The sequence below is a fragment of the Mycobacterium sp. ST-F2 genome (assembly GCF_001905655.1).
In the GTDB taxonomy this organism is placed as follows: Bacteria; Actinomycetota; Actinomycetes; order Mycobacteriales; family Mycobacteriaceae; genus Mycobacterium.
In genome coordinates, this window is the sequence record NZ_JMHT01000043.1 from 1 (window position 1) to 57,671 (window position 57,671).

Sequence of the window (57,671 nt, forward strand, 5' to 3'; positions counted from 1 at the left end):
GATCAGACCTTCGACATTCAGATCATCCTCGGGAAGGTGCGCCCTTTCCTACGCCGCCTCGCCGAGGCTCATCCACAGGTTCTGATCATTGCTCCTGGAGAGCCCTCCGGGCTCGGCATGTTCCTCTACTTCGTGCTGTTCGAGGTGTTGGCCGGTGCGACGCCCGGCAAGATGCTGCTGGGCCTCAGCGTGCGTGGCCCGCACGGCATGCCGAAGCCCGATTTCAAGCAGTCGGCCATCCGGAACTCGTTCACCCTGCTGACCATCATCCCGTGGGTCGGCGGGCTACTCGCGGTCATCGCGTACATCTTCATCGCCGTCACCATCAGCTCCAGCCCGTGCAAGCAGGGCCGGCACGACGAACTCGCCGGCGGCACTCAGGTGGTCAAGAAGTAGCCCCTCAGCCGTGAACCAGTGAAAAGCCTTCCCAGGCCTGACGCTGCGCGGAGCGGGGATCATGTTCGACCCGCGTCTTGCGGTCGAACACCAGCACGGCGCGGTCGTCGGCGTCGTACTGTGGCCACCCCTCGCCGGGGACACCGGTCCGGGCGAAGGCCCGCCACCGGTTCTGGACGTCGTTGCTGATCCGCAGCGCCGACTTGCGGTCCATAGCGGCCGTGAGCAAGGAGCCCAACGGCGTCCGGTACACGTCGAAGACCGCGAGCAGTTCGGTCGCGTGCGTGGCGCCCAGGCCCGTCCAGTGCAGCGCCGGCGGATCTCTAGCCGGTTCACCGCTGTTGTACCTACTCGTTTCCGATGTCTCGCTGTAGACATTCGAGAGTGATCAGATCCACTCTCGATCAGGCGTGATCGGTGCTGCGAATAGTTCACCGATGGGCGCGGTCACGGCGTTCGTGCTGGGTTCCACCCATACCGCCTGACCGTCGATGATGCGTGGAGCCAGGACGTGTTGACCGGCGATGGGCCATTGCACGAACTCTTGACCGTTCAACTGTTCCTGCACGTCGTCGGCCAGCCACACCAGCGCCTGCGCCGCGGAAGTCTCCAGTCGATAGCTCTGACAGCGCTGATAGCCGCCAACGTCGGCGTCATCATTCGCCTCGAACCCCACGGCTATCCATTCACCATCAGAGACCAGAAAGCACCATCCCACCTTGGTGGAGCTGACGAGCCGGCCGTGCTGACGGCAATCGAGGTCGTGCGTCACTGCGCGAGCAGCGGTGGCCCACGCGGCAGGAAGATCAGCGGGTGGGTCCTCGCCGACGGCGAAGCGCCAACACCGATCCGGAGCATCCCACGGCATGTCTCCACAGTCGCATGCCCTAGCTGTCGACGTCGACCGCTCTGATCAGCTCCTGGCCTTATCGCGCACTAGTCTCGTCTCCAGCGATTCGAGGTCGATCAGTTCCCGTCTCAGATCTTCAACCAATCTCGATGAGATCGACGGGGTTGGCGTCCTCTCGCGGAATGCGGCCGAGTACCGGCTGCAGGTGGGGATCGGTAACGTGTCCATCGATGTACACATGGCCGCCGCCGCGCCGAGCGAGCGTCTCGAACAGGGATGCAAGGGCGCAGGCGACGAGTTCTTCCCCTCGAGATGGCCTGCAACGTCGTCAACGCCAAACACGCCGCGCCAGATGCGGTTTCATGGCCCGCGATGTGCACCAAAATCGGGTTGGCGACCAGTTCGTCGTCGGTGAACACCTCGCTCTCGTCGACGGCAGTCACCATCTGGGTCAGCAGATCCTCCGACGGATGCCCGCCGCTTGACGCCGCCGCCGCCGTCCAAAGGATTGTTCGATTGGCGCGCTCGGCAAGATGGTGCGGTCGGTATGAATGCGACCGTTACCGGAGACGGAGAGGTTGATGACCGTTCAGACGAGTTCGGGGTCGCAGTGCAGGTGTAGCAGTGCGGGGCCGTCGGATGCGAACAGTTCGCGCATGCCGCGGTCGACGTCTGCTGGGTTGCGCGCCGTGATGCCGGTCGCGCCGCAGCTGCGTGCGTAGTCGGCGAAGTCCGGGTTGACAAGGGAGGTCTGCCACACCGGAAGTTGTCCTGCGAGTTGTTCTTTGGTGATCTTGCCGAGTGAGGCATTGTCGAGCAGGACGTGTTTGATGGGGATGTTGTACTTGACCGCGGTGGTCAACTCCGCGAGGTACTGTCCGAAGCCGCCGTCGCCGGTGACCGCGACGATCGGGCGGCTGGGGTCGGCGGCCCAGGCGCCCATCGCGGCGGGATATCCGAAGCCGATCGACCCGAGGTATCCACTCATCAGCACCGGCTGACCGGCGCTTTCGAAGTAACGGCCGAACGAGTAGGCGTGGTTGCCCACGTCGACACTGATGACCGCGTCGTCGGGACAGTGTTCGGCCAGCGCGGCGAACACCTTGGCCGAGCCGATGCCCCGCCCGTGATCATCGCTGAGGCGTCGTTGCTTCTCGGCCCGCCAGATCGCCCAGCGGGCCGCGACGTCGCCGCGCTGATCGTGGGCTGCGACGTCGGTGAGCAGCGGGGTCAGAGCGCGGATCGATGACGCGGCGTCGCCGAGCAGTCCGACCCGGATCGCGTCGAATCGGCCGATCGAGGTGGCGGTGTCATCGATTTGGACGATCGGCTTGTAGGCAGCGATACCGGTGTGGTTGGAGAAGGACGCTCCGATGACGATCAGCAAGTCTGATTCGTTCATCAGCCAGGACGCGACCGGGGTTCCCGACCGCCCGAGCACCCCGGCGCCCAGCGGATGGGAGTCGGGCACCAGGCCTTTGGCTCGAAAGGTGGTCAGCACGGGCGCACCGAGTCGTTCGGCGAGATCGATGACGGCCGATTGGGCGTGGCGGGCACCTTGGCCGACGATGAGCACGGGGCGGCTCGCGGCACCGACGAGGTCGGCCCCGGCGCGGACCGCGTCCGGGTCGGGGGCGCCGCGCACCCGGCTGGTCCGCCCGACAGGCAGGACCGGTGCCACGGACGACGGCTGGTCCTGCACTTCATCGGGCAGGATCAGGTGCGCCACGCCGCGTCGGTCGAGTGCGTGTTTGACTGCTTCGGCGGCCAACTCCGCATGATCGGATCCTGATTCGATGGTGACGCTGGAGATCGCGACGTCACCGAACACGGTGGCGAGGTCGAGGTCTTGGAAGGCGCCCTTGCCGCGGACGTCGGAGGGCACCTGCCCGGAGATCGCGACGACTGGGGCGCTGTCGAGTCGAGCGTCGTAGAGGCCGGTGAGCATGTTCGTCGAGCCGGGACCGGCGATGGCGAAGCACACTGCGGGACGCCCGGTCAGCTTCCCGTAGGCGCTGGCAGCGAAGGAGGCGGCGCCTTCGTGCCGGATGCCGATGTAGCGCAGTTGCCCGCGGGCCTCGGCACGCCGGATTGCTTCAGCGAAGCCGAGATTGGAGTGTCCCACCATCCCGAACACTGTGTCGATGCCCCAGGCGAGGAGGGTCTCGACCATCGCATCCGATACCGAACGGGCCCGTTCGACCAGGTCGGGAAGCGCTACCCAACTCTGCCCGTCATCCTCTACGACGGTGAACGATTGGGGTGCGTCGCTGAAGTGGCCCGGTGGCGTGCCGGTGATCGGGTCGTAGTCGTAGCCGTGCCAGGGACAGCGCAACAGGCCGTTCTCGATGGAACCTTCGCCCAGCGGGCCACCCTGATGCGGACAGTGATTGGCCAGGGCGCCGAGCTTTCCGCCGCAGCGGGTCACGGCGATGCTGCGTCCGTCGACGATCGCGGTGAGCACACGGCCGTCGTCTGGCAGGTCGGTCACCGGATGCCACCGGGTTCCCGGTGGTGCAGGTGGGATGCTCACACCGTCACCGGGGTAGTGAAGTACGGGAACTCCGGGCGGATCTTCTCCGGGTCGGGGGCGATCCCGGTGCCCAGTGGGGAGTTGGTCAGCACGGACAGCACGTTGTCCATGACGTTGTCGGCCAGCGCGCGTCCGTTGACTCCGGTGTAGTCGAACGAGGCGGGCGTTCCGATCGTGTAGGGCAAGGTCATCGGCCCGAGCAGGTCGGCGACGCGCCGGGCGTAGGCGGCCGGGTCGGGTGCCGTGCCGGCGAGGGTGACGTATCGGGTGACGGTGTCGATGGTGGCTGCGACGAACGGCGCGTTGTCGCCCGATGGCGCTGTGCGATTGAACGATTCGCGTAAGTCGTCGTCGTTGAGATATAGGTGGGTGAATAGCGGGAGGCCCCAGCGCGCCACCTGTTGCTCGGGGGCGTGACCGTGCAGGGACACCGTGGCCCAGGCCTGGACCATGGCGTCGGCGCCGATCAGGGCGTTGGGCACTTCGACGACGATGGCCGCCACGGTGCGACCGGCGAAGAAGTTGACGTGGTTGTCGAAGGCCTCGGGGTTGTAGGTGCCGGCCAGGTAGGCGTCCTTGAATGCGGTGACGGCGGCGGCGTCGCCGCCGAACGCATCGTTGACGACCCCGGCGAATATGCGTACACCGTTCTCTCCGTGCACAGTTGCGCCCGTCGTCCCCGACACGACTACCCGGCCGCCGTCACCAGTGGCGGCGTCGGCACCGTCGGCCAGGCGCAGTTCGAAGGTCTGCGCGTGCCCGTCGGCGGTGTGGCCGACGTCCCCGAACCGGACCTTGAAGGAAACGTCCTCATGGGTGTCGCCATCGGTGTCGAAGCGAAACACGTACAGGGCCTCGTCGCGGAACGGTGCGGCGGTGTCGATCGCGGCGGTCGGGTTGACGGTCATCGCCATCACGGTGGTGCCGGGGGCGCCGTCGAACAGGTAGAAGTCACAGATGTTCAGGCGGGGGTCTTCTCGTGCCGTCGGGGTGTCGAAGTGGTGGGACATGTCGCAACCTCCTTGGGGTGCCGGACGCCGGTATCGCCATTAAGGGAAGCGGGGGTGATGCACCGAGGTGAACCGGCGTGGTGGCGGTCAGTCTGGCCGCCCTTAAACTGGTCTGTCAAGACCAGTTCTGCGATTATCGCCCGATACCGCCACGAAGGATTCGTCGAGCGCTGCTCAGCGGGGTTGCTGATAGGACCGGACGTGGCCGATTGCCATGTCGAGGGCCATCTTCATCGGCGTCGAGTCGTGCGCGGTCTGGGCCAGCAGGTAGCCGCCCTGGACGGCGGCCATCACCGACGTGGCCATCGTGGGTGCGTCGATGTCGTCGCATAGTTCACCGTTGTCGCGCATGCGTTCGAAGGCATCGGCTAGGAGCCGCTCCCAGTCACGGAAGTGTTCGGCCAGCGCGACGCGCGCGTTTTCGTCGGTGTCGGAGAGCTCGGCAGCCAGTGAGCCCAGTTCGCAGCCCCAGGAACCGCGCCGTAACGAGTTGCGTTGCAGGAGCGCATCGCGCCACAGTTCCAGACCGCGGAACGAGTCGAGGTTTTCCAGCCGTGAGCGCTGCTTGGCCAGGATTTCCCGGGCGCGAAATTCGATCACGCTACGGACCAGATCACCCTTGTCGGCGAAGTGTGCTCGGAACTGGGACTTGCTGGTGCCGCTCGCGATGAGGATCTCGTCCAGCGTGGTGGCGGTGACGCCCTTGAGGTACATCAGTTCGGCGGCGGCGCTGACGATCCTGGCCCGGGTTGCGGCGCCTCGCGCGGTCAATCGGCGGCCGGGCCGGGGAGGAGTCTTCGACCACCACATGTCGACCCTACGTCACCTGCGTGTTTGGTAGATACCTGGTCCTTGAAGACCGGTTGCGGCGACGTAGGGCGATCGTTTCGAGGGTCACATCGCGGGTGCCCGTTCGCATCCCACCGCTTCGTTCAAGCTCCTGGCGCTGCATTACGCGCCAGCTGCGCCGAGACCCGCCGATTTGCAGCGGATGCACAGGAAATAAATGGTCCATAGCGACCAGTTTCTGTCAGAATGGGCGCGCCGGTGAGCCGCATGCCCGCTGGTCGACAACGAAGGAGAACTGCGTGACCCAGCCACTCGACGACTTCACCGATCTGAAGGCACTGTTCATCAATTGCACGTTGAAGCGGTCCCCCGAGGTCAGCAACACCCAGGCACTCGTCGACGTCAGTGCAGCGATCATGGAAAAGCACGGCGTCGCCGTCGAGGTGGTGCGCGCCATCGACCACGACATCGCCACCGGGGTGTGGCCGGACATGCGCGAGCACGGCGCGGCGAGCGACGACTGGCCGGCGATCTTCGAGAAGGTGCTGGCCGCCGACATCCTGGTCTTGGCCGGCCCGATCTGGCTGGGCGACAACAGTTCAGTGATGAAGCGGGTGCACGAACGCCTCTACGGAGGGTCGCATCTGCTCAACGAGGCAGGACAGTACCTCTATTACGGGCGGGTCGGAGGATGCTTAATCACCGGCAACGAGGACGGCATCAAACATTGTGCGCAAAACGTGCTCTACACCTTGCAGCACATCGGGTACACGATCTCCCCGCAGGCCGACGCCGGCTGGATCGGCGAGGCCGGGCCCGGACCGTCCTATCTGGACCCTGGCTCCGGTGGTCCGCAGAACGACTTCACCAACCGCAACACCACCTTCATGACCTGGAACCTGATGCACCTGGCCCGCATGCTGCACGCCGCTGGCGGCATCCCGGCCTACGGCAACATCCGGTCCGGATGGGACGCGGGCTGCCGCTACGATTTCGAAAACCCCGAATACCGCTGAGCCCGGGCCATCTCATCGCCGTGCCGGTACCTGAAGACGAAGCCCAGCGGGTGGCGTCACTTCGCGCGGGGGACCAGATGGCGTCGAGCATCTGGTGAACCAACACACCCCCGTGATGCTGCGAGTGGCGCGTCAATACGTGGCAAGCCACGAGATCGCCGAGGACGTCGTCCAGGAAACGTGGCTAGCGGTATACCGGGGTACGAGCGGGTTCGAAGGCCGATCCTCGCTGCGGACCTTGGATTTTCGCCATCATGGTCACCATCGCGAAGACCCGTGGAGTCCGGGAACGCCGCGATCGCGACAGGACGATCGCGGCGTACCGCGGTGGCATGGGGTGGGTACGTATGGCCGACGACGAATGGCCGACCCGCAGCGGGGCCGTGACCCCCTGCCCGCAGACCCCCGAAGGGGCGACCTTGGCCGGCGAACTCTTGGCGGTCATCCGCTGCGAGATTGTTGCGCTACTCGACCTTCAGCGCGCCGTGATCACGTTGCGCGCGGTGCTCGACGTCGGCTACCGCGACGTGTGCGACCGTTTGGGACTGAGCACGGTCTTACCAACGGGTATTGCTTCACCACGGCCGCAGGGGAGTGCGCCGAGAGCTCCGCGGCTATGCGACGGGCGACCGGTGAGAGTCGGTTCCTCGGCGTCGGGGTGTGGGACTGACATGACGAAGGACCTGGTGATCGTGCTCGCGGTTGCCGCGGTGATCCCGTTGCTGCTGGGGCTGATGCCCCGGATTGCGATACCCGGTGCATTCGTGGAGATCATCGCCGGTGTCGTCATCGGGCCCACGGTCCTGGGCTGGGTGCACCCCGATGACGTGATCCGCGCGCTGTCGGTGCTCGGGTTGTCGTTCCTGCTTTTCCTGGGGGGTTTCGAGGTCGACGTGCGGTGCTTTCGCGGGCGCACCGGTCACCACGTGCTGCTCACACTCGCCGGGTCCCTCGTGTTGGCAGCCGGTGTCGGCGCCACGTTGGCTGTGGCCGGTGTGCGGGGCGGATTGTTGGTGGCGATCTCCCTGCTCGCGACATGGTCGGGCCCAGTCGTGGCGACGCTCACCCGCGCGGGCCTGCGGGAACGGCGGGTCGGCGAGTTGACCGTGGCGTGCGCCTCGGGCGGCGCAATGGCGGCGGTGGTGACGCTGTCGGTTGGCGTGGCCGGTGCGCACACTCCGTTGGCGGGCCGGTTGCTGCCGCTGGGTCTGCTGCTGGTGCTGCTGGGGGTCATCGGTGGAGTCGTCTGGGGCGCGGAACACGTTGGCAGGGTCGAGGCCCTCGTCGACCAATTGTCCGACACCAGCGCGCAGATCCGGATCCGGTTGACGGTACTGCTGGTCGCCGGTGTAGCTCTCGCAGCGTTCGGGCTGGGCTTCGAAGCCGTCCTGGGGGCGTTTCTGGCCGGCGTCCTCGTACGCACCCTGGACCCCGAACCCGAGGTGTCTCACCCGCACTACCCGATCAAGTTGGAAGCCGTCGGCTTCGGCTTGCTCATTCCGGTGTTCTTCATCAACAGCGGCGTCACCGTCGACGTCAAAGGTCTGCTCGAGGACCCGCGGGCGCTCGTCGGCGTGCCCCTTCTGATCATCGCGTTGCTCGTCGTGCGAGGCCTGCCGATCGTGTCGCTGCGACGCGACCTGCCGGGACGGAACCTGCCTGCGGTCGCTCTCCTGCAGGCAACGTCACTGCCGTTCCTCCTGACCGTCGCGCAGGTCGGAATACGCATGGGGTTGATCGACCGCACCACGGCCGCGGCGCTGATCGCCGCCGGAATCGTCTCCGTTCTCCTCTTCCCGCCACTTGCGCTGCAGCTGCTCAAGCCGGTAGGGGATCCGCCTGACGGGGGATCCGCCGCGGCGATCGACGAATAGCCGTCGCGGCAGCTACTAGCGGTGTCACGGCGGAAGGACGCTAAACACGTCACCGGCTCGGCCATATCTCCGCGAGTGAGGACTACACGCGAAGTCTGTCTAGTCAACATGGTGGCGAGTGACATTGTCGCTAAAAGGGGTCCGGCTTCAAAGTTGTTGAGTGCGACAAAACGGGCTCGGACGTCGTGCGTGCTCGCTCGGATCACTCAGGGTGGTGAGGCCGCCGCCATTTTGGTGCGGATTCTGCAAACCCGCAGCTAGGGGCATCGGCTCAAGCAATTCATCGAGATCGAGGGGGCAATAGTGGCGTTCGCGGCCTTGCTCGGTCACGATTCGCTACGCGGCTCTGAAATCACCTGGGGACAGGGAAATTTGTCCCTATTGGATATAGGTGAGATCGAGATCTGTCGAATTATCGTTGCGCGCAGTGAAATTGGCGAGGACTCCGTCGCTGTCGATACACCCGAGGGGCGGTCGGCATGACGACAGGGGAGCGTCTGCGGCCCAGATCAGGCATGAGTCGAATCCGACTCAATGAGTGATCTCTGGTGGGCGCCGATGCCGCGGGACAAGCCATGACGTCATACCGGCGGGCGGCACGACAGCGGGGGCACTCATTGACGCCGGGATCGTCTCGGTCCTGCTGCCCCCTTCGCGCAACGGTTTCACGCGCGATCACCCAGCACGGGCCACTCAAAACGCCGACACTGCAAAAGAATCCGGGCGATTGGTGAGCATGCATTCATCTCAGTAGTCAGATCACTCGAAGGGGCAGCCCGGGTTGGGTGCGCTGTCAGTGGTCGGTGCTCCTGCGGAGTCGACGTAGGTGATGTCTAGTACCGCCGGCACGTTGCCAAGATTGCGAACGGTGTGGACGTGGTCGGGGCCCGCCGGGTCAGTGATGGGATCTCCCGCCGAGTGCACGCCATCCTGCGTGCAGTCGACGATGAAGTGGTTTACCGTGCCAGCTTTGACGACTCCGTAGAGTTCGCCTTCGTTGGTGTGCCAGCCAGTGCTCCCGCCGGGTGCAATGGTTAGTTCGCTAACGATGTAGTCCATGCCGTCGATGGTCTGCTTCGCCAGTGTGACGGCACTCGCGCCGACGGGCGGAGTGGCGAGCGCCGTTGCAGGCGAGAGCAAAGTAGCGAATGGCGAAGCGACGATCATGGCGGCAAGCCCCCCGTACATCAATCGTCTCACGGCTGTCATCTTGAAAGTGCGCACCGAATTAAGCGGTCTTGATGGGTGGTACACGCATACTCCGTTCGACGTGACGATGGATGATCTCATCTGTCAGATCAGGTCCGGTCGCAGTGCTTGGTGCCGTCGTGTAAGTGCCGGGCCTGCGAATCGGTACCCATGGCGACGGCGAGGTCGGCCCGATTGCGACCAGTGATTGATTTGCGCCGCATCCGCGCGTAGTAGGGGTTGACCAAAGACCGCTGCCAGACCCGGGAGTTGTTCCTGGCCATCTTCGTTCTCGACCTCAGGGGTCGGGACGTCAATCAAATGGCGGATGCGGAACTTCGAGGGCATACCGTCTGGGCGGTCCGCGCCAGTGCTGAAGCGGAACACTGGGAAGGCTTTGTCGGGGAACGGCGGCGCAGTGTCAAGAGTGGCGGCGGCGTTGACGGTTATCGTCATCGCCGCCGTCTGGCGCCAAAGAACTAGAAGTTGCAGCGCTTCAGCCCCGATCTTCACCCGCGGTCGTGCTATCGAAGTGGTCGGCCACACCGAGCAACCCCCTTGCACCGTCGAGCGGTAATCCGGTCGGATCGGAAAATTAGTGTGTCTCCGCCCAACTGGTCTGTCAAGACCAGATTGAGGCAGGGTGACGGGACCATGAGCAGCGGTCCCCCGGGTGGCGGGCGCGACGCCCGAACCAACGTAAACGCCCGTCGTCGGCGGCCTCGAACAAGCTCCTCGCCGCCTGCATGTTTATGCGGCGACCGAAGCGATTTATATCCGGGGTTCAGCAGGGAGCGCTGGATCATGGACAATGGCCACAATTCATCAGATGGCGTGAAATCGATTGCGGCCAAGTCGATTAGACCGCCAAGGCGGAGGTCTGATACCTCACGTCGCGGCGCGACACAGGGTCGTCGCGGCCAGGTCGAAGCAGCATCTAGCGACGGACTTTGGGTGTACATCACTGATGCTGTAAAACCTACTTTGACAAGCTTCCGCGACACGCCGAGGTGTTATCAAAGCAGCCCGGCGTTTCTTGTCAATCTTCGCTGCATCTCGAACCTAGGGCAGACCCTTGGTGCGGCGCCTCGCATCGCTCTAGCATCCGCTCTCCTCCGCAATACTCCGCAGACGATGAGGGTCACTCCGGTGCGTCTCGTTCTTGAACGGCTGCCAACCGCGGCGGCGCAGTCCCGTTCGAAAGAGCGGTGTGCAGCTCATGGATGATTCGGGCGTAGGCGGTGACCTGAGCGCGAAGTTGCGTGTTCTGCGCTCTGAGTTCCTGGTTGTCCTCTTGCGCTTCTCGGGCTTGCTGTTCGAGATTGGAGTACGCCGCTGGGATCGGACCGGAAGCTTCTACGCAACTTCGGAATTCGTCGGCGAGGTCGGTGTGTTTGTGGGTCAGCACCCAGCGTTTGACGTCGGCTTCGACGGCCAGCTGCACAACGGAGAGGGCCCCGGTGGAGCGCTTCGGGGTGCCATCGAGCAGACGTTGCATGGCCGCGGTAATCGCGGCCCGCTCGGCATCAGCGTCAGTCATCCGAATTGGGCTCCCCGTCGTCGTGCCTGTCGATGAGAGCGCGGAGCCGTTCCAGTTCGTGTCGGTACCGGATGATGCGCGGTTCGGGCGCCATGGGGTCATCGGCGATCTCGGCGAGCTGCTTGGCTTGCTCACGTAGGACTTCTACGTCGCGGTCAGTGCGGGCGATGTTGGGGCAGTGGGCGCGGCAGTCCGACAGGTCGGGGGTGCGGCGGGCGTCGGTGTCGTCGCGACTGACCCGACAGGCCGCCCGGTTCCGGTCGAACACGCAGGTCATTCCTGCGCCGGGATAGATCTGCAGATCCGGGTTGGAGAACAGGGCCCGCGCTTCGCGTCGCGTGGTGAGAACGTGGCCCGCGAATCGCTGAGCGTCTTCGACCCGATAGCGGTACTGGTCCGCTGCTGGTCCGGATACGTGTTCTCCGGCGGTGAGGTGTTCGTGGGAGTCGGCGAGCATGTCCAGTCGTGCGAGGAGTTCCTCGAAGGCGAGGTCGTCGGGAAACCCGGACGCGTAGGTACCGGCGTATCCGACCGTCATCTGGACTTTGACGTGGCCGTACTGGATCGCTGCGGCGATGATGCCGCGGGGTTTGCGCGCGATGAACCACGCCAGAGTGCGTCGGAATTGTCTCGGTTGAATCGACGGGTGCTGGGCGTCGACGGGGATGGTATCGGCGCGCCCGGTTCGGGCGCAGTAGTCGTTGACCCAGTCGCGGAACGCGTTCAGGTCGTTGGACATTTTCTGCGTGCCACGTGCTCGGCCGTCGCGGAAGCGTGCGCCGGTCTCGGTGCGGGCGCCGAGCCGATTGGGGAACAGTAGCTGCTCGTCGTGCAGGTTCTCCAGAGCTGTGACCGCGGCCGCGACGGGCTCAGCGACTACCCACGGGTCGCGACGGATTTCGCCCTCCGGCAGCAGTTCGCCGGCATCGTCGCGGACGCCCTTCCAGTGTCTGCCCGTCATCAGCAGTAGGCCGCTGTCGGGATCGCGGTGCAGGCAACCGCGTTCCAGTGAGAGCACCTCGCCGGGGCGCATCCCGGAAAGGTAGGCGATCACGATGAAACACGCCGCCATCAGATGGCGCGCTAGTGGACGTGTTTCGCTCTCATCGATCGGGTCATCGCGCCAGCGTTGGCCGTCGATGAGTCCGCTGGGAACGAGCAGCAGAGGGGCCCCTTCCCGGATGGGAAGCCCACAGCCACGCAGAACCGCCTGGCTTGCCGGCGTCTGGAGGCTTCTGACGTCCGCGTCCATAAGGCGTGCGAGAAAGCCGTAGTGGTAGTCCATTTCGCCAGTCGTGGCTGACCGCCTGCCGGGAAGCGGAATGTTCAAACGACTGAATGCGCGAATGAGTCCGTGCAGATCGTTGGCGGCGTCGCCGATTTCGCGACGATAGCGTCCTGCGCGCCCCTGTCCTGGCCGTGTGCGGTCGGCGAGTCGTTGGTCTTCGCGTATTGCGGCAGTGATGTCGGCCGCTAGGTCTTCGATGAAACGCAACGCCCAACCCAACAAAGCGTTCATGACAGGCGGTGAGATTCTCGGGGTGGTGAGTTCCGCAGACCGGCGGCCTTCCAAGAGGTGGTGGAGGCGGTCACCGTGCCACGGCGGTGCTTCGGGCAGCCGGTCGTCCGTGTCGAGCAACGACCGGTAGGCCCAGAGTTTGATGACCGCTGTTAGCCTGTCCTGCTGCAGGTCTCGGGTTAGACCGCTGTCCTTCACCGTTGCCAAATACTCATCGAGGTCGTCCAGCGACACCTCGGCGAAGCGGACGATTCCTCTGGCGGTCAGCCACTCGGCAAAGGCCTTCATCTGGCGGAACTCGGTGACGATGCTGAGGATGGCTGGGCGCGGAGGAGACACGCGCGTTACCGTGACCTCGGGTCCGTCGTAGTTGATCATCAGCCAGCACACGTGCTTGAGCACGCCACGGAACGCGGCAGGCGCCTTTACGAAGGGGATGCCGCAGGCTCCGAGCTGCGGAGCGAACATTGCCGCCCCTAGCTCCCAGCGGTCGTCGCGAAAACGTGACACCGCGGCGGCGTTTGGGCGCAGTGGCCGATTGCTCAGCACGACGGAGTCGGACGAGGGAATCCATTGCTGCCCCTCGCTACTGACTGCTGCGGTCGTCATTGAACCTCCGATGTCTTCATTGCACGTCCAGCGACCGGCTGAGGAACCGCTCGACGAGGTCTTGCTGTTCCGGGCCGATGTGCGCTCTGGCGTCGTCGACGGCGATGGTGGGATACCGGTGCATGATGTCTGTCAGCTGCGCGACGGGACCTGCGAATCGCTGTGCCCACTGCAGCGGCGTCATCTCGTTGGCCTTGTCGTGCAGGCGGTCGTGCACCGCGACGATGACCGGTAGGTGTGCCGGGGTGGCTCGCGCGCATGGGCAGGACAGGCACATCAGAAACGACGCGGCACATGGCTGACCGGGCGCGGCGTGGGGTCCGCCACGGAAGTCGGTGCAGCCACCCAAGACGGTGTCCAGACTGCCGGCAATCAGGTCGGTCAGAACCGTTGGCGCCAAGTCGACCTCGGCGGCGACCACCTCGGATTCCCTCGCGGCGCGATCGGCCTGCTCGATGGTGATGGTCCTCATGTGCACCTGCTCGCGGGCCGTGGTGACCTGTTCCTCCAAGGTGTCCGCGACCACTTTCTGATACTCGGCAAGGTTGCCGCGGTTACGGGCGAGATAGTCGTTGGCGAGAGTCTGCTCGGTGTGTGCGACCGGTCGTTCATGCACCTGCAGCCACGTCATCCGCAACCTGCGAGTATCGATCGACAACACGCCGGCCTCGCCATCGCTAGTGCTGGGTGCATCGGCAACTACTTGTTGGGATCGTGCCCACCTGCTCACCGCTGTTTCGCGCAACTCCGGCCGAAATGCCAGTCCCTGCTTGATGCCCAAGTATCCGAACAGCAGCTCGCTTCCCGAGCGCGCTCTCACGGGTGCCGTAAGTTCGCGCACAAGTTCATATACGCCGAACGCGGAGGACACGTCGGTGCGGCCGTCCGCCTGACCGCCGACGTCGGTAAGCGCGACATTCATGTGTGCCCGGTTTCGGCCGCGGCGTGGCTTGAGCATGTCCACCAGGGCGGTCTTCGTGCCACCGCTATCGCCGTCTGGTCGGTGCGCCTCGGCGGGCAGACTGAGCACCGGCGACAGATTGTGGCCCGTCAGGCATACCAGCAGCACCGCAGCCGCCGACACGTCCCACACCGTCGGGTAGAGCTGCCCAAAGAGGACGGCGCTTCCGCCGTGCTGCGCTACTCGTTTGACATTTCTCCCGCTCGGATACCGCGGTATCTGATCGTGCCGATCGATGTGATCCAGGAGGGCGCCGTGCTCCCATCGGTGGGGATCGTCGGTGCGGTCGACGTCCCCGGCGCGCCACTCGACCAGTAGCGCACGGCCTCGACGGACACGCTGAACTGCCTCTCGCACGTCCGATTTCGCCACCGCGGTGATGCGCTTGAACTCGTCCGGTGTGTAGCTCGGGAGCTTTACGGATCGCTCTGGAGCCCGTGTGCGTGCGGCCCGCGCGAAGAACTCTCCGGGAATGTCCTCGCATCCTCGCGAGAGTGTCCGCATCGCCCCGTAGAACGACTTTCGTGTTCCCGGCGATAAGGTGAGCACCCATCCGTCCCAATGCGCGCCGCGCAGTCCGTTCGGGGCGTCCGGCGGGTGATCCAACGACCCAAGGTAGGCGGCGAATGACCGCACAGCGCTCATCAGCGACCGCGCCGAGCGTTCCGTCCGGTAGGAACCACTGGGACCGGTCGCCAACGCAAATCGTTCCAGGAACCAACGCCGCATCACATCCGAGACCGGTAGCGCCGCGAAATCGAATTCGACCGCAGACCTGCCGTGCTCGGGGAACACGGTGAGCCGCAACGGATGGTCGCCGCGGTCATCGAAGCGCGCCGGTAATCGATACGCCATCGGGGGCAATGCGGCGCGACGTCCACTGCTCACGATTGCGACCCGGACGCCAGTGGGTCCGTGGTTACCAGGGGGTGCGTGGCGAACATCTCCGCCAACAGGCCCTGCATCGCCGCGCCGTGCGCATGCTCGATCAGCAATTCGACGTCGAGATCCCGGAACGGTTCCAGATAGACGTTCATGGTGGTCGCCACACTCCGGTGTCCCAACAGGGTCATAACGAAGTACCAGGTGTCGCCGAACTGTGCGCGAAAATCGCGCATCTCCTCTGCGTTGAGGTGTGCGAAGCGCTTCTCGTACAACAGGCGGCCCACCGAAAACCACCGCAACGCAAAGGAATGCCGCAGCATGTGCGCGGTAGCTGCCAATCCGATCAGACTCGCACGGGTCACGCGCTTGTTCGCCGCGACGAACGTGTGCTGCCAGCCATGCGGCGCTCGCGGCATGCCGTCCTCGTTGAGCCATAATGCTACCGGTTCGAGTCCTGACTTGGACTCTCGGAAGATGCGGAGCCTCGCTCGCGGATCGAGGACGTCTAGGGAGACCGATGACAGTTGGCCCTGCATATCGCGCAGCTGGACCCGCCGACCACCAAGTTGTCGCTGCAGAATCTTTCTGTCGGCTACCCGTTCGTACCGCCCGGCGGCTTGCGCCCTGCGGACCGCTGCGGCACGCTCACCCTCGCCGTAGGCCAGCGCGGCGCTCAACACCGGCCGCGGCATCCAGTACTTGCGGCGCACACCGCCTTTCGCGCACGCGGCTGCCAACTGTGCGGTCATGAACCCGCGGCTGGGATCGTCGTACGGCAACTCGATCTGCAACAGGCTGGCCCATTCGGTCAACCGCAGACCCGTTCCGTAAAGGCCGTCGACAAAGCTGCAGTCACGTTGCGGGCAATGGCCTCGCCACGATCGGGCTTCCCGCCCGGACAGATCCAGTCCTCGTAAACCGACGTCCCGCCATCGGGCGTACCCGCCAGGATCGAGCCACTTCACGTCGCGGTCGCGTCCCGTCCGAGGCGCGGCGCGATACGCATCGACCGGTGGCTGGTCCGGACCGACGCGAACCGAGATCCGCTCCACCGGATTCTCGACGTGGTAACGGCTCTCGGCCCATTCATAGAATGCGCTGATCGCCACCAATCCAGACCGGACCGTGCCGCCGGCAACCCTGCGGGGATTCTTCTCATCGCTCATCCGCCAGAACTTGAACGTGTCGACGTGGTCAGCAGTCGCATCCGCCCAGCAACAGCTCACCAAATCCAGAAACCCGAGCCAAGTCGCCAATCCGAGCGCGTACTTGCGGCGGGTTCCTTCGGTGACACCGCGCATTCGAACCGACGCGAAGAACGCATTGACCTCCGTTGCGTACGCCCCGTCCGAACGCAACAGGAACGGCTGACCAGCGCGATTGCCGTTACGATGTGCGACTTCGGCTATCGACGGCAACCCGGCCAGGAGCGGATCGAACTGGAGGCCGTCCCACTCCGCCTTGGGATCACACCAAAAGACCTGCCACCGCGTCTCTGCCGCCACGGCCGCACCATATGCCCGCGGTAAGACAGCCGCCGAGGTAACTCGCGGATCGAATGCAACAACAACAGTCAAATGGCTAGAGACCGAAGGCGCGTAGTCGTACCGGTAGGCGTAGGTGGGCGCGTGCCGCATGTGCGCGCTCGCGATCTCCCATGAAGCCGTGCCGAAGGCGAAGTCACCGCCGAGCTTGATACAGGCGTCGGCCGACTGCGGATAACCCGGATAGGCCGCGGTGATCCGGGCCCGCTGCTCGGCGGGGACGTGCGCCAGGATGCGTTCGATCATGGCTTCGTTGGTGGGCAGCAGCTGCATGAACTTGGTGAACAACCGTCCCTCGTCGGCATTGCTGCCCACGATCAACGGCACCTGATGCGCGCGTCCCTCGCGCATCGCGACGACGGGGTCCTCCGGCAGGAATTCGGTACCCGCCGCCGGGCCTGCCGGGAAAGCTCCCGGCATGTCGACGACGGCGCCGTGGATCACCCGGTCCAGTGCGGCCATCAGCTCGGCCGGCCTGGCCGTCATCAGTGCGGCGGCACCATCGCCCCGGCCGGCGCCCAATTCTTCGGCGAACTGCTTGGCGAAGCGTGCGGCAGCGTCGGGTGAACGCACCATGCCGCTGGCCGGGCTTTCCGCAATCGCCTGGTGGAAAAGGCCTTTCGCCTGCGGTACCGCCAGTAGGGTGGCCACGGCATGCGCCCCGGCGCTCTCCCCGAAGATGGTCACGCTGCCCGGATCGCCGCCGAACACCGCGATGTTGGTCCGCACCCACTTCAGCGCAGCCACCAGGTCACGCAGGAACAGGTTGTCGTCGAGGGGGTGTTCGGCGGTCGCCAGGGTGGACACGTCGAAACAGCCCAACGCGCCGAGCCGGTAGTTCGCGGAGACGAAGATGCAGCCGCGGCGGGCCAGCGCGGCCCCGTCGTAGATCGGGGTGGCCGAACTGCCCAGGATGCAACCGCCACCGTGGATGAAGAACATCACCGGCAGCGGCTCGCCGGTGTAATGCTCGGGAGTCACCACATTGAGGGTCAGACAGTCTTCACCCGTCGGCTGGTACTTGCCGACGCTCAGCATCGTGAACTTGCGCTCCTGCGGCGCGCAGTACGTGAATCCATGGCAGTACCGCACGCCCCGCCAGGGCTGCACCGGCTGCGGTGCCCGGTAGCGCCACTGCCCCATCGGCGGACGGGCGTAGGGCACAGAACGCCAGCGGTGCACGCCGTCGCGGGTGAAGCCCTCGATGGTGCCGCTGTCGATCGTCACGCGGACGGTACGTTCGTGCATGAATGGACAGTATCGAAAATCTGTAATCCACGGGGTGCCTGGACCGCGTGTTGCGGCACTGCCGGTTACCCTGGCGGGCATGCGACTTCCGGTGATCATCGCGGCATGTGCCCTGGTTGCGGGTTGTTCCGCCACGTCAGACCAGCACGGGCGTCCCGGTGTGGCGATCTCCGAGCCGTCCCTGTCGGCCGCGGCCCCGTCGAGCCGGCCGCCGGTTTCGACACCGAAAGCCGCCCCCACCACGGCACCACCGGCAGGTGCGCCCGTCGCGGACGTCATCGCCTGGGTGGAGTCCGGTACCCCGGCCGACCCGGCCGGGTTCCATTCGGCAACCCGCGAGGGCACTGCCACCGATCTCGGCGGGGACATCGCCTTCACGACGTCCGCGGGCACGAACTGCATGACCGACAAGGCCTCAGGCGGCGCGCTGGCGTGCCTGACGCACCCGACCTCTCCGCTGCCCCAACCCGCGGACACCTACGGCCACTGGGTCGCCGGCTGGGTCGATTTCGAGGGGCCCACCGCGGAAGTCGGTTCCGTACACGGAGATCCGGGACGATTCACCAAGGGCAGCGGCCCCAAGCTCAAAGACGGGCAGAGCCTGCGGTTCGGCGACTACCACTGCCGGGCCGACGCCACCGGGCCCGTGTGCGTGAACTACGCACGCCGCAGCGCGGTCCGATTCAGCGACGCCGGAATCCAGACCTTCGGTTGCCTGACACCCGTGACCCCGGCGCCCGAGGGCTACGGCTTGAAGTTCGCCTGCACCACTGCCTGACCGGGTTCCGGCGCGTAGAGGGCGTCGATCTGCGCCGCGTATTTCTCGGCTATCGGGCGCCGTTTGAGCTTCATGGTCAACGTGATCTCGTCTCCCCCGGGCTCCCAGAACGTCGGTAGCACCGAAAACCGTTTTATCTGCTCGACGCGCGACAACTCCGTATTGCCCTGTGCCACACCGGCGGCGATCTGCGCGAGCAGTTCGGGATCCGAGGCCAGCGCCTCAGGTGACGCGTCGGCCAGCCCGCGCTGCGCGGCATACGGGCCCGCGGACTCGGCGTCGAGGACTATCAGCGCCGTGTTGTACGGCCGAGCATCGCCGATGGCCATGACCACGCCGATCAGTGGGCAGGCGGCCTTGATGGATTTCTCGATGTTGGCCGGTGACATGTTCTTTCCGGCCGCGTTGATGATCAGTTCCTTCTTGCGGTCGACGATGGTCAGGTAGCCCTCGTCGTCCAGGCTGCCGACATCACCGGTGTGCAACCACCCGTCGGCGTCGATGGTCTCGGCGGTCTTGGCCGGTTCCTTGCGGTAACCCTTCATGACGAGCGGCCCGCGCACCAGGATTTCACCGTCGTCGGCGATCTTGCATTCCAGACCGGACAGGAACGTGCCGACGGTACCCAGTTTCGCGTCGCGCGGATGACTCACCGTCGCAACGCAACTCAGCTCCGACATGCCCCACAGCTCGGTCATCGGGATCCCCAGCCCGACGAAGAATCCGAGGGTCTGCGTCGGGATGGGCGCCGCACCCGACACCGCCCACCGCACCTGGTCCAGGCCCAGCCGTTCGCGCAGTTTGGACAGCACCAGTTCGTCGGCTCGGGCCCATTCGGCGGCCACGTCGGCGGGCACCGGTTGGTGGGCCAGCAGGGCGGCGGCCTTCTTGGCGCCGACCGACAGCGCCCACTGCAGCGCCGCCCGCTTCATCTCATCCGGTTCGTTCGCGACCGCGAATTCGACTGCGGCCTTGAGCTTTTCCCATACCCGCGGCACCCCGCCCCAGACTGTCGGCCGCACCTCGGGCAGCGCGGCGGCGACCGCGCGGACGTCGGCGACCGCGGTGAGTTGGGTGCCGAACACCTCCTGGAAGTACAGCCCGGTCAGGCGATCCGCGATGTGCGCCGTCGGGAGATAGGACGTGCCGCGGTCACCGAACCGGATGCCCAGGACGTCGTCGACCGCAGACGACTCGAACAGGATGTTGGCGTGCGTCATCTCCACGCCCTTCGGCTTGCCGGTTGTGCCCGAGGTGTAGATGAGCGTGACGACGTCGCCGGGCTGCACCGCACGCCAGGTTGACTCGAAGTCGAAGTCCGCGGGCGCGGCGGCCAGCAGTTCGTCGACGCTGATGGCCCCCTCGGCGGCACCGTCGATGGCGACGATGTGGTCGATAGCCGCACCACTGGCCCGGATGCGTTGGACGTATTGCGCCTCGCACATCACGACTTTGGTGCCGGCATTGCCGAAGACATGCGCCAGATCCGCCGCCGGCAGCGTGTTGTACACCGAGAACGAGGTGGCGCCGACGTGCTGCGCGCCGACCTCCAGCGGATAGAACTCCACCCGGTTGCTCATCATCAGCGACACGGTGTCGCCGCGGGTCACCCCGAGTCCACTCAACCCCGCGGCGACTGCACGCACCTGAGCCGCGTACTGGGCCCACGTCAGGCTCCGGCCGCCGCCGGCGGTGCGCAACGCGACGGCATCCGGATCGCGCGTCGCGGTCCGTTGGAAGGCTTCACACAGAGTGGTCGGACGCTGCGCTGCGGACATGGGAGCCTCCTCGTTCGGCCCCACGATCGAAGCACAGCCGAGCGCACCTCGCGATGGTTCCAGCTAACCGCCGAGGCAGCCCGGACCCAGCAGTGCCTTCAGGTCACCCATCAACGCCGACGACGGTGTCACGCGCAGCGTCTGGTCCAGTTCCAGGGTCGTGATGCGGTCCCCGCTGATCAGCCGCAGATGCACCTGCGAGGTCCCCGGATGGTGCGCCAGCACCTGCTTGAGCGCGCTGACCTTCTCCGGGGTGCACTGCCGGGTCGGCAGACTCACCGCGAGCGGACGGTCCGCCTGCGCATTCGAAAAGTCCGGCACCACAAGGTCACTGGCGAAGATGGACACGCGCTCGTCCTCGACCCGGGCCTTGCCGCTCACCAGCACGATGGCGTCGTCCATGATGTCGGCACCGAACACGGCGTAGGTCTTCGGGAAGAAGTTCACCGTCACCGAACCGTTGAGGTCTTCCAATTGTGCTGAGGCCCAGGGCAATCCCTGCTTGTTGACCCGCCGTACCACGCCCGCCAGAATGCCGCCGATCCGGACCTGGGAGTCATTGGCGACAGCGCCCTCGAGGATGGCCGGAATCTGGGTGTCCACCTGCGCGGTCAGCAGGTGCGCGACACCGTTGAGCGGATGGCCGGAAACGTACAGGCCCAGCATCTCGCGCTCCAGGGCGAGCTTGTGCTTGTCGTCCCACTCGTCCTCGGGGACCTTGATGGTGAAGGCCACATCCCCGGCGTCCCCGGCGTCACCACCGCCGAACAGGTCGAACTGGCCCATGGCCTCGGCCTTCTTGGTGCCGAGCACCGAGTCGACCGCATCGGCGTGCACCAGGAACAGGCCCTTGCGGGCGTGGCCCAGCGAGTCGAAAGCGCCTGCCTTCACCAGAGATTCGGTGACCCGCTTGTTGCAGGCCGTGATGTCGATCTTGCTGAGGTAGTCGGAGAAGTCGGTGTACTTCCCCTTGTCGGTGCGGGCCGCGATGATGGACTGCACCACGTTGGCGCCGACGTTGCGCACACCGCCCAGCCCGTAGCGGATGTCCTTGCCCACCGAGGCGAAGTTGTGCACCGACTCGTTGACATCCGGCGGCAGCACGGTGATACCCAGGCGGCGGCAATCCGCCAGGTATATCGCGGCCTTGTCCTTGTCGTCACCGACCGAGGTCAGCAGACCCGCCATGTACTCGGCCGGATAGTTGGCCTTGAGATAGGCGGTCCAGAACGACACCAGGCCGTACCCGGCGGCATGCGACTTGTTGAACGCGTAGCCGGCGAACGGCAGCACCGTGTCCCACAGTGCGGTGATGGCCGCCTGCGAGAAGCCGTTGGTCTTCATGCCCTCGGCGAATCCGCCGTAGGCCTCGTCGAGGATTTCCTTCTTCTTCTTACCCATCGCGCGACGCAGCAGGTCTGCTTGGCCGAGCGAGTAGCCCGCCACCTTCTGCGCGATGTGCATGATCTGCTCTTGGTAGACGATCAAACCGTAAGTCTCGGAAAGGATGTCGCGCAGCGGCTCTTCGAGCTCGGGGTGGATGGGCTTGATCTCCTGCAGCCCGTTCTTACGCTTGGCGTAGTCAGTGTGCGCATCCACACCCATCGGACCCGGCCGGTACAGCGCCAGGACGGCCACGATGTCCTCGAAGCCCGTCGGCCGCATCAGTTTCAGCAGATCGCGCATCGCGGAACCGTCGAGCTGGAACACCCCGAGCGTGTCGCCACGAGCCAGCAGCTCGTAGGTTTTCGGGTCGTCCAGACTCAGGTGGTCGAGGTCCAGATCGATGCCACGGTTGGCCTTGATGTTCTCCAGCGCGTCACCGATGACGGTGAGGTTGCGCAGGCCCAGGAAGTCCATCTTCAACAGGCCGATGGCCTCGCACGACGGGTAGTCCCAGCCGGTGATGATGGCGCCGTCCTGGGCGCGCTTCCACATCGGGATGGCGTCGATGAGCGGCTCGGAGCTCATGATCACCGCACAGGCGTGCACGCCTGCGTTACGGACCAGGCCCTCCAGGCCGCGGGCGGTCTCGTAGATGGTGCGGACGTCCGGGTCGGTGTCGATCAGCGCGCGGACCTCGGCGGCTTCCTTGTACCGCTCGTGGTTCGGGTCGGTGATGCCCGCCACCGAGATGTCCTTGGCCATGATCGGCGGCGGCAGGGCCTTGGTGATCCGGTCGGCGATGGCGAAGCCCGGCTGCCCGTAGTGGACGCGGGCCGAATCCTTCAGTGCCGCTTTGGTTTTGATGGTACCGAAGGTGATGACCTGGGCGACCCGGTCACTGCCCCACTTCTCGCTGGCGTAGCGCACCATCTCACCGCGGCGGCGGTCGTCGAAGTCGATGTCGATATCGGGCATCGACACGCGCTCGGGATTGAGGAACCGCTCGAACAGCAGACCGTGCGGGATGGGGTCGATGTTGGTGATGCCCATGGCCCAGGCGACCAGCGAACCCGCCGCCGAACCACGGCCCGGGCCGACCCAGATGCCGACCTCGCGCGCGTGGCTGATCAGGTCACCGACGACGAGGAAGTACGCCGGGAAGCCCATCTGCACGATGACGCTGATCTCGTACTCGGCACGGTCGAGGTACTCCTGCGGCGGGCCGGCCGGGAAGCGCCGGTCCAGCCCACGCAGCACCTCTTTACGCAGCCACGTGGCCTGCGTCTCGCCCTCGGGCACCGGGAAGATCGGCATCCGGTCGTGGAACTTCCAGACGTCGGCGTAGGACTCGACGCGCTCGGCGATCAGCAACGTCGAATCGCAGGCGCCAGGCACCTGGTGATCCCACATGGCCCGCATGTCGGCAGCCGACTTCAGGTAGTAACCGTCACCGTCGAACTTGAAGCGCGTGGGGTCCGACAGCGTCTTGCCGGTCTGGATACACAGCAGCGCCTCGTGGTTGTGCGACGCCTCGCGGGTGACGTAGTGGCAGTCATTGGTGGCCAGCGGCGGGATGCCCAGCTTCTTGCCGATGTCCAGCAGGCCCTCGCGAACCCGGCGCTCGATCTCGATGCCGTGGTCCATCAACTCGAGGAAGAAGTTCTCCTTGCCGAAGATCTCCTGCCACTTGGCGGCGGCTTCGATGGCTTCCTGCTCGTGCCCCAGCCGCAGCCGGGTCTGCACCTCGCCCGACGGGCAGCCGGTGGTGGCGATGATGCCGGCGGAATGCTCGGCGATGATCTCCGCGTCCATGCGGGACCACTTGCCGAGCTGCCCTTCGAACGACGCGAGCGACGACAGCTTGAAGAGGTTGCGCAGGCCGGTCGCGTTCTCCGCGACCATCGTCATGTGGGTGTACGAACCGCTACCCGAGACGTCGTCACCCTTCTGGCTGGGATCACCCCAGGTGATGCGCTTGGTGTTGAAGCGGGACGCGGGCGCGATGTAGGCCTCGATGCCGATGATCGGCTTGATGCCCTCTTTTGTGGCGGTGTTGTAGAACTCGCTGGCGCCGAACATGTTTCCGTGGTCGGTCATGCCGATGGCGGGCATACCCAACCGGATGGCTTCCTGCACCATCGGCTTGACCTTCGCGGCACCGTCCAGCATCGAGTACTCGGTGTGATTGTGGAGGTGCACGAACTGGCTCATAGGGCTGCCAGTCTAAAACGGGCCACCGACACGTCTCGGCGTGTCGGGTGCTGTGTCGTCGGGAGGACTACGACGAAGCCGTGGCGCCCGCGGGGACCCGGTCGAGGGATTCACCCGTTTCCGTTGCCACAGGACCCACCAGCAACCCCTCGTGCAACACACGTTGCAGTTGCTTAGTTACCGCTTCGACGCGGTCCCGGTCGGCCACGAGTCCGGCGTAGAACCCCAACCCCCACACCATGCTGTACAGCAGATCGGCGACCGCGGGCACAACCGTGCCCGCGGGCAACTCGCCACGTGCCACGGCGTCGCGTACGGCATGGTCCAGGAATTTGCGGACGGCCGCCTTGGCGTCCCGCCGCGGCGCCGGAAGGCGGTCGGCCTCGAGGTACGAGCTGACCAGCAGCGCCACGCTCTCCGGTTCATGGATTCCGGTATTGCGGAACTCGGTGATCAACACCGAAACCTGCGCCGGAAGAGTCGATTCCGCGCCCGCACGGGCGATGCAGAGGTCGATGGTCGTGGCGATCTCATTGAGCAGGCAGTGGTAGATGTCCTCGCGCGTCTGGAAGTGGTAATGCAGCGTAGGACGGCTCAACTCGGCGATCTCGGCGATTGCCTGGATGGTGGTGGCGTGGTAGCCGCGGACCGCGATCACTTCGCGCGCGGCGCCCAGGATCCGAGCCCGCGTCTGAGCTGAATCAGTGCCTGCCGGGCGACCCCTCCGGCGCGTCGCCTTCACTGGGAGAACATCGAGTTGCACCATGCCACGTCCTCGCACAGGGAAGGGATATTTACGATTCAGCAAACTCTAAGACATAGCTGATAACCGGTCAACCGCAACTCAGCCAACGCCGACTTCGCTTGCCCCGCCCGCGTGTCCGGATCCTCTGATTCCATCCGATGACCGGCATAGACGCCGCCACGCTCGCCACTCGCCCGGAGCCGGATCCCACCGCGGTCGCGAGTACCGCTATTTATTTGCCCGAAAATTTGTCGCCGACGAAGAGTTACGGCAACTGATCGTCGTCTTCCACTGCCATACATACGGTCACCGCAAAGTGATGATGTCCACATCACAGGCCGTGCTGCGCGAATTGAATGCGCTCTGGCTCTCTGTATCGTATGAGTCCGTGATCGAGCTCAACAACGTCGCCAAGACCTTCGGCGGGTCCGTTCCCGCGCTCCGCGACGTGAGCTTTTCCGTCCCCACCGGATCTGTGTGTGCGTTGCTGGGACACAACGGCGCCGGCAAGACGACGACGGTCAAGATCCTGTCGACCTTGCTCAAACCGAGCTCGGGCCAGGCAATCGTCGCGGGCTACGACGTCGCCCGCGAACCGGCAAAAGTGCGTCAGAGCATCGGCGTCACGGGCCAGGACGCGGCGCTGGATCTGCGCCTGACCGGACGGGAGAACCTCGTGCTGTTCGGCCGCCTGCGCGGGCTACGGCGCGGCGAGGCCCGCAACCGGGCCGACGAGTTGGTCGACCAGTTCGACATGGGGCACGCGGCCGACCGTCAGGTCAGCGGCTATTCCGGCGGCATGCGCCGGCGTATCGACATCGCGGTGTCCCTCGTCGTCCCGCCGAAGGTGCTCTTCCTCGACGAGCCCACCACCGGGCTCGATCCGCGGAGCCGGCGCGACGTCTGGAATCTGGTGTCCTCCATGAAGTCGGAGGGCATCACCGTGCTGCTGACGACGCAGTACCTGGAGGAGGCCGACATCCTCAGCGACTCCATCGTGATTCTCAACGCCGGGCAGGTCGTCGCCAGTGGCACCGCCGACGAGCTCAAGCGCCAGACCGGTTCCAGCTACTGCGAGATGACACCGGTCAATGTGGACGATCTGCCCCGCATCGCCACCGCGCTCGCGGATTTCGAGTCGGTCGAGGTCGACACCGATGCGTCGTCGGTCGCCGTGCCGGCGCCGGGCGGTGTGGCGACCCTGACCGAGGTGTTCCGCCGGATGGACGAGATCGGCGTCGAACTCCTCGACATCTCGCTGCGCAGACCGTCGCTCGACGAGGTGTTCCTGCACCTCACAACCCCCGTCAACTCGAAGTGACCGCGTTCGCCCTCCTGACCGCCCGCACGCTGCGCCGCGGCTGGCTGGACCTCGTCTTCGCGGTGCTGGTGCCGCTCAGCGGCATGATCGGCCTGACCGTCCTCCTGCGGGACGTCATCGTCACCGGCCAGATGAGCTACGCCCAGTACGTCCTGCCCGCGATGGTCGTCCAGGCGATGTTGTTCGGCGCCCTCACCACCACCGACCGGGCGGCATCGGAGAAGGCCAGCGGCCTCAGCGCCCGCATGCGTACGCTGCCGATCTCGCCCTACGCCCCACTGATGGCCCGGATGGCCTACAGCCTGGTTCGCGGAGTGCTGGCGCTCCTGGCATCGATCCTCGGCGCATATCTCTTCGGGTTTCGCCTGACCACCGGATTCGGTTACACCGCAGCGTTTGTCGTGCTCGCCCTGACGCTGACGCTGGCGGTGTCCTTCGGTGCCGACGCAACCGGCACCAAGTCCGAACGGACCGAGGTCGCCAGCCAGCTACTGATGATCCCGCAGCTGGTCCTCGTGTTGTTGTCGACCGGACTGGCACCGGTTGACGCATTCCCGTCGTGGCTCCATGGCTTTGTGCAGTACCAGCCCGTCTCGCAGATCACCGACACATTGCGTGGCTTCACCACCGGTGACGTCGCGATGGGAAATCTCGGCACCAGTTTGGTGTGGTGCGTCGGGATGTTGGTGGTTTTCGGCGCAATCGCCGTCCGACTGCAAGGGCGAACATCGTGAATTCGAGTGCACAGCAGAAACATTCGCTGCTGACGGAGAGCTGGATCTTCGCGGGCCGACTGTTCATCCAATGGCGCCGGTACCCGATGGTGCCCCTCCAGGCGCTGCTGTTCCCCACGATGTTGCTCGTCATCTACGGCATCCTGGTCGGCAAGTCGATGGTCCGCCTCACCGGCAACAGCGGGTTGGACGTGCTGATCCCGGTCTGCACGTTGGCCGGCGCCATGTCCGGCTCGATCGGCGCCGGTCTCGCGGTGCCGCACGACCGCGACAGCGGCCTGCTCACCAGGCTCTGGATCATGCCGGTGCACCGGCTGTCACCGCTGACCGGCGCGCTCCTGGCCGAAGCCGTGCGGACCTTCATCGCATCGGCGCTGGTCGTCGCGATGGGATACGCGATGGGTTTCCGCTTCTCGGGGAGCGCTGCCGCACTGCTCGGCTATCTCTTGATTCCCGTCGTCGTGGTCGTGGTGTTCGCGACCATCGTGATCTCCCTGGCGCTGAAACCACAGGCCCGGGTCATCCTGACGTGGACCAACACCGTGTGCATGGGCCTGGCGTTCGCACCGCTCATCCCGCCCGCCAAGATTCCGGCGCTGTTCCGGCCCCTCGTCGAGTACCAGCCGATCGCGCCGGCCGTGGCGGCCATGCGGGCGCTGTCGTCGGGGACCGCACCCTGGCAGCCGATTCTGTTGACGCTCGCCTGGAGCGTGGCGCTCGGCGCCCTGTTCGTGCCGATCACCGTCCGCAGGTACCGCGCCGCGGTCGAAAGCGGCAACATCGGCGGCTGAGCCCGCCGGGACAGGCCTAAAGGGACTCGGCGTCTCCGGGCACCTCGATGTGAACCGGCATCTCGAACTCCGAACGCTTGAACTGCGCGGCGAAATAGCCGTACTGGAACGCGAGGCCCAGCACCGCGATGGCCGCCAGTTCGGACGGCGAGCGCCGCAGCTCGGTTCGAGCCGTCGCCCACGCTTCCGAAGGCGAGACGTATGACGAGGCCGGGTCGACCTTGGCCAGGTTGTCATTGCGATGCGCCCAGCGGATGTAGGCATTGCTGTTGCCGTACCGCTTCCACTGACTGGCCAGGTCGCGCAGCGATGCCCGCGGCTCCCACTCCATCAACACCCGGGTATCGGTTCCGATCGTGCCGAGCGACTGGTCCTGGATGCGCCAGCAGATGTCGAGATCGCCGCCACCACGCATCGCCCGGAAGCCGTCCACCTTCTCGAAGGCGATGCGGTCGATACCGAGATTGCACGTCGGGTAGTAGTCGGGTCGCGGCGGCACCAGTCCCACAACGGCTTTCATCGCGCCGCCGCCGCGGGGAAGCATGAAGGGCTGCATCTTGGCGGCCATCCGGGCCGCCAGGGTCGGCCCCGACAGGGTACGAACGTTGGTGCAGGACAGCACAATTCCGGGTCGGCTCTGCAGCGCACGATGCGCGTCGAGCAGACCCGGCAGCGGCCGGCAGCGCCCGTCGATGAACAGCAGGATGTCAGCGGCGGACCTGCTCGCGGCGACCTGGCGCGCGTAGTACGGGCCACCGCTCTTGGCCAGCGTGATGACGTTGGCGCCCAGTGACCGTGCCACCGCTGCCGTGTCGTCGCCGGATGCGTCGTCGACGACGGTGACGCGGTCGCCATCGGACAGCTGATCGAGCAACGGCCGCAGCAACCCCGGGAGGTGGTCGGCCATGTCGCGGACCGGAATGATCACCTCGATGGTCTGACCCGTCATGGATCAACCTCCTCTATCGCAAGTTCGTCGAGCAGTGGTGCGGCTGCGGATCAGACGTGCAGTCCGCCACGCCCGAGCGAGTACACCTGCCACCCGCCGCGCGACCAGTTCTCCCGATCGATGACGTTCCTCGTGTCCAGCAGCAGCGGCTCTTTCACGAGCGCCCGGAATGCCTCGGGATCGAGGTTGGTGTACTCGTCCCACTCGGTAGCCAGCACGACCAGATCCGCATTCCGGCAGGCGTCCTCGACGCTGTCGAAGTAGCCCAGCGTCGGGAACCGGGCCTTGGCGTTGTCGATCGCCTTGGGATCGTGGACACGCACGTCGGCACCCTTCAGGTGCATGGCGGCCGCCACGTTCAACGCGGGGGAATCGCGGACGTCGTCGCTGTTGGGCTTGAACGCCGCACCCAGGACGGCGATGCTCTTGCCGAGGAACTCCCCACCGACGAGCGCTCGGGCCACTGCGACGGCCTTCTCGCGCCGACGGAGGTTGATCTTGTCGACCTCGTGCAGGAACCGGAGCGCATCGGAGGCGCCCAGTTCGCCGGCCCTGGCGCTGAACGCGCGGATGTCCTTGGGCAGGCAGCCGCCACCGAAGCCCAGACCCGCGTTGAGGAAGCGCTTGCCGATGCGATCGTCGTACCCCAGCGCGCGGCTGAGCACCGTCACGTCGGCGTCGACGATCTCGCACACCTCGGCCATGGCATTGATGAACGAAATCTTGGTCGCCAGAAAGGCATTGGCGGCGACCTTCACCAGTTCGGAGGTCGGCAGGTCCGCGGTCAGATACGGCGTACCGCCGTCGAGCAGGGCGCCGTACACCTCCTGCAGAGTCTTCTCTGCGTATTCGGAGGTGACCCCGAACACCAGGCGGTCCGGCTGCAGGGTGTCCTCGATCGCCTTGCCCTCCCGGAGGAATTCCGGATTCCACGCGACTTCGAGGTGTGACGACGTCTTCGCCACTTCCGCGGCGAGACGCTGGGCCGTACCGACCGGAACGGTCGACTTGCCGACGACGAGCCCGGCGCAGTCAGCGTTGGCGGCCACCGCGCGGAAGGCGCTGTCGACGTACTCGATGTTGGCAGCGTCGGAGCCGGCCAGCTGCGGGGTCCCGACACAGACGAAGTGCACCGAGGCGCCGGACACCGCCTCATGCACGGATTGCGTGAAGCGCAGCCGACCGGTGGCGAGCACCGCAGCGAGCAGTTCGTCGAACCCCGGCTCGTAGAACGGTGAGGTCCCACCCGACAGGGCCGCGATCTTCGAGGCGTCGGTGTCGTACGCGACGACCTCGTGGCCGAGATGTGCCATGCACGCGGCGTGAACGGCGCCCAGATAGCCCGTTCCAATCACGCTCATTTTCATCTAGCTGAACTCCAGGCTCTAGCAGTATGTTGCGACCACACACGGGCCATCGGTCGATTACTTCTCAGCGAACTCGGCGTGCCCTCAGCGAACCTCGACGGGATCGATCATGACAACGGTGTCATATCCGGCCTGATCGAGTCTGTCCGCCAATACTTCCCCTCGCCGTTTGGTGTCTGCTGCGGCTTTCTCCGACAGACGCCGAGTCGTCCTAGCTAAGTACACCACATCGCGTCCCGGAGGCTCAGCCGGACTGATGCCCGTGATGCACCGGCAATGTGGCCCCAACGTGCCGATTGCCCGTATTCGCAACACAACCCCACGATGCCTTTGGCCGCGTACGCACCGGTGACGGCGCGGCAACGCATGATGTGCCACGCCATATACCCGGGACCAGGAAATGCATTAGCGAAGCTAATTTGCCATGACCGCACCATCGGACAGAAAGTCGCGGTCCTCGAACCGACGCGAATTGCGCCCCACGTGGATGTCACCGGCAAATTTCAGTGCGAATGTGATCATCCTCGCCGAAGCCGAATGCCGGACGACCGCCCTGGTGGCCACCTCGGCATCGCACGCGTCAGAATTTGCCAACTCCAGAAGCGTGCGCACAATGCGCGCTGCGCCAACCGATATCGGGCATATTGAGCGAATCAACAAATGATAAACGGGCATATCCATGCCATACAAAATGTCGATTACGTGAAAATTCGCCACGACCCGATCGTGCGGTCGGCAGCGCCGGAGCGACCGGGCTCCACCGGTCGACCAATCGACGCCCGCGCCGCCCAGTTGCAGGTCACACGGGTTTGGAGCACAGGCCGAAGGCTTTGCGTCACCACCGAGAAGCAAACACTGCAGGGTCGCCACGAGTGCGGTGAACAGTGCGAATTCAGTTCGATAATCGGAATATGGCAAATCCTGATGGTCACCTGATGATTTCCTGCATGAGCACCGGTGCGATATCATAACGCGCGCCTTCCGGAGACATATCTGCGCACCAGAGTTGCCATCACATGACAACTGAATTACGCCCTCGGTCAACGAAGTCGTCACCGAAATAACATCGAATTCATCAAAACTTCCGACTTACCGGGTTACACTCGCCACGCCGCATAAACGACCAATCCGTGTGCGCTACACGGTGTGAAAGGCCGGGGGGCCATGCGCAATATTGGTATTGATCCAACCGATCCAGTCGGGTGGGCATTGACGTTCGCCGAGTTCGGCACGCTCAGTGCACGACTGCACATCAGAAATCACCGATCCGTCGACCCGATCGTCGGAGACGGCGCCGCAAACGTGTCCCTGACCAGCTACGGCAAGCGGATTTCCACGGTATGGCAAACAATCGAAACCATTGGTGCGGGCACCGTCAAGCCGCACCGGTTGATCTTGTGGCTGGACGACGACGACGCCTTCGCAAACCCGCCGGCGCCATTGAAGCGATTGCAGGCACGCGGATTGGAAATTCGCCACTGCCACGACTACGGCCCGCACAAGAAGTACTTCCCGTACGTCAACGAGATCTGGCCGGACGAACCCGAGCGCACCCTCGTCACCGCGGACGACGACGTCTACTACCCCTCCACGTGGCTCGCTGAGCTCCTCGACGCGCACCGGCCCGACGAGGTCACCCGCCTTCCGGGCCCGAATCCGCTCCGACGGGCCCTACTGCTCGTGGCCGATGTGCTCGACCACCGATGCCGACGAAACCATCTTTGCGACCGGCGTGTCCGGCGTCGCCTATCCCCCGGAGCTGCTCTGCACCCTCAGGGCCCGCGGCGACGAGTTCACCACGGTGTGCCCCTTCGCCGACGACTACTGGTTGCACTACGCCGCCGTGGCGACCGGAACCCCCATCCGTCAGGTCCGCGATGTCGCCGCTTACTGGTGGCCCCGGGTCATGGCATCCAACCGAGGGCTTTGGGACGGTCAGGGCACGGCCAACGATGCCATCTCCGAGCCCACCCGGCGGGCGTGGCTCTCCAACGACCGGCACCGCACCACCGTCGACATCTGACCTTCGAACCCCGAGAAGAAACAGGAGCCATGTACAAGGTTGCCCAGTCAGCGGATGAGCGGCTACATCGATTTCAGAATGCGCTGCGAAAGGTCCTGAAGGTTTCGGCATTCGACAACTCACGGGACTACTGGGAGCAACGCTACCGGCGCGGGGGAAATTCGGGCGCAGGGTCGTACAACCGCCTCGCGGCGTTCAAAGCCGATGTCATCAACGACTTCGTCGCAACCAACAATGTCGAGAGTGTCATCGAATTCGGGTCGGGCGACGGCGCCCAGCTGGCGCTGGCGCATTACCCGTCCTATGTCGGCGTGGACGTGTCGCACACCGTGCTCGAGGCAACCCGCCGCAGATTCAGCGGCGACCAGTCGATCTCGTTTCTTCACACGAGCGAGGTAACCGAGGCGCACAGGGCCGACCTCGCACTGTCGCTGGACGTGATCTACCACCTGGTGGAGGACGACGTCTTCGACGCCTACATGCGCCAATTATTCAGTGCCGCAACCAAGTTCGTCATCGTGTACGCCAGCAACGAGGACCGGGCATGGTCGTCACCGCACGTCCGCCACCGCGAGTTCACCCGGTGGGTCGAGGCCAACCAGCCTGATTTCGTCCTCACGGAGCGCATCCCGAACGCTTATCCGTACTCGAAGAAGGACCCGGACAACACCAGCTTCGCCGACTTCTACCTCTTCACGCGCACGAGCTGAAAAACCTCCGCGCCGCCGAGCTCGGGATTGATCGCGGAGCGCTCGGGGACGTAGCCCCGATCAGCGAATTCCTTGAGGATGCGCTTGCGTTTCGCGATCGAATTGCCATACACATCCTGGGGAAGGAAGACCCTGCTCACGTAATAGAGGCGCCGATTCGCGATGCCGGACAGATCCGGAAAATGGTTGATCAATTCGTCCTGGCCGGCAACGTAGGTCATCGCTCCGGCCGGAACCGACCACAACGTCGGCGGCACGATGCCACGCCGATTGGAATCGATCACGATCGCGGCGTCCGATCCCGGCACCAGCGCGGCAGCCTGCGTGTAGCGGACGCCGGCGTGCACCGTCGCCGCTGTCACCCCGGCGACCTGGAAGACAAGGAGCACCGACAGCACCGCAACCACCACCTGCGAACGCCGAGCCGCCACCGCAAGCCCGACGAACAGAAACGGGGTGATGAAATACAGGTAGAGCGGACGCATGGAATGCACGGGGCTGATGAAAAAGACGTACAGCCCGATGATGCTGAGCCAGCAACTGAAGAACAGCTGCAACGGCACTGCCGGTGCGGTCGGAACGAATTCATGCCACCCGCCATGACGACGCACCACCCACTTGGCGGCGATCCACAGGATCGGTGTGACCACCACCAGTGTCAGGACACCGCCGACGACGGCGCCGACCTCGACGCCATACGACTGGTACGCGGGATCGATCGGCGCAAACATCTCGTACAGCGGGCCCAGCAGTGCCACGATCCGGACCGGAAGCATGGTCCACGAAAAGTGCTGCGCCTGCAGGCCGCCGCGATGGAATGACTCCCAGAACCCCGGGTTCCCCAAGGCGAACACGCTGAGGGCGACGACGCCGACGGCGGCCAGACCGGCCAACTCCCAGTACCGCCTGCGGGCCACGATGGCGACGCCGACGAGCAGCACCGCAAACCCGGCGGGAATGACGAACAAGTACTGCGTGAGCAGGCCCAGCGCGATGACAGGGGCGAGTGCCGCCAGATAGCCGAATCTGTGGCGGGTGAACCACAGGCAGACCAACAACAACAGCAGCGCCGACCACAGGCCGAGCAACGCATATTGGCGGATGGCGAACGCGCTGGCCCGGACCGCCATGGTGAACCCCCACGTCAACGTGGCGGCCGCCGCCAGGGAGGTGGGGACCCCGAGGACCCGGCACACGGCAAAGAGCACCAGCGCCGTCACGACAACGAGGACGACGTTCAGCATCGCCGCGGCCGGGATCGAAACACCGAAAATCGAGAACCAGATGTGCAGCAGCCAGAAATACAGCGGCGGATGGATGTCAGCGTGCGCCAGATCGGTGCGAATCCGCTCGAAGCATCCCGGGTTCTGCAGACTCCAATAGTCCTGCCAGGTCTGCACAGGCACCCATTGGCCACTGGGGATGTACTGCGCCCAGCGCCCGACATTGCAGGTCGCGGTGACCATGGTGATGCCGTCATCGTGCGACAACGAAGTCGACACCAACGCGCGCACCACCAACAGCACGAGCAGTGCCACAACGAGCGCAACCGCCACCGTGGGCGTCAGCCGATACGCTGCAAGTCTCCCGAACCAACGTTCACGCAGTAGGCGTCCACGCTCGTAACGCGTGCTCAAATTGGCACTCCCCTGATAGCCGGCCACCGTTGTGGCCCGAATCTCCCAGACGACGACAGTACCGGGTCTGCTCAGGGCAATGACGACGGAGCAACTGCCGCGTCGACGACGGTGGTGGTCGCGCGGCCACCGCCCCTGCGCCTGCCGATCGCGCTGCCCGTCAGCACGGCCAGCGCCAACCAGATCAGCACGAAGCCGACCCACCGGCCCGCCGGCATCGGCTCATGGCCCACGACAACGCCCCAGGCCATCTGCAGCGCCGGCGTCAGGTACTGCAGCAGCCCCATCGTGACCAGCGGAAGGCGCTGCGCCGCACCGGCGAACATCAGCAATGGGAGGGCGGTCACCGGGCCGCACAACATCATCAGGACCGTATGCCCGATTCCCAGCGCCGGCACCGTCGCCTGCCCCGCGGCGGTGAGGACGACGAGGTAGGCCAGCGCGAACGGGGCGGCCACCCCGGCCTCGACGCCGACGCTGACCCGGGGATCAGCGGGAACCACCTTCTTGACCGCGCCGTACACCCCGAACGAGACGGCCAGGCCGAGGCCGATCGCCGGAATCTCACCGGCCTGCACCGCGAGCACGATCACCGCAGCCGCGCCGATGGCCAACGCGGTGGCCTGGGCCCGATTGAGGCGCTCGCCGAATACCGCGACGCCCAGCGCCACGCTCACGAGCGGGTTGATGAAGTAGCCCAATGCCGCGTCGACCACGTGGCCGTTGCTGACCGCGTAGATGTAGATGCCCCAGTTCAGCGAGATCAACGCCGAGGCCGCGATCAGCAGACCCCAGGTACGGCCCGACAGCCGGCGCAGGTCACCCAGGCGGCGGCCGGCGGCCAGCACCACGAACATCAGCAGCAAAGTCCAGACGATGCGGTGGGCCAGCACCTCGAACGCCGTGGCCGGTTTGAGCAGCGGGAAGAACGCGGGAAACAGGCCCCACGTGCCGTAGGCGCCGAGCCCGAGCAGCAGGCCCCGGTTCTGGTGCGAAGTGGCCGTCGCGGTTGTGGTCACTGCCGGTGCAACACGTCCAGGGCGTGCTGCAATTCCGGCGGGTACTCGCTGGTGATCTCGATCCACCGGCCGTCCGCCGGGTGCGCGAAACCCAGCGACCGCGCGTGCAGCCACTGTCGCTCGAGCCCAAGCTTTTTCGCCAGCGTCGGATCGGCCCCGTAGGTCAGGTCGCCACAACACGGGTGATGCAGCGCCGAGAAATGCACCCGGATCTGATGTGTCCGCCCGGTCTCCAGATGTACGTCGAGCAGACTCGCGGCCACGAACGCCTCGACGGTGTCGTAGTGCGTGATGCTGTGCCGGCCGCCCTCGGTGACCGCGAACTTCCAGTCGTTGCCGCGGCTGCGGCCGATCGGCGCGTCGATGGTGCCGCTCGACGGATCAGGGTGGCCCTGCACCAGCGCGTGGTAGCGCTTGTCGACAGTGCGATGTTTGAACGCCCGCTTGAGCACCGTGTACGCCCGTTCGGACAGTGCCACCACCATGACGCCCGAGGTACCCACGTCGAGGCGGTGCACGATGCCCTGCCGTTCGTGGATGCCCGACGTGCTGATCCGGAAGCCGGCTGCGGCCAGCCCGCCGAGGACGGTCGGGCCCGTCCAGCCCACCGAGGCGTGCGCGGCCACCCCGGCCGGCTTGTCCACGACGACGATGTCGGCATCGGAGTAGAGGATCCCCATGCCCTCGATCTCCTGCGGCGTGTTCTCCACCGGTTTCGGCGCCTCCGGCAGCCGGACCTCAAGCCAGGAGCCGGCCACCAGCTTGTCCGACTTGGCCGCCGGCGCGCCGTCGATATCGACCCCGCCGTCTTCGGCGATCGTGGCCACCGCGGTCCGCGACAACCCGAGCAGGCGAGCCAGGCCCGCGTCCACCCGCATCCCGGCCAGTCCTTCGGGGACCGGCATCGAACGGCTGCTCATCGGCCCGTTTCAGCCTCGTCGACGGCCGTCGCGGCCGGTTCTGGCGAAGCAGGCGAATCCTGTTGTTCTGCAACAGTTTCTGCGGATTCGGTCTCCTGAGGTCGTTTGCCCTCGGTGTCGAAGTCGAATCCGAACATCGACAGGCCGACCAGTAGCACCGCCCCACACACCACCGCCGAATCGGCGACGTTGAACACCGGCCACCAGCCGACGGAAAGGAAATCCACCACGTGCCCGCGCAGCGGCCCAGGCGACCGGAAGAACCGGTCCATGAGGTTGCCGACCGCACCGCCGAGGATCATGCCCAGACCCAGCGCCCACCACAGCGAGACCAGGCGCCGACCCATCCAGATGATGCCCAGCACCACACCCGTGGCGATCAACGTCAGTACCCAGGTGTAGCCGGTGGCCATCGAGAAGGCCGCACCCGAATTGCGGACCAGCGTCCAGGTGATGGTGTCGCCGATGATCTCGACAGGCTGGCCGGGCACCAGCAGCTTCACCGCCAGCACCTTGGTCACCACGTCCAGGCCCAGCACCAGCGCCGCCACCATCAGCAACAGCCGCAGGCGCCGCGGGGCGGGTCGGTTCTGGGGCTGCGCCGGCTCCGTGGATTCATCAGTCACTCCCCCATCATCCCAAAGACGCCGTGAGGAACAATTTCGCCCATGAGTCGCGTCGTCGTGATCGCCACCGGAGGCACCATCGCCACCAGCACCGACCAAGACGGGATTGCGCGGCCGACGCGCAGCGCCACCGATCTGGTCGGCGGCCTCGGCGTCGGCGTCCAGGTCGACACCGTCGACCTGATGTCCGTCGACAGCTCCGAGCTGACCCCGGCCGATTGGGACCGGATCGGGGCTGCGGTACAGGCCGCCGGTGACGCCGACGGGATCGTCATCACCCACGGCACCGACACCATGGAAGAAACCGCACTGTGGCTCGACATCACCTATGCCGGTGCCGCACCGGTGGTCCTGACAGGCGCCATGCGCAGCAGTGACGCGCCCGACGCCGACGGCCCGGCCAACCTGCGGGAGGCGATCACCGTGGCCGCGAGCCCGTCCGCCCGCGACCTCGGCGTCCTGGTCAGCATGGCGGGCAGGGTGTGGCAACCGCTGGGAATGACGAAGGCCGGGCACGGGCTGGTCGGCACCGCCGTGGGATCGATCAGGGAGGGCTCGTTCGTGCCCGACGCGGCCAAACGGCGGCCGCTGCTCGGCGCCTTGTCGGCCGCGTCCGTGCCACGCGTCGACATCGTCGCCGCATACGCGGGGAGCGACGCCTTGGCGATGGATGCGTTCGTGGCGGCCGGCGCCGGCGGGATCGTGCTCGAATCGCTCGGCTCGGGCAATGCGGGGTCCAAGGTGCTTTCCGGGGTCCAGCGCCTGTGTGCCGCCGGTGTCTCAGTGGCCATCGCCACCCGGGTGCCGGGCACCCGGGTCACGTCGGGCTACGGCCCTGGCCGGGCACTGATCGACGCCGGAGCGGTCTCAGCGGGCGGGCTGCGGGCCGCTCAGGCGCGTGTGCTGCTCATGGCGGCCCTGGCGGCCGGCATACCGGCGAACGGACTCTTCGCCGAGTGGGCCTAGCCCCCGCCGTCTTCGCTCGGCAACTGCGCCAGGTACTCCTGCCAGTCGAGGCTCTCGATCGGGTCGGCGCGGGTGATGTGCGGATCGTCGGCCGCGACGGTGCGCGCGATACCGGGGCCGCTGGCTCGGGTTTCGAACCGCACCGTCATGACACCGTGCCCGGCCCCCTGGACCCAACCGTGGCCGTGCTCCGGATGCGCAACGTCGTCGCCGATGCGCCACGGGGATTCGGCGGGCGCGGCATTCAGCGGTCCGGCCTGACCCGCGGACACTGCGACCTCGCCGTCGTCCGCCAGCTCGAGCTCCGGGAACAGCGACTCCTGACGGGCATCGGTCAGACCCGAAAATCCCACGCCCACAAGGCGAATCGGGCCGATCTCGACCGGGTCGAGCAGCAGCCGGCGGGCCGTCGCCGCCAAGGTCGACGGGTCGGTGGTCGCGTACGGCAGCGTCGCCGAACGGGTCAGCGTGCTCATATCGGATTTCTTCAGCTTGACCGTCACCGTGCGGGCGCCGCGGCCGTCGCGCTGCAGCCGCCGGTGCGCGTGGTCGGTGATGGGCCCGATGCTGTCGCGCAGCTGATCCAGGGTCGTCAGGTCCACCTGGAATGTGGACTCGGCGCTGATCTGTTTGGCCTCGGCACGTTCGGCCACCGGCCTGTCGTCGATGCCGCGGGCCAGCCGGTGCAGCGCCGGCCCGACCGTGCCGCCGAGCACGTCGGCGACTTCGGCATCGCTGAGCGCCGCCAGCGCCCCGATGGTCTCGATACCCAGCCGGTGCAGCTTCTCCTCGGCGACGGGCCCGATCCCCCACAGCCGGCGCACCGGCAAGGCTTCCAGGAGCGGCCCCTGCTCTTCCCCACTGACGATGCGCACCCCGTCGGGCTTGGCCAGCCCTGACGCGATCTTCGCGACCTGCTTGCCCGAACCCGCACCGACCGAGGCCACCAGTCCCGTCTCGGCACGCACCGCCGCCCGCAGGTCCTCGCAGAACCGCCGGACCTCGTCTGGCGCGGCGCCGACCAGCTCGGCAGGTTCACCGAAAGCCTCGTCGAACGACAGCTGCTCCAAGACCGGCACCACCGCCCGGACCGCGTCGAGCGCCCGTCGGCTGGCCACCGAATACACCGCGCCCCGCGGCGGCAGCACCACGGCGGAAGCACCCACCAGTCGGCGGGCCTGATGCATGGGCATCGCCGAGCGGGCACCGAATCGGCGGGCCTGATAACTGGCGCCGGCCACCACGCCACGACCGCCGAGCCCGCCGACCAGCACCGGCCGGTCCCGCAGGGTAGGCCGGGTCAACTGTTCGACGGACGCGAAGAAGGCATCCATGTCCAGGTGCAGGACCCAGCGATCCACAGTGGCCAATGCTAGGTGGATACCCTTCTGGACATGAACGACGTGCCGATCCGCGACGAATCGATCCGGCTGGGCCAGTTTCTCAAGCTGGCCGGACTGATCGACAGCGGAGCAGACGCCAAGGCGGTGATCGGCGACGGCATGGTGCGCGTCAACGGCGAGGTCGAGACGCGGCGCGGACGCCAGCTGCGCCCCGGCGACTCCGTGACGTTCGAGGGACGGTCGGCGCGGGTCAGTGGCTGACCCGCGCCCGCGCCGTCAGGCCTTGGCGATCGCGGCCCGCACGCCGTCGCCGACGTCCGCACCGTCGGCCAGCTCAGCCGCGTCCACGACGGTGAACTCGGTCGCCAGGATCTCGCCGGCGATCAGGCCGGCATGGGTGGCCGCCCACTCCTGCTTGTCTGCCGGCACGGCGAGCGTCACGGTGATGCGGTCGGACACGTCCAGCCCCGTCGCCTTGCGCAGGTCCTGCAGTTCGCGGATGCGGTCCTTGGCCCAGCCTTCGGCCTCCAGCTCGGGGGTGACCGTGGCGTCGAGCACCACCAGGCCGGCACCGTCGGCCAGCGCCGCGGTGAACTCCGGTTCTGCGGCAACGAGTTTCGAGCTGTACTCCTCGGGAAGCAGGACAGCGGGCCCTGCCACCAACGTGCCGTCAGGATTGACGACGCCTTCGCCGGCCTTGACCGCCTTGATCGCGGCCTGCACGTCCTTACCGATGCGCGGACCGGCGACGCGGGCGTTGACGGCCAACTCGAACTTGCCGTAGGCGTCGATGTCGTCGGTGAGCTCGACGGCCTTGACGTTGAGCTCGTCGGCGATGAGATCCTTGAAAGGCGCGAGGGCCGACGGGTTGTCCACCGCCACAGTCAGTTTCGGCAACGGCAGCCGCACGCGCAGCTTCTTGGCCTTGCGCAAGGAGGATCCGGTCGAGGCTACTTGCCGCACCCGGTCCATGGCCGCCACCAGCTCCGGGTCGGCCGGGACCACCCCGGCCTCGGGCCAGTCGGTCAGGTGCACCGAGCGTTCGTCGGTCAGCCCGCGCCAGATCACCTCGGTGGCCAGCGGCAGCAGCGGCGCGGCCAGCCGGCACGTCACCTCCAGCACGGTGTGCAGGGTGTCGATGGCGTCGGCGTCCTCTTCCCAGAACCGCGAACGTGACCGTCGCACATACCAATTGGTGAGCGCCTCGGCGAACTGGCGCAGCTGCTCGCACGCGCCCGAGATGTCGCAGGCATCCAGCGATTCGGTCAGGGTGTCGCGTAGGTCGGCCAGCTTGGCCAGGATGTAGCGGTCCAGCACGTTGGTCGAGTCGGTGCGCCAGGTGCCCTTCTTCGGCGCGTACAGCGCCAGGAACGAGTACGCGTTCCACACCGGCAGCAGCACCTGCCGGACGCCGTCACGGATGCCCTGTTCGGTGACGATCAGGTTGCCGCCGCGCAGGATCGGCGAGGCCATCAGGAACCAGCGCATGGCGTCCGAGCCGTCGCGGTCGAACACCTCGGACACGTCCGGGTAGTTGCGCAGCGACTTGCTCATCTTCTGGCCGTCGTTGCCGAGCACGATGCCGTGTGCCACACAGGTTTTGAAGGCGGGGCGGTCGAACAGCGCCGTCGCCAGCACGTGCATGGTGTAGAACCAGCCGCGCGTCTGGCCGATGTACTCGACGATGAAATCGCCCGGGAAGTGGGCCTCTTCGCCGGCCGAGCCGTCGAACCAGTCCTGATTCTCGAACGGGTAATGCACCTGCGCATAGGGCATCGAGCCCGAGTCGAACCAGACGTCGAAGACGTCCTCGATGCGGCGCATGGTCGACTTGCCGGTCGGGTCGTCGGGGTTGGGCCGGGTCAGCTCGTCGATGTAGGGCCGGTGCAGATTGTCCGGGCGGACACCGAAGTCGCGCTCCAGCTCGTCGAGGCTGCCGTAGACGTCGATGCGCGGGTAGGCCGGGTCGTCCGACTTCCACACCGGAATCGGGCTGCCCCAGTAGCGGTTTCGCGAGATCGACCAGTCGCGGGCATTGGACAGCCACTTGCCGAACTGGCCGTCCTTGACATGCTCCGGGTACCAGGTGATCTGCTGGTTGAGCTCGACCATCCGGTCGCGGAACTCGGTGACCTTGACGAACCACGACGACACCGCGCGGTAGATCAGCGGATTGCGGCACCGCCAGCAGTGCGGGTACGAGTGCTCGTAGGTCTCGTGGCGCAGCAGCACCGGCGCGTTGATCGCCGCCGGGCCGGTGCCGTTCTTCAGGTCCTTGATGATCTGCGGGTTGGCCTCGAAGACCTGCTGCCCCTGGTAGTCGGGCACGGTCGAGTCGAAGCGCCCGGTCGAATCCACTGGGGTGACCGCCACGATGCCGGCGGCGTCACACGTGGCCTTGTCGTCCTCGCCGTAGGCCGGCGCCATGTGGACGATGCCGGTGCCGTCCTCGGTGGTGACGAAATCGCCCTGCAGCACCTGAAAAGCGTTGTGCGCCTTGTCACTGTCGACGAAGAACGCGAACGGCGGCAGGTAGTGCGTACCCAGCAGCTCGGCGCCGAGGTAGCTGCCGACAACCACCGGCTCCTCGCCGAACTCACGGGCGTAGGCGGCCAGGCGCGGCTCGGCCAGCACGTAGTTCTGCTCGTCAGGACCCACCACCTGCACGTAGGTGACCTCGGGATTGACGGCGACCGCCTGGTTGGACGGCAGCGTCCACGGCGTCGTGGTCCAGACCAGCAGGCGGGCACCGGCCACCGGGCCGTCCGTCGCGACGAAGCCGACGGTCAGCGCCGGGTCCTGCCGGCTCTGGTAGACGTCGTCGTCCATGCGCAGCTCGTGGTTGGACAGCGGCGTCTCGTCGTTCCAGCAGTACGGCAGCACGCGGTTGCCCTCATAGGCCAGGCCCTTGTCCCACAGCTGCTTGAACGCCCAGATCACCGACTCCATGAAGGTCAGATCCAGGGTCTTGTAGTCGTTGTCGAAGTCGACCCAGCGGGCCTGGCGCGTGACGTAGGACTGCCACTCGTTCGAGTACTTCATGACCGAGGCCCGGCAGGCGTCGTTGAACGCACCGATGCCCATGGCCTCGATCTGGGCCTTGTCGGAGATGCCGAGCTGACGCTGCACCTCGAGCTCGGCGGGCAGTCCGTGCGTGTCCCAGCCGAACCGGCGCTCGACCTTGTAGCCGCGCATGGTGCGGTAACGCGGGACGATGTCCTTGACGTAGCCGGTCAGCAGGTGGCCGTAGTGCGGCAGGCCGTTGGCGAACGGCGGCCCGTCGTAGAAGACGTATTCGGGGGCACCGTCACGGCGCGCGATGCTGGCCCGGAAGGTGTCGTCGCGGGCCCAGAACTCCAGGACCTCGGTCTCGAGATCGGGGAAATTCGGTGTGCCGCTGGCGGTTTTGGGGTACGCGCTCACGTCGGTGGTCTCCAGTGCCGTCTGCACCAGTCGGTGCTCAGTTCCAGGCACGGGGACGACGATCTCGCGTCTGGACGCGAGCGCCGCGGTACCACCCCGCTTGCGCACAGCCGACCCGGAGAGGTCGCGCCCGTGCGCCGCTCAACTGCAGGCGATGACGGGCCCACCCGTTCGGTTCTACTGAGCCGCAGCCGCCATGGCCGCTACAGCCGTTCTTCCGAATGCTCCCCGGTGATGGCCGGATCGATGCGAATGCAGCGATTCTAACGGGCGCGGGCCGCCATGGATCACGCCGGACTACTCCGCGACCGGGATGGCTTCCGACGCCAGCTCGATGACGGCGTAGGAGAACTGCTCGGCGAGTTCTTCCACGGTGTAGGGCTCGAACTGATGCCGGGCGTACCACCAATCGACGTGCAGCTCGTCACCGGTGTGGCACGCACGAACCTCGAGAGTGTGCGCCGGGCCGGGGTGCTCGCCGTCGATCGCGGACATGCCGTAGCTGAACAACACGTCGGCAACGTCATTCGGGTCTGCGGTGGCGGCCGCCAGCGCGGCGCGCACCGACTGCACCATCGTGGTGGCGTCCACCTCGGATGCCGAGACGGCGTCGACCTCGAGCTGACGAATCACAGCGAGTCCGCCGCCAGAGCGTTCCTTCGCTGCGGCCACGTCGACCGCGGCTCGGCCGGGCCCGAAGACCCGCTCGATCGCGCGGCCGAGCGCTCCGATCAGCAGCACCTCGGCATCGACTCCCAGATATTCGACCGCGCCCTCGAGCTCGGCCGTGATCACCGGCGACAGCGATGCCTCGAGGCGCCGCATATCGACCTCAGTACCGACGGTGTCGTAACCGCCGAACTCGTAGTCGGCGACATGCATTGTCGCCGCAGCAGCAGAAGGAAGAACGGCGTCCATCGCGCCGGCATACGCAACAGTCATGTGATGCACACTACAACACGATTCCCAAATTTGGGACATAGCTCCCGAAACTGTGACGCCCATGTCAATTACGGCTTATGTGTCGCAAAAACAGTTGCTAGCAACCAAAGGGGGGAAGGGTCTATCGTGGCAGAGTGCCCCGAACAGACCAGAACGGCAGACAGCTCAAGGCGCTGCTCGACTACATCTTCGACGGCGACGTCGAAGCGAGGGAGATCTACGGTGCGCTCGGAACGTCGAGCAGTACGTACTACCGGCGAATCAAAGAGGCCGACTATCCCAACGCGGAAGAACTCCGCCTGGTGGCCGATCACTTCCGGTTGAGCTATCCCGACCTGCAGGTTCGGTTCGGCCTGATGAGCCACGACGAGGTCATCAACTACATCCAATCGGCACCCCTCGCGGTTGCCACGGCGGCGCCGGCGGTCCCCAAACGCGCCACAAAGTTGTCGGAAATGACGCGACGTGCTGATGCGCCGCCGCTATGACCAGTAGAATCTGAGCGTTCGCAGGCGCTGGCAAAGGCTCCAACCATGGCTCTCACATTGCTCATCACCATCACTCTCGCCTGTATGGCGTGGAGTTTGTGGATTCGTCGCGTCACCTGGTCGTGCCGCTGGGAAGTGGCAGCGACCCTCAACATCGCGCTGCAGGCCGCCGCCGTCGCCCTGATGTCCCCGATGGCCGCCGACACCCTGGGCCGCGCCATCCACTCGGCAACCGGTGTGTGGAACCTGCCCGCCTACCTCGGACATGACTGCTACATCGTGGCCGCCTCGGCCATCGTCTACAACGCCATCGGCCGCCTGGCCGACGACGCCGCCATGCAGAAGATGTTCACGCAGTACATCGAGCGGCCCGCGACCCTGTGCATCCCGGTGCTGCTCGCGCTCTTCTCGATGAGCGTGGCCGGTCGCGAGTACTCCCCCGACCTGTTCACCATGCCCACCGACGGCTGGCTGGCCGCGTACTGGCTGGTGCTGTGCGGCACCCTGACCTACCTGCTGGTGTTCGGCGGCCGCGCCCTGCTGGTGTTGCGCAAGAACCCCGACTCGCGGCGCATCGCCAACATCTATCTGTTCGCCACCGCCAGCGGCATCATGGCCTGCGCCACCCGCATCCTGACATCGCTGGTGCCCGAGCTGCAGCCCCTCGAAGACGGCAAGTTCGTCTGGGTCTTCGCCTGCATGTGCGGCGGGGTCTTCGCGCTGGCGTCCGCGCACTCGTGGCTGATCAAGACCAAGTGGTTCTCGAAGGCGGCCCACTGAGCCTCCAGCGCTGACCGTCGGAGACTCGTCAGCAAAAGGCCCGATCCGTCAAAATCTGCGAGGATGCCTTACTCTGCTATCCGGCACCCGGTGTCAGTTTGACTGTGTTTCACCACCTTCGACGACACCCGGCCTTCACCCCTGCCCGAACATCCCCGAGGAGGAAGTGTCCGTGATCGAGTCGTCTCTGCCGGCCGTCCTGCGCGAGCGCGCCAGCCTGCAACCCAACGACGTGGCTTTCACGTTCATGGACTACGACACCGACCCCGATGGCGTGGCCAAGACCCTCACCTGGGCTCAGCTGTACCAGCAGAGCGTCGCAGTGGCGCACGAACTGCGCCAGCACGGTGAGATCGGCGACCGCGTGGTGATCGTCGCCCCGCAGTGCCTCGAATACGTCGTCGGCTTCCTCGGCGCCCTCGAGGCCGGCATGATCGCCGTCCCGCTGACCCAGCCGATCATGGGCCACCACGACGAGCGCGTCATCTCGGTCATGAAGGATGCGCAGCCGGTCGTAGCCCTGACCACCGCGGCCAGCAAGGACGCCGTCGCGCAGTACGCGACGCCGAACGACGACGGCCGCAGCCCCGTCGTCCTCGCTGTCGACGAACTGGACCTGGAGACGCGTCGTAAGCCGTTCTCCCGCCGCGAAGTTCGGCCCGAGACCGCGTACCTGCAGTACACCTCCGGCTCGACCCGCACCGCCGCCGGCGTGATGGTCTCGCACCGCAACGTCTCGGCCAACTACGAGCAGATGATCGCGGTCTTCTTCTCCGAGTGGGGCAAGGTCGCGCCGGCCGGCAGCACCGTGGTGACATGGCTGCCGCTGTACCACGACATGGGCCTGCTGCTCGGCGTGTGCACGCCGATCCTGGGCGGCTGGCACACCGTGATGACCAGCCCCATCTCGTTCCTGGTCAAGCCCGCCCGCTGGATGCAGTTGATGGGCAGCCACAAGAACGTCATCACCGCCGCGCCGAACTTCGCCTTCGACCTGGCCGCCGCGCGGACCACCGACGAGGACATGGCCGGCAAGGACCTGAGCACGGTCCTGACGGTCTTCAGCGGCGCCGAGCGCGTACAGCCGACCACCGTGAAGCGCTACATCCAGCGCTTCGCCAAGTTCGGGCTGCCGGGCAAGTCTGTCCGCCCGAGCTACGGCCTGGCCGAGGCGACCCTCTACGTGGCATCCCGCGAATCTGGCGAGCCGCCGACGGTCGTGGAATTCGACACCGAGAAGCTTGCCGACGGCATCGTCGAGCGCGTCGAGTCCGGCAGCCCGCTCGTGAGCTACGGCTTCTCGCCCTCCCCCCTGGTTCGCATCGTCGACCCGGAGACCCGCCGCGAGGCTGCCGAGGGCACCGTCGGTGAAATCTGGACGCACGGCGAGAACGTGTGTGCCGGCTACTGGAACAAGCCCGAGGAAACCGAGAAGACCTTCCGCGGCGTACTCGAGGACGCTCCCGAGGGCACCCCGTCGGAGTACTGGCTGCGTACCGGCGACCTCGGCTTCATCTCCGAAGGCTCGCTGTTCATCATCGGCCGGATCAAGGACCTGCTGATCATCCGCGGCCGCAACCTGTACCCCGACGACATCGAGGCCACCGTCAGCGCGGTCTCGGGTGGCCGTACCGCCGCCGTCGGTTTCGAGGAGGACGGTGTCGAACAGTTCGCCGTCGTCATCGAGATGAAGAAGCGCGGCGAGACCGAGGACGAGGTCCGCGAGAACCTGGCACAGGTCAAGCACGACATCACCTCGGCCATCTCCCAGGTGCACGGTGTGAATGCCGCCGACCTGGTGCTGGTCGGCCGGGGCTCGATCCCGATCACCACGAGCGGCAAGATCCGCCGCCAGGCCTGCACCGAGCTGTACCGCAAGGGCGAACTGGCGCGGCTGGACGCCTGACCCATCCGTAACCGACTACGGCCGCAACATCGATGATGTTGCGGCCGTAGTCGTTTCAGGGCTCGACAGCGGCCGTCGGTATTGCGGCCTGACGCGCGCTCAGCCGAGCGAGAAGCCGCGGTGCTGTACCGCGCCGGCGGCCTCGAAGGCCGTCGTCATCTGGCAGGCGTCACACGTCGCCGCGTAGCCGCAGTCCGGGCAGGGTTCGGCCTCGTCGGATGCATGCCGGGCCTCACGTTCGGCCATGAGCCGTTCGGTGTTGGCCAGGGCCAGTGCCTCCTCGGCCTCCTCGCGCTTACGCCGCGGCGACTTGGACGGCCACCAGTTCGCGTCACCGAGCAGGGCCGCCGTCGCCGGCACCGTGACCGTACGGACGATGAACGTGTCCAGCAGCAGACCGACACCGATGATGAAGCCGAGCTGGACGGCGCCCAGGATGCTACTGACCGTCATCGCAAGCATGGACGCCGCGAAGATCAGACCGGCAGACGTGATGACGCCGCCCGTCGCGGCGACCGTTTTCACGATCGCCGAGCGCACGCCCCATTTCGCTTCGTCACGTATTCGGGATATCAACAGCAGGTTGTAGTCGGCGCCGACCGCGACGAGCACCAGGAAGGCGATACCGGGCACACTCCAGGAGATGTCGTAGCCCAGGAAGAACTGGAAGAACACCACGCCGATGCCGAGCGCCGAGCCGTACGACAGCACCACCGAGAGCACCAGGTAGAGCGGGGCCACGACGGATCGCAGCAGCTGCACCAGGATCAGGAACACCACGATGAGGGTGACGATCACGATGTACTGGATGTCGCTGTTGTAGTAGTCGCGAATGTCGCGGTTCACCGCGGACAGACCGACCATCGACACCTTGGCATCGGACAACGTCGTGTTCGGCAGCGCCGTCTGCGCCGCTTTGACGATCGCGTTGGTCTGGTCCATGGCTTCGGTGCCGAACGGGTTCAGCGCGGTCTGCACCAGGTAGCGAACGGTGTGCCCGTCCGGGGACACGAACAGCGTCGCGGCCTTCTCGAACTCGTTCCGGCTCAGAATCTCGGGCGGCACGTAGAAACCGGCCATCTGCGGCGTGTTCGCGTCGCGCCGCATACCGAGCAGGAATGACGAGGCCTGGGTCAGACCACCGCCCATCCCCCGGACCTGGTCGACCAACAGCTTCACGCCGTCGGCGAGCTGCTTGCTCGAATCGGCCAGCAGATTGACACCGTCGACCGCCTGCTGCAGGCGCCGCTCCAGATCCGCGGTGTCGTACAGCCGCAGCTGCTTGAGCAGGCTGGTGATGCTCTCGATGTTGCTGCCCATGCCCCGGACCTTGTCGTCCATACCGGGGTCACTCTTGTACTGCTGCAGCATGTGGCCGAGGTTGATGACCTTCTGGACCGTCTCGGGATCGTTGCCCTCGTTGACGTTCTGCAGGCCGATCTTCAGGTCGTTGCACGCCGGGTAGTAGTTGCAGAACGGCGTGGCGTTCAGCGTCTCGAGGGCCTTGCCGGACCATTTGTAGACGTCACCGACCCGGACCAGCTGCCCGCCGACGGCGTCGCCCAGCGAGGTCATCTGGGACACCATCTTGGCCGACTTGTCCAGGTCGTCCAGGGTCTTGGAGCCCCCGTACTTGCTCTGGATCGCGGACATCTGGCTCAACATGGACCGCACGGGGCCGATCCCCCCGAGCACCTGCGTGCGAATCTGGTTCAGGGCGTCGGCCAGCTGGTACTCGCCGTCGACCAGCTTCTGCAGATTGCTGTCATTGCTGTTGATGATGTTCGAGGCGTCTTTGAGCTTGCTGCCGACCTCACCGGCCTGATAGGTGGCCTTGGCCTGCTCCAGCACATCGCCGGTCGGGCGGGTGATACCGCGGACCGCGTCGATGTGCGGCAGCTGGGCGATGCGCTGCGCCATCTGCTCCATGTCGGCGAGCGACTTCGGGGCGCGGAGGTCGCGCGGCGACTGGATCAGCACGAACTGCTGCATGGTGGTGCTGACCGGGAAGTGTTTGTTCAGGGCCGTATAGGCGACGTTGCTCGCCGCATCCGGATCGAGATCCTTGCGGTTGTCGTAGTTGTAGCGGACGAGCGTGGCGCAGCCGGCGAGAACCAGCAGGACCGCGAGGCTGCCGGCCAGGTGGGTGACCGGGCGACGCACGATGTTGACGCCCGAGCGGCGCCAGAACCGGCCCGTCATGTCCTTGCGGGGCTTGATCCAGCCGCGCCGCCCGACCAGGACGATCAGCGCGGGCAGCATCGTCACCGAGGCGAGGAACCCGACCAGGACGGTCACCGCGAGCGCGGGGCCGATGGTGGCGAACACCCCGAGCGTGGCGAACGAGAGCGCCAGGAAGGTGATCGCCACGGTGCCGGCCGAACCGGCGATGACTTCACCGATCGACGTCAGCGCAGAGATCAGCGCCTGATCGCTGGCGACGCCTTGTCGGATGAACTCCTGATATCGACTGAACAGGAAGATGGCGTAGTCGGTGCCCGCGCCCATCATCATGCCGGTCATCAGCACCAGGGTCTGCGGCCCAACCGCGAGACCCAATAGGCCCAGGCCTGCCACCAGCTGTTGGGCCACGATCAACGAGACACCGATGGTGACCAGCGGCAGCAACATCGCGACCACGCTTCGGTACACGATGATGAGGATCGAGAAGACCAGGATGCCGGTGGCCGTCTCGATCATGTGCTGATCGCGGGCACCGATGTCGTTGATGTCCTGGAAGGTGGCCGCCGCACCCACCATGTTCAGCGTCAGATCGCTGCCTTTGACCACCTCTTGGATGGTCTTCAGGGCATTGCGGTAGGCCAGCTGCCCCGGTCCGGTGCCCATGCTCCCGACGAGGCTGACCGGCAGCTGCACCGCTTTCCCGTCTTTACTGGCCATCACCTGGCGCAGTTCGGGAATGTGGATGAAGTCCTGCGTCGACCTGACGTTGGTCTTGTCGGCGTTGAGTTTGTCCACCAGGCGGCGGTAGACCTCTTCGTCGTCCTTGCTGAAGCCCTTGTCGTTGGTCAGCAGGACGACCGCGATGTTGCCGGCGTCAGCTTCGCGGAACGCATTCTTCATCGCGTTGCCGGCGATCAGCGTCGACGCTTCGGGAGGCAGGAAAGGCGGCGGGCGGCGGCTGGCAACGTCGATCAACGTCGGAAGCGCGAGAAACAGGACGGCGGCTATCCCGATCCAGGCTGCCAGAACCACGACAGGACGCCGCACCACGTACTTGCCGAGGGCGGCGAAACCCGCATGTGCCAAAGCACCGCTTGGCCTGGCACGTTTCAGCATCCCCGACAGGCTACACGCCGCAAACCGATCTGACGCACCGACTGGCGCAGCAACATCTGTGCCGCAAACCAACCGCATGGTCGGCCCCATGCTGTAATCGTGTGTGCCACTTTTGATGACACCCCGCTCGCGCCACACCCGCGGTGGCCGCACGCCCGAATTGCCATTGTACGGGTCGCTGCACGGAAATAGCTGGAAGACACGGAAATTCGGTGTGCTGTGAAGTTTGCGATCGCCATTCACGGCACGCGCGGTGACATCGAACCGAGCGGCGCAGTGGCCAGAGAACTGCTCCGGAGGGGCCACGAAGTACGGATGGCCGTGCCGCCGAATCTGATTTCATTCGTCGCATCCGCGGGTCTTCCACAGCCCGCCAGCTACGGCGTGGATTCTCAGCAGCAACTCGATGCGGACATTTTTCGCGACCATTTCAAGCTCAAGAATCCGGTCCGCGCGATAGCCGAAATCCGCGACTACATGACCCAGGGTTGGCAGGACATGAGCGCGACGCTGACAGAGGTCGCCGCCGGTGCCGATCTGCTCCTTGCCGGGACCACCTATCAAGAGGTGGCCGCCAACGTCGCCGAACATTTCGACATCCCGCTGGCCGCCCTGCACTACTTCCCGTTCCGGCCCAACAGTCAAGTGCTTCCGGTGCCGCTGCCGCTCCCGCTGATCCGCCGCGGCTTTGCGGTCGGTGAATGGTTCCACTGGCGCCTGCTCAAGGAGGCCGAGGACATCCAGCGGCGCACCCTGGGCCTGCCGCCGGCCACCGTCCGCGCGGTCCGCCGCATCGAGGACCGCGGCGCCCTGGAAATCCAGGCCTACGACGAGGTGCTGTTCCCGGGGCTGGCAGCCGAGTACGGCGACACCAAGCCATTGGTCGGTTCCATGTCGATGGAACTGCAGACCGATACCGATGCCGACGTGATGGACTGGATCGCAGATGGAAAGCCGCCCATCTATTTCGGCTTCGGCAGCATGCCGGTGGCCTCCCCCGCCGACGCCGTGGCGATGATCGAGTCGGTCTGTGCCGAGCTCGGCGAACGGGCCCTGATCAGCGCGGGCGTGTGGGACCTCGCCGGGTTCCCGGTCGGCGAGCACGTCAAGCTGGTCGGCGCCGTCAACCATGCCGCGGTGTTCCCGCTGTGCCGGGCCCTGGTGCACCACGGCGGCGCCGGTACCACGGCGGCCGGCCTGCGCGCCGGGGTGCCGACGGTCGTGTTGTGGGTCAGCGCCGATCAGCCGGTGTGGGCCGGACAGGTCAAGAAGCTGGGCCTCGGCGCGTCAGGCCGGTTCTCCAACACCACGCCGGAGTCACTGAAGGCCGCCTTGCGTACCGCGCTGCAGCCCGAGTGCGCCACCCGCGTCCGAGCCGCTGCCGCACGCATGACCAAGCCGGCAGACAGCGTCGCCCGCACGGCCGACCTGCTGGAAAAGGCCGCGCTGGCCCGGTAGCCCGGGCCGGCGGGCCTCAGTAGACGGCAGTCAGCGGTGTCAGGCCGAACTCGTCGAGCGTCTGCTTGACGTGTTCGCGCAGCGCCGCGCGGGAATTGTCGGCACCCACCTCGTAGCCGACGATGCCGAGGTTCAGCCGGCCGTTGTAGCGGCCGGACGCGACCACCAGCAGCCCACCCGGACGCTCGATGTCCGAACGCTTGACGCGCTGCTCGACGCCCCAGCAGTTGAGGAACGTCGCCTGGTTGACGCCGTCGAGCCGGCACATCAGTGGCGGCATGTCGCTGAAGTTGGAGCATGTCACCGGCATGTCGCCGAGCACCAGATCGGCGGTGCGGTCGACCGCCCGGCGCGGGATGAACGGCGTCAGCGGCAACAGCACGAACGCTTCGTTGGGCTCATCCTTGGCATTCTTGAGCGCGGTCCGCAGCGCACCCCGGACCTCGGTCAGATCCGTCGCGGCATTCGTCGGGTCGACGGTGAGGTTGGTGAACGACATCGCGTTGGCCCGGGTGTCGTCGAGGGACGTACGTTCGTTGATCGACACCATCAGGGACACTTCGCCGGTGTCGGCCCGCTGCCGGCCCATCCGCACGCCGAGGCGCGCGGCGAACGCGGCGGCGAGTGAATACCCGTTGCCGCCGAGCTTCGCAGCCAGCGCATCCCACTGCTCGACATCGATGTGGGTGCCGGCGAACGGCAACATCATGTATTCGTCCGCGGCGGCACCGCCGGTGACCGCCGGGCGGATATCAGCCGACTTGGACATCTCATGCCGGCGCCGGTAGGCCAGCTTCACCGCGGAGACGACCGCGCGGCCGGCCTCGGGCAGATCACGAACGGTCTGCCGGAAATCACCACGGATCGCGTCCCAGCGAGTGCGTGACCCGGGCTGGGCATACCCGAGATCGCGGGTATTGCCGACCGCCGCGTCGACGAACGCACCGACCGCGCCGGACCCGTCGATCAGGCAGTGCGACAACGCCATCGCCACGCCTGTCGACCCGTCGCTGAACGCCTGCACACCCAGATGCCAGCCGGGACCGTGCTCGGGATCGATCGGGATCTGCGAACGCTCCTCGATCCAGTCGCTGAGCTCCGAACGGGGTCGGACCGATTCGCCGATGTCGAGCGGCCGCTCCACTGCCGGCGCGGCAACCCACCGGGCCCGCCCGAACGGCAGCGGCGAGCGCTCGATGTGCCGCGCCACCAGGCCCTTTCCGAAGTTCGCGTGGAACCGGCGCAAGCCGTCGAGATCAACGGGCCCTTCGTAGAACCACAGCGCCAACATGACCTGCACCCGACCACTGGCCCGGTACGACAGGAACGTCGCCTCGTCCATGTAGTCCAGACGGTCCTGCGGACGATCCAGCTCGACCGGCACCCGCCGGAATCGGGTACGGCCGGCCCGCTTTGACCGGGTAACAGTGGACAAAATAGACCTGGCCCTTCACTTTTCGGTTATCGCAATTCGGGGTGTGCAGAGTTATTCGTAGACGGCAGACAGGCCGAATTCGGCCAGCGTCTCCTCCACATGGGCGCGCAGCGTGGCCTTGGTGTTCTCGGCGCCGGGCTGGTACCCGATGACCGCCATCGCCACCCGGCCGATCACCTGCATCGAGATGACGGTCAGAATGCCCTTGCGGTGCTCCAGAACCCCGCGCGGCACCTGGCCATCGACGCCGCGGGCCATCAAGTACTCGGCCGGCGTACCGTCGACGCGCGCCAGATCATCCGGCAGCACCCCGAGGTTCGAGCAGAACACGGGCAGCTCACCGAACCCGACCGCGATATCGGCGGCCTGGGTGACGGCCCGCTTCGGGATGAACGGCGTCAGCGGCAGCAGCTCCAACTTCTCGTCGGGCTCCTCACGCATCTTGCGCAGGGCCTCCTTGATGACGGCGCGAGTTTCCGTCAGGTCCTCGGCAACGCCCTTGGGGTTGACCCGCGCATCACCGATCAGTACCGCGTTGGCGCGGGTGTCCTCGAGCGTGCGGTCGTTGATCGGCACGACCAGGGGCACCACACCTTCGGCCTCGCTGAACCGGCCCATCCGCTGCGACAACCGCGCGGCGAACCCGGCGATCAGCGCGTAGCTGTTTCCGCCCAGCGCTTTGGCCCGGGCATCGAATTCAGCAGCGTCGATGAAGGCCCAGATGGCCGGCACCAACAGGTTTTCCTTGGCACTGGCCGAGTCCAGATGGGCCGCCGGCGACTTGGGCCGTCGCAGCTCGCTGCGCTTCTCGTAGGCCTGCTTGGCCGCGGACTTGATCGAACGACCGAGTTCGGGCAGGTCCCGGAAGGTCTGCCGGACATCCGCGCGCAACGCCTTGAGCGACGAGCGAGACCGCGGCTGGGGCAGACCGAGGTCGCGCCGCTGCCCCGTCACCGACTCGAACACCGTCAACATGGCACCGCCACCGTCGCCGATGCAGTGCGAGCCGACCAGGCTGATCACGGTGGCACCGTCATCGAGCGGCTGCACACCCATGTGCCAGGCCGGACCGAACTCGGGGTCGACCGGAATCTGCGCATGTTCGTCGAGGAAATCGCCCAGCTCGGCGCGCGGACGGACGGTCTCGTACACCCGCATCGGTGCCGGCGGCCCCAGCGACGACACCCAGCGGTGCCGACCGAACGGCAGGATCGACGGCTCGATGCGCCGGCCGGCCAGGCCGTGCCCGAAGTTGTAGTGGAACCGGCGCAGACCCTCCATGTCGACCGGGTGCTCGTAGACCCAGACGCACTGCATGACGGCGGCCTGTCCGGTGGCCCGCAGCCCCAGGAACATCGCCTGATCGACGTAGTCGAGAACCCGGCCCTGGTCGTCGGCGTCGCTGCCCTCACCCAGCCAGCGGCGCAACAAAGGCACACGCGACGGGCGCGTGGAGGTCGTCACAGATCAGCCCTTCACAGCTCGAATCAGATCGCTGCGGCAACCGTTGTGGCGCAAGGCATCCGACCGGCCGGCACCCGAACCACCGTCGGCGACGCGCAGGTACACCGCGCGCATCGCGTGCAGGTACTTGTCCACCGATTCGCGGGCGATGGGGTTGTCCGGGTAGGCGATGGTGACCGAGGTCTCCTTCTCGGAGCGGTTCACCCAGATGCCGATCTGGTAGGCCGAACGCGCGTCGCTGTAGACGCGGCCGTTGAGCCGCTCCCACTCGTTCATGATCGCCGGCGACAGCGGCGGCAGGTTGGTGTCCAGATACGACACCATCGGCACGCCCGGATCCGCCTTGCGGATACCGGGCACCTTGCCCTCGGCCAGTTCGAGCACGCGCTCGAACGGGACGTGCGCCAGGTCCATACCGGCGTCGAACGCCTTCTGCATCGCGCGGGCGGTGTCGCCGAACGAGTCGGGAACCACGGGGACGCTGATCGGCACGACGCCGGTGAACCAGCCCGTCGTCATGAACTCGGCCGGGGTGCGGCGCGTCGTCGTCGGGGTGATGACGTTGTAGACCGGCCGGCCGGTGAGTTCGTGCTCGGCCAGGGCCGCGCAGGCGATGACGCCACCGATGACCCGGGCTCCCGCGGACAGGCAGGCCGACTCGAACCGCTCCGACTGGTGCTTGTCCATCAAACGGACGGTGAGCATCTCTCCACCGCAGGGCACGGTCGGGTCACCCAACGGCAGCGGGAAGCACGGCAGCGTGCCGTCGTTCGCCTCGGCGAACTTGATCCAATCCTTGACCTCAGGGGACTCCAGCGTCAGCGCCGCGGTGGCCTCGGCCTGCTTGATGCAGTAGTCGTCGTAGCTGCCGGCGTCGGCCAGCGGGATCGGCGGGGCGCCACTGACCAGCGCGGCGTACATCAGGTGAATCTCGACCAACACCAGGCCCATCAGCAACGCATCGGTGTGTACGTGATCGATGCTGAAGTAGAAGGTGAAGTGGTCCTCGCGCTGGATGATGCCGAAGTGGAAGCAGTCCCACTGCAGCGGATCGGGCGTCGCCAGCACGTGGTCACGCCACTGCTGCGCATTCATCTCGCCGTGCTCGGTCGGCACCAGCTTGATGTCCCGCGGGCTCTTCGCCGTCCGCCGCACCAACGAGTCGTCGTCGAGCAACTCGAACCAGCTGTGGAACGTGTCGTGCCGGCGCACGTAGGCGTTGATGACGTGCGTCATCGCACGGACGTCGCACTTGCCCGGCATGTCCCACGCGGCGATGTTCAGCCGTGCCATATCGGTGCCGTTGCGCTCGTGTGAGCGGAACGCGCGGATGTGCTGGCTCTGCTGGTAGCTGACCGGTACCGAACTCACCGGTGCATTGCGCAGCTTGGTCAGCGAGGCAGAAGAAGGATTCCAGGAAGTCAGAACACCCGAGGAACCCATCCAGTCATGGATGGTCCTAATCGCAACCATGCTCACTCTCCTGTGCATCGGTGAATTCAGCGTGCGGCTTCTGTGACGCCCTACCCTGACCCGTCATGTCGAAATCGCCGTCGAAATCGCCTCCCCCAGGCGTTCTGCCAGTGCCCGAACATTCGTGATGTCCGACGAACCGATCCGGACTCCCGTCTCGGATTCGATCCGTGTCCGCAGTTCGAGTGCCCCGAGCGAATCGAGGCCATACTCAGCCAGCGGACGGTCGGGATCGACAGATCGCCTAAGTATCATAGACATAGCATCGGTGATCAGGCGCCTCAGCCGAGCCGGGCGCTCCTCTTCCGGCAACGCGTGGAACTCCGCGAGGAATTCGCTGGTGCCCGCACCACCCCGCCCGATGCTGGCGAACGACTCAGCAAACTTGCTGGTCTGGGCGAATGCCACCAGCCAGTCGGCCCCCGCCACGGGGGCGTAGCCGGTGTAGGCACGGTCGTGGCGGATGATCGCGTCGAACGCGTACGCGCCGTCTTCCGGATCGATCGCCATGGCCTCGTCGGACGCCATGCCCTGGCCGGCGCCGATCTTCGCCCAGGCACCCCAGGCGATGGCCGCGGCAGGCAGCCCCTGCGCACGGCGCCACTGGGTGAACGCGTCCAGCCAGCTGTTGGCCGCGGCGTACGCGGCCTGGCCGGGCGAGCCCACCATGGCGGCCGCCGACGAGAACGAGCAGAACCAGTCCAGGTCGGCACCGGCGGTCGCCTCGTGCAGGTACCACGCGCCGTACACCTTCGGCGCCCAGTCGCGCTGGATCAGCTCGTCGGTGATGTTCGGCAACGTCGCATCTTCGACCACCGCGGCGCCGTGCAGGACACCGCGCAGCGGCTTGCCGGTCGATTCCGCGGCGGCAACCAGGCGGGCGGCCGTGTCGGCGGCAGCGATGTCGCCCAGCACCACCTCGACCTCGGCACCCTTGCTCCGGACGGCCTCGATGGCCTTCGCGGTCGCCGCACTCGGCTCCGAACGCGCGTTGAGCACGATGCGTCCGCAACCGCCGGCCGCCAGTTTCTCGGCGAGGAACAGGCCCAGGCCACTCAGACCGCCGGTAACGATGTAGGAACCGTCGGCCCGGTACACGGGAGCGTGCTCCGGCGACAGCACTGCCTCGAACTCCCCGGTGTGCGGGATGTCGAGCACGAGCTTGCCGGTGTGACCGGCCGCGCCCATCACGCGGATGGCGGTGGCCGCGTCGCTCAGCGGGTAGTGCGTGGTGTCGGGCACCGGCAGCACGCCGTCGGCGATCTGTCCGAAGATCGTCTCCAGCATGCCGCGCGTGACGTCGGGGTTGGTCAACGTCAGCAGCGCCAGGTCGAGGGCGTAGAACGACAGGTTCCGGCGGAACGGGAACAGGCCCATGCGGGTGTCGCCGTAGATGTCGCGCTTGCCGATCTCGACGAACCGGCCGCCGAACGTGAGCAGCTCGACGCCGGCCTTCTGGGCTGCGCCGGGCAGCGAGTTCAGCACGACATCCACGCCGTAGCCGTCGGTGTCCCGACGGATCTCCTCGGCGAAGGCAGTGCTGCGGGAATCATAGACGTGCTGAATACCCCAGCTGCGCAACAGCTTTCGACGATCGTCGCTACCAGCGGTGGCGTAGATGTCGGCGCCCGCCGCCCGCGCGATGGCGATGGCGGCCTGTCCCACACCACCGGTGGCGGAGTGGATCAGCACCTTGTCGCCAGCCTGGATGCGGGCCAGGTTGTGCAGGCCGTACC

General features: G+C 66.1%; 43 protein-coding genes and 2 pseudogenes (1 of these 45 running past the window's edge). 16 read left to right on the plus strand and 29 right to left on the minus strand.

Annotated elements, in window-relative coordinates; genetic code table 11:
- Positions 1–396: RDD family protein (locus EB75_RS16800; protein WP_286150224.1), on the plus strand; the 396-nt coding region annotated here is incomplete at its 5' end.
- 4 nt (positions 397–400) lie between these two features.
- Here the strand turns inward: EB75_RS16800 and EB75_RS16805 are convergent.
- The 5 genes and pseudogenes from EB75_RS16805 to EB75_RS16825 all read right to left on the minus strand — a co-directional run.
- Positions 401–715, minus strand: a pseudogene (locus EB75_RS16805) (carboxylesterase); the annotation flags it as partial.
- Between the two features lie 69 nt (positions 716–784).
- Positions 785–1,264, minus strand: coding sequence for a hypothetical protein (locus tag EB75_RS16810; protein WP_016343794.1), 480 nt, complete (start codon positions 1,262–1,264; stop codon positions 785–787).
- 571 nt (positions 1,265–1,835) lie between these two features.
- Positions 1,836–3,737: a thiamine pyrophosphate-binding protein gene (locus tag EB75_RS16815; protein WP_142239657.1), complete on the minus strand. Its 1,902-nt coding sequence runs from the start codon at positions 3,735–3,737 to the stop codon at positions 1,836–1,838.
- Positions 3,738–3,775: 38 nt separating this feature from the next.
- Positions 3,776–4,789, minus strand: a complete 1,014-nt coding sequence (locus EB75_RS16820) for a DUF4331 family protein (RefSeq protein ID WP_016343796.1) — start codon at positions 4,787–4,789, stop codon at positions 3,776–3,778.
- Positions 4,790–4,963: 174 nt separating this feature from the next.
- A complete protein-coding gene (locus EB75_RS16825; RefSeq protein WP_073696497.1) occupies positions 4,964–5,599 on the minus strand; it encodes a TetR/AcrR family transcriptional regulator in 636 nt (211 codons plus the stop codon).
- Between the two features lie 278 nt (positions 5,600–5,877).
- Here EB75_RS16825 and EB75_RS16830 point away from each other — a divergent pair, with 278 nt between their 5' ends.
- From EB75_RS16830 to EB75_RS16840, 3 genes and pseudogenes are all read left to right on the plus strand, one after another.
- Entirely contained in the window at positions 5,878–6,594 is a 717-nt protein-coding gene (locus EB75_RS16830) for a flavodoxin family protein (RefSeq protein ID WP_016343798.1), read from the plus strand.
- 115 nt (positions 6,595–6,709) lie between these two features.
- Positions 6,710–6,772: pseudogene (locus EB75_RS29990) on the plus strand (hypothetical protein); the annotation flags it as partial.
- 76 nt (positions 6,773–6,848) lie between these two features.
- Positions 6,849–8,468: a cation:proton antiporter domain-containing protein gene (locus EB75_RS16840; protein ID WP_051223685.1), complete on the plus strand. Its 1,620-nt coding sequence runs from the start codon at positions 6,849–6,851 to the stop codon at positions 8,466–8,468.
- Positions 8,469–9,227: 759 nt separating this feature from the next.
- Here the strand turns inward: EB75_RS16840 and EB75_RS16845 are convergent.
- The 6 genes from EB75_RS16845 to EB75_RS30305 form a co-directional block, all read right to left on the minus strand.
- Entirely contained in the window at positions 9,228–9,668 is a 441-nt protein-coding gene (locus tag EB75_RS16845; RefSeq protein ID WP_230021893.1) for a cupin domain-containing protein, read from the minus strand.
- Between the two features lie 98 nt (positions 9,669–9,766).
- Positions 9,767–9,940 (minus strand): hypothetical protein, encoded by a 174-nt coding sequence (locus EB75_RS29335; RefSeq protein WP_158022925.1) that lies wholly within the window; start codon positions 9,938–9,940, stop codon positions 9,767–9,769.
- A gap of 857 nt (positions 9,941–10,797) precedes the next feature.
- The gene (locus EB75_RS16850; RefSeq protein WP_016343801.1) at positions 10,798–11,196 is read right to left on the minus strand and encodes a hypothetical protein; all 399 of its coding nucleotides are present in this window, start codon (positions 11,194–11,196) and stop codon (positions 10,798–10,800) included.
- Positions 11,189–13,324, minus strand: coding sequence for a site-specific integrase (locus tag EB75_RS29720; RefSeq protein WP_073696499.1), 2,136 nt, complete (start codon positions 13,322–13,324; stop codon positions 11,189–11,191). Before EB75_RS29720 ends, EB75_RS16850 begins: the two co-directional genes overlap by 8 nt.
- 16 nt (positions 13,325–13,340) lie before the next feature.
- Complete coding sequence (locus EB75_RS16860; RefSeq protein WP_073696500.1) at positions 13,341–15,173, minus strand: hypothetical protein; 1,833 nt, start codon at positions 15,171–15,173, stop codon at positions 13,341–13,343.
- Positions 15,170–17,962: a carboxylesterase family protein gene (locus tag EB75_RS30305; protein ID WP_502689379.1), complete on the minus strand. Its 2,793-nt coding sequence runs from the start codon at positions 17,960–17,962 to the stop codon at positions 15,170–15,172. Before EB75_RS30305 ends, EB75_RS16860 begins: the two co-directional genes overlap by 4 nt.
- A gap of 79 nt (positions 17,963–18,041) precedes the next feature.
- Here EB75_RS30305 and EB75_RS16870 point away from each other — a divergent pair, with 79 nt between their 5' ends.
- Positions 18,042–18,740, plus strand: a complete 699-nt coding sequence (locus EB75_RS16870) for a hypothetical protein (RefSeq protein WP_073696501.1) — start codon at positions 18,042–18,044, stop codon at positions 18,738–18,740.
- On the opposite strand, the gene fadD11 is transcribed toward EB75_RS16870, so the two are convergent.
- The 3 genes from fadD11 to EB75_RS16885 form a co-directional block, all read right to left on the minus strand.
- Positions 18,707–20,518 (minus strand): fatty acid--CoA ligase FadD11, encoded by a 1,812-nt coding sequence (fadD11, locus tag EB75_RS16875; RefSeq protein ID WP_073696502.1) that lies wholly within the window; start codon positions 20,516–20,518, stop codon positions 18,707–18,709. The genes EB75_RS16870 and fadD11 overlap by 34 nt on opposite strands.
- 63 nt (positions 20,519–20,581) lie before the next feature.
- On the minus strand, positions 20,582–24,115 hold the full coding sequence (gene dnaE, locus EB75_RS16880) for a DNA polymerase III subunit alpha (protein ID WP_073696503.1): 3,534 nt from the start codon (positions 24,113–24,115) through the stop codon (positions 20,582–20,584).
- Between the two features lie 67 nt (positions 24,116–24,182).
- Positions 24,183–24,881 carry a TetR/AcrR family transcriptional regulator gene (locus EB75_RS16885; protein WP_083612360.1) on the minus strand — a complete coding sequence of 233 codons (699 nt, stop codon included), beginning with the start codon at positions 24,879–24,881 and terminating at the stop codon, positions 24,183–24,185.
- 367 nt (positions 24,882–25,248) lie between these two features.
- Between EB75_RS16885 and EB75_RS16890 the strand changes: the two genes are divergently transcribed.
- From EB75_RS16890 to EB75_RS16900, 3 genes are read left to right on the plus strand one after another with little or no spacing between them, the layout of a single operon-like run.
- The gene (locus EB75_RS16890) at positions 25,249–26,181 is read left to right on the plus strand and encodes an ATP-binding cassette domain-containing protein (RefSeq protein ID WP_073696526.1); all 933 of its coding nucleotides are present in this window, start codon (positions 25,249–25,251) and stop codon (positions 26,179–26,181) included.
- Entirely contained in the window at positions 26,178–26,915 is a 738-nt protein-coding gene (locus tag EB75_RS16895; protein ID WP_073696504.1) for an ABC transporter permease, read from the plus strand. Before EB75_RS16890 ends, EB75_RS16895 begins: the two co-directional genes overlap by 4 nt.
- A complete protein-coding gene (locus EB75_RS16900; RefSeq protein WP_073696505.1) occupies positions 26,912–27,706 on the plus strand; it encodes an ABC transporter permease in 795 nt (264 codons plus the stop codon). The genes EB75_RS16895 and EB75_RS16900 overlap by 4 nt, the downstream gene beginning before the upstream one ends.
- Positions 27,707–27,722: 16 nt before the next feature.
- Here the strand turns inward: EB75_RS16900 and EB75_RS16905 are convergent, their stop codons facing one another.
- The 3 genes from EB75_RS16905 to EB75_RS28850 all read right to left on the minus strand — a co-directional run bounded on the left by EB75_RS16905 (position 27,723) and on the right by EB75_RS28850 (position 30,940).
- Positions 27,723–28,655 (minus strand): glycosyltransferase family 2 protein, encoded by a 933-nt coding sequence (locus EB75_RS16905; RefSeq protein ID WP_073696506.1) that lies wholly within the window; start codon positions 28,653–28,655, stop codon positions 27,723–27,725.
- Positions 28,656–28,705: 50 nt separating this feature from the next.
- Positions 28,706–30,022 carry a UDP-glucose dehydrogenase family protein gene (locus EB75_RS16910; RefSeq protein WP_073696507.1) on the minus strand — a complete coding sequence of 439 codons (1,317 nt, stop codon included), beginning with the start codon at positions 30,020–30,022 and terminating at the stop codon, positions 28,706–28,708.
- 414 nt (positions 30,023–30,436) lie between these two features.
- Positions 30,437–30,940 carry a hypothetical protein gene (locus EB75_RS28850; protein WP_142239658.1) on the minus strand — a complete coding sequence of 168 codons (504 nt, stop codon included), beginning with the start codon at positions 30,938–30,940 and terminating at the stop codon, positions 30,437–30,439.
- A gap of 769 nt (positions 30,941–31,709) precedes the next feature.
- Between EB75_RS28850 and EB75_RS28855 the strand changes: the two genes are divergently transcribed.
- On the plus strand, positions 31,710–32,045 hold the full coding sequence (locus EB75_RS28855; RefSeq protein ID WP_142239659.1) for a hypothetical protein: 336 nt from the start codon (positions 31,710–31,712) through the stop codon (positions 32,043–32,045).
- Between the two features lie 29 nt (positions 32,046–32,074).
- Positions 32,075–32,755 carry a methyltransferase domain-containing protein gene (locus EB75_RS16925; protein ID WP_073696509.1) on the plus strand — a complete coding sequence of 227 codons (681 nt, stop codon included), beginning with the start codon at positions 32,075–32,077 and terminating at the stop codon, positions 32,753–32,755.
- On the opposite strand, the gene EB75_RS16930 is transcribed toward EB75_RS16925, so the two are convergent.
- The 4 genes from EB75_RS16930 to lspA all read right to left on the minus strand — a co-directional run bounded on the left by EB75_RS16930 (position 32,731) and on the right by lspA (position 36,957).
- Positions 32,731–34,392 (minus strand): glycosyltransferase family 39 protein, encoded by a 1,662-nt coding sequence (locus EB75_RS16930; RefSeq protein ID WP_142239660.1) that lies wholly within the window; start codon positions 34,390–34,392, stop codon positions 32,731–32,733. The genes EB75_RS16925 and EB75_RS16930 overlap by 25 nt on opposite strands.
- 71 nt (positions 34,393–34,463) lie before the next feature.
- Positions 34,464–35,411, minus strand: coding sequence for an EamA family transporter RarD (rarD, locus tag EB75_RS16935; protein WP_073696511.1), 948 nt, complete (start codon positions 35,409–35,411; stop codon positions 34,464–34,466).
- Positions 35,408–36,331, minus strand: a complete 924-nt coding sequence (locus EB75_RS16940; protein WP_073696512.1) for an RluA family pseudouridine synthase — start codon at positions 36,329–36,331, stop codon at positions 35,408–35,410. Before EB75_RS16940 ends, rarD begins: the two co-directional genes overlap by 4 nt.
- On the minus strand, positions 36,328–36,957 hold the full coding sequence (lspA, locus tag EB75_RS16945) for a signal peptidase II (protein WP_073696513.1): 630 nt from the start codon (positions 36,955–36,957) through the stop codon (positions 36,328–36,330). The genes EB75_RS16940 and lspA overlap by 4 nt, the downstream gene beginning before the upstream one ends.
- Before the next feature lie 42 nt (positions 36,958–36,999).
- Here lspA and EB75_RS16950 point away from each other — a divergent pair, with 42 nt between their 5' ends.
- Positions 37,000–37,923: an asparaginase gene (locus tag EB75_RS16950; RefSeq protein WP_073696514.1), complete on the plus strand. Its 924-nt coding sequence runs from the start codon at positions 37,000–37,002 to the stop codon at positions 37,921–37,923.
- On the opposite strand, the gene EB75_RS16955 is transcribed toward EB75_RS16950, so the two are convergent.
- Positions 37,920–39,257 (minus strand): DNA polymerase IV, encoded by a 1,338-nt coding sequence (locus EB75_RS16955; RefSeq protein WP_502689380.1) that lies wholly within the window; start codon positions 39,255–39,257, stop codon positions 37,920–37,922. The two genes, EB75_RS16950 and EB75_RS16955, sit on opposite strands and share 4 nt — an antisense overlap.
- 60 nt (positions 39,258–39,317) lie before the next feature.
- Between EB75_RS16955 and EB75_RS16960 the strand changes: the two genes are divergently transcribed.
- The gene (locus EB75_RS16960; protein WP_073696527.1) at positions 39,318–39,527 is read left to right on the plus strand and encodes an RNA-binding S4 domain-containing protein; all 210 of its coding nucleotides are present in this window, start codon (positions 39,318–39,320) and stop codon (positions 39,525–39,527) included.
- A gap of 15 nt (positions 39,528–39,542) precedes the next feature.
- Here EB75_RS16960 and ileS read toward each other — a convergent pair whose 3' ends face one another.
- A complete protein-coding gene (gene ileS / locus EB75_RS16965; protein ID WP_073696528.1) occupies positions 39,543–42,689 on the minus strand; it encodes an isoleucine--tRNA ligase in 3,147 nt (1,048 codons plus the stop codon).
- 297 nt (positions 42,690–42,986) lie between these two features.
- Positions 42,987–43,631, minus strand: coding sequence for a hypothetical protein (locus tag EB75_RS16970; protein ID WP_142239661.1), 645 nt, complete (start codon positions 43,629–43,631; stop codon positions 42,987–42,989).
- Between the two features lie 134 nt (positions 43,632–43,765).
- Here EB75_RS16970 and EB75_RS16975 point away from each other — a divergent pair, with 134 nt between their 5' ends.
- The 3 genes from EB75_RS16975 (at position 43,766) to EB75_RS16985 (ending at position 46,805) form a co-directional block, all read left to right on the plus strand.
- Positions 43,766–44,119, plus strand: a complete 354-nt coding sequence (locus EB75_RS16975; protein ID WP_020100525.1) for a hypothetical protein — start codon at positions 43,766–43,768, stop codon at positions 44,117–44,119.
- A gap of 45 nt (positions 44,120–44,164) precedes the next feature.
- On the plus strand, positions 44,165–44,899 hold the full coding sequence (locus EB75_RS16980; protein ID WP_043396370.1) for a hypothetical protein: 735 nt from the start codon (positions 44,165–44,167) through the stop codon (positions 44,897–44,899).
- A gap of 166 nt (positions 44,900–45,065) precedes the next feature.
- Entirely contained in the window at positions 45,066–46,805 is a 1,740-nt protein-coding gene (locus EB75_RS16985) for an AMP-binding protein (protein ID WP_073696517.1), read from the plus strand.
- Between the two features lie 99 nt (positions 46,806–46,904).
- Here EB75_RS16985 and EB75_RS16990 read toward each other — a convergent pair whose 3' ends face one another.
- On the minus strand, positions 46,905–50,105 hold the full coding sequence (locus EB75_RS16990) for an MMPL/RND family transporter (protein ID WP_286150225.1): 3,201 nt from the start codon (positions 50,103–50,105) through the stop codon (positions 46,905–46,907).
- A 219-nt stretch (positions 50,106–50,324) separates the two neighbouring features.
- Between EB75_RS16990 and EB75_RS16995 the strand changes: the two genes are divergently transcribed.
- Positions 50,325–51,563, plus strand: coding sequence for a glycosyltransferase (locus EB75_RS16995; RefSeq protein WP_073696519.1), 1,239 nt, complete (start codon positions 50,325–50,327; stop codon positions 51,561–51,563).
- Positions 51,564–51,579: 16 nt separating this feature from the next.
- On the opposite strand, the gene EB75_RS17000 is transcribed toward EB75_RS16995, so the two are convergent.
- From EB75_RS17000 to pks2, 4 genes are all read right to left on the minus strand, one after another.
- The gene (locus EB75_RS17000; protein ID WP_083612362.1) at positions 51,580–52,998 is read right to left on the minus strand and encodes a hypothetical protein; all 1,419 of its coding nucleotides are present in this window, start codon (positions 52,996–52,998) and stop codon (positions 51,580–51,582) included.
- Positions 52,999–53,049: 51 nt separating this feature from the next.
- Positions 53,050–54,462 (minus strand): hypothetical protein, encoded by a 1,413-nt coding sequence (locus tag EB75_RS17005; protein ID WP_073696521.1) that lies wholly within the window; start codon positions 54,460–54,462, stop codon positions 53,050–53,052.
- A gap of 3 nt (positions 54,463–54,465) precedes the next feature.
- Positions 54,466–55,935, minus strand: a complete 1,470-nt coding sequence (locus EB75_RS17010) for a condensation domain-containing protein (RefSeq protein ID WP_073696522.1) — start codon at positions 55,933–55,935, stop codon at positions 54,466–54,468.
- A 63-nt stretch (positions 55,936–55,998) separates the two neighbouring features.
- Positions 55,999–57,671, minus strand: partial view of a sulfolipid-1 biosynthesis phthioceranic/hydroxyphthioceranic acid synthase gene (gene pks2, locus EB75_RS17015; protein ID WP_286150226.1) — the end only. 4,015 nt of this gene lie beyond the right edge of the window; the window shows 1,673 of its 5,688 coding nt (coding positions 4,016–5,688); its start codon lies off the right edge, out of view — the gene reads right to left on this strand; the stop codon is at positions 55,999–56,001.

Excerpts from the sequence above, each read along its gene's own strand:
- EB75_RS29720 (WP_073696499.1), bottom strand. The coding sequence starts at position 13,324 with ATGACGACCGCAGCAGTCAGTAGCGAGGGGCAGCAATGGATTCCCTCG.
- EB75_RS16990 (WP_286150225.1), bottom strand. The coding sequence starts at position 50,105 with ATGCTGAAACGTGCCAGGCCAAGCGGTGCTTTGGCACATGCGGGTTTC.
- EB75_RS16960 (WP_073696527.1), top strand. The coding sequence starts at position 39,318 with ATGAACGACGTGCCGATCCGCGACGAATCGATCCGGCTGGGCCAGTTT.
- EB75_RS30305 (WP_502689379.1), bottom strand. The coding sequence starts at position 17,962 with ATGCACGAACGTACCGTCCGCGTGACGATCGACAGCGGCACCATCGAG.
- EB75_RS16925 (WP_073696509.1), top strand. The coding sequence starts at position 32,075 with ATGTACAAGGTTGCCCAGTCAGCGGATGAGCGGCTACATCGATTTCAG.
- EB75_RS28855 (WP_142239659.1), top strand. The coding sequence starts at position 31,710 with ATGTGCTCGACCACCGATGCCGACGAAACCATCTTTGCGACCGGCGTG.
- EB75_RS16905 (WP_073696506.1), bottom strand. The coding sequence starts at position 28,655 with ATGACGGGTCAGACCATCGAGGTGATCATTCCGGTCCGCGACATGGCC.
- dnaE (WP_073696503.1), bottom strand. The coding sequence starts at position 24,115 with ATGAGCCAGTTCGTGCACCTCCACAATCACACCGAGTACTCGATGCTG.
- EB75_RS16955 (WP_502689380.1), bottom strand. The coding sequence starts at position 39,257 with ATGGATGCCTTCTTCGCGTCCGTCGAACAGTTGACCCGGCCTACCCTG.
- fadD11 (WP_073696502.1), bottom strand. The coding sequence starts at position 20,518 with ATGTCCGCAGCGCAGCGTCCGACCACTCTGTGTGAAGCCTTCCAACGG.
- EB75_RS16885 (WP_083612360.1), bottom strand. The coding sequence starts at position 24,881 with ATGGTGCAACTCGATGTTCTCCCAGTGAAGGCGACGCGCCGGAGGGGT.
- EB75_RS16910 (WP_073696507.1), bottom strand. The coding sequence starts at position 30,022 with ATGAAAATGAGCGTGATTGGAACGGGCTATCTGGGCGCCGTTCACGCC.
- EB75_RS29335 (WP_158022925.1), bottom strand. The coding sequence starts at position 9,940 with ATGGCCAGGAACAACTCCCGGGTCTGGCAGCGGTCTTTGGTCAACCCC.
- EB75_RS16970 (WP_142239661.1), bottom strand. The coding sequence starts at position 43,631 with ATGACTGTTGCGTATGCCGGCGCGATGGACGCCGTTCTTCCTTCTGCT.
- EB75_RS16820 (WP_016343796.1), bottom strand. The coding sequence starts at position 4,789 with ATGTCCCACCACTTCGACACCCCGACGGCACGAGAAGACCCCCGCCTG.
- EB75_RS16870 (WP_073696501.1), top strand. The coding sequence starts at position 18,042 with ATGCGACTTCCGGTGATCATCGCGGCATGTGCCCTGGTTGCGGGTTGT.
- EB75_RS16950 (WP_073696514.1), top strand. The coding sequence starts at position 37,000 with ATGAGTCGCGTCGTCGTGATCGCCACCGGAGGCACCATCGCCACCAGC.
- EB75_RS16980 (WP_043396370.1), top strand. The coding sequence starts at position 44,165 with ATGGCTCTCACATTGCTCATCACCATCACTCTCGCCTGTATGGCGTGG.
- EB75_RS16825 (WP_073696497.1), bottom strand. The coding sequence starts at position 5,599 with ATGTGGTGGTCGAAGACTCCTCCCCGGCCCGGCCGCCGATTGACCGCG.
- EB75_RS16850 (WP_016343801.1), bottom strand. The coding sequence starts at position 11,196 with ATGACTGACGCTGATGCCGAGCGGGCCGCGATTACCGCGGCCATGCAA.
- EB75_RS16810 (WP_016343794.1), bottom strand. The coding sequence starts at position 1,264 with ATGCCGTGGGATGCTCCGGATCGGTGTTGGCGCTTCGCCGTCGGCGAG.
- EB75_RS16940 (WP_073696512.1), bottom strand. The coding sequence starts at position 36,331 with ATGAGCAGCCGTTCGATGCCGGTCCCCGAAGGACTGGCCGGGATGCGG.
- EB75_RS16840 (WP_051223685.1), top strand. The coding sequence starts at position 6,849 with ATGGTCACCATCGCGAAGACCCGTGGAGTCCGGGAACGCCGCGATCGC.
- EB75_RS17010 (WP_073696522.1), bottom strand. The coding sequence starts at position 55,935 with ATGGTTGCGATTAGGACCATCCATGACTGGATGGGTTCCTCGGGTGTT.